The sequence below is a fragment of the Streptomyces sp. NPDC058086 genome (assembly GCF_042885015.1).
Classification (GTDB): Bacteria; Actinomycetota; Actinomycetes; order Streptomycetales; family Streptomycetaceae; genus Streptomyces.
The window spans coordinates 1-55,763 of sequence record NZ_JBHVST010000064.1; the positions used below are offsets into that span (position 1 = coordinate 1).

47 protein-coding genes and 12 pseudogenes (1 of these 59 running past the window's edge) are annotated in these 55,763 nt (G+C 69.9%); 33 read left to right on the forward strand and 26 right to left on the reverse strand.

Going from position 1 to position 55,763, the window contains the following annotated elements; translation table 11 throughout:
• Positions 1-106: 106 nt before the first annotated feature.
• Positions 107-1,957, forward strand: a pseudogene (locus ACFVWD_RS36770) (sulfatase-like hydrolase/transferase); the annotation flags it as partial.
• A 77-nt stretch (positions 1,958-2,034) separates the two neighbouring features.
• On the opposite strand, the gene ACFVWD_RS36775 reads toward ACFVWD_RS36770, so the two are convergent.
• A complete protein-coding gene (locus ACFVWD_RS36775; protein ID WP_389602389.1) occupies positions 2,035-2,352 on the reverse strand; it encodes a hypothetical protein in 318 nt (105 codons plus the stop codon).
• A gap of 199 nt (positions 2,353-2,551) precedes the next feature.
• Here ACFVWD_RS36775 and ACFVWD_RS36780 point away from each other — a divergent pair, with 199 nt between their 5' ends.
• Positions 2,552-2,755 (forward strand): hypothetical protein, encoded by a 204-nt coding sequence (locus ACFVWD_RS36780; RefSeq protein WP_389602444.1) that lies wholly within the window; start codon positions 2,552-2,554, stop codon positions 2,753-2,755.
• 154 nt (positions 2,756-2,909) lie between these two features.
• Here the strand turns inward: ACFVWD_RS36780 and ACFVWD_RS36785 are convergent.
• Positions 2,910-3,470, reverse strand: a pseudogene (locus ACFVWD_RS36785) (gluconate kinase); the annotation flags it as partial.
• Between the two features lie 175 nt (positions 3,471-3,645).
• On the opposite strand from ACFVWD_RS36785, the pseudogene ACFVWD_RS36790 reads away from it, so the two are divergent.
• Positions 3,646-3,915, forward strand: a pseudogene (locus ACFVWD_RS36790) (transposase); the annotation flags it as partial.
• Here ACFVWD_RS36790 and ACFVWD_RS36795 read toward each other — a convergent pair.
• Positions 3,895-4,884: a transposase gene (locus ACFVWD_RS36795; RefSeq protein ID WP_389602390.1), complete on the reverse strand. Its 990-nt coding sequence runs from the start codon at positions 4,882-4,884 to the stop codon at positions 3,895-3,897. The pseudogene ACFVWD_RS36790 and the gene ACFVWD_RS36795 overlap by 21 nt on opposite strands.
• Before the next feature lie 95 nt (positions 4,885-4,979).
• Between ACFVWD_RS36795 and ACFVWD_RS36800 the strand changes: the two genes are divergently transcribed.
• The 6 genes and pseudogenes from ACFVWD_RS36800 (at position 4,980) to ACFVWD_RS36825 (ending at position 10,525) form a co-directional block, all read left to right on the forward strand.
• The gene (locus ACFVWD_RS36800; protein ID WP_389602391.1) at positions 4,980-5,588 is read left to right on the forward strand and encodes a YdeI family protein; all 609 of its coding nucleotides are present in this window, start codon (positions 4,980-4,982) and stop codon (positions 5,586-5,588) included.
• A 245-nt stretch (positions 5,589-5,833) separates the two neighbouring features.
• Positions 5,834-6,163, forward strand: a pseudogene (locus ACFVWD_RS36805) (helix-turn-helix domain-containing protein); the annotation flags it as partial.
• 480 nt (positions 6,164-6,643) lie between these two features.
• Positions 6,644-7,876: an IS110 family transposase gene (locus ACFVWD_RS36810; RefSeq protein WP_389602435.1), complete on the forward strand. Its 1,233-nt coding sequence runs from the start codon at positions 6,644-6,646 to the stop codon at positions 7,874-7,876.
• 31 nt (positions 7,877-7,907) lie between these two features.
• Positions 7,908-8,141 (forward strand): annotated as a pseudogene (locus tag ACFVWD_RS36815) (winged helix-turn-helix domain-containing protein); the annotation flags it as partial.
• Entirely contained in the window at positions 8,057-8,623 is a 567-nt protein-coding gene (locus ACFVWD_RS36820) for a transposase (RefSeq protein WP_389602436.1), read from the forward strand. The pseudogene ACFVWD_RS36815 and the gene ACFVWD_RS36820, both read left to right, overlap by 85 nt.
• 147 nt (positions 8,624-8,770) lie before the next feature.
• Complete coding sequence (locus ACFVWD_RS36825; protein ID WP_389602392.1) at positions 8,771-10,525, forward strand: GAF domain-containing protein; 1,755 nt, start codon at positions 8,771-8,773, stop codon at positions 10,523-10,525.
• Positions 10,526-10,854: 329 nt separating this feature from the next.
• On the opposite strand, the gene narI (ACFVWD_RS36830) is transcribed toward ACFVWD_RS36825, so the two are convergent.
• From narI (ACFVWD_RS36830) to ACFVWD_RS36855, 6 genes are all read right to left on the reverse strand, one after another.
• Positions 10,855-11,625, reverse strand: a complete 771-nt coding sequence (gene narI / locus ACFVWD_RS36830) for a respiratory nitrate reductase subunit gamma (RefSeq protein ID WP_389602393.1) — start codon at positions 11,623-11,625, stop codon at positions 10,855-10,857.
• Complete coding sequence (gene narJ, locus ACFVWD_RS36835) at positions 11,622-12,284, reverse strand: nitrate reductase molybdenum cofactor assembly chaperone (protein ID WP_389602394.1); 663 nt, start codon at positions 12,282-12,284, stop codon at positions 11,622-11,624. Before narJ (ACFVWD_RS36835) ends, narI (ACFVWD_RS36830) begins: the two co-directional genes overlap by 4 nt.
• Positions 12,281-14,005, reverse strand: a complete 1,725-nt coding sequence (gene narH / locus ACFVWD_RS36840; RefSeq protein WP_389602395.1) for a nitrate reductase subunit beta — start codon at positions 14,003-14,005, stop codon at positions 12,281-12,283. The genes narJ (ACFVWD_RS36835) and narH (ACFVWD_RS36840) overlap by 4 nt, the downstream gene beginning before the upstream one ends.
• Positions 14,005-17,694 carry a nitrate reductase subunit alpha gene (locus ACFVWD_RS36845; RefSeq protein WP_389602437.1) on the reverse strand — a complete coding sequence of 1,230 codons (3,690 nt, stop codon included), beginning with the start codon at positions 17,692-17,694 and terminating at the stop codon, positions 14,005-14,007. The genes narH (ACFVWD_RS36840) and ACFVWD_RS36845 overlap by 1 nt, the downstream gene beginning before the upstream one ends.
• A gap of 304 nt (positions 17,695-17,998) precedes the next feature.
• Entirely contained in the window at positions 17,999-18,475 is a 477-nt protein-coding gene (locus ACFVWD_RS36850) for a hemerythrin domain-containing protein (RefSeq protein WP_389602396.1), read from the reverse strand.
• A gap of 47 nt (positions 18,476-18,522) precedes the next feature.
• Positions 18,523-19,734, reverse strand: coding sequence for an MFS transporter (locus ACFVWD_RS36855; protein ID WP_389602438.1), 1,212 nt, complete (start codon positions 19,732-19,734; stop codon positions 18,523-18,525).
• Positions 19,735-20,121: 387 nt separating this feature from the next.
• Between ACFVWD_RS36855 and ACFVWD_RS36860 the strand changes: the two genes are divergently transcribed.
• A complete protein-coding gene (locus ACFVWD_RS36860; RefSeq protein ID WP_389602397.1) occupies positions 20,122-20,544 on the forward strand; it encodes a pyridoxamine 5'-phosphate oxidase family protein in 423 nt (140 codons plus the stop codon).
• 68 nt (positions 20,545-20,612) lie between these two features.
• On the opposite strand, the gene ACFVWD_RS36865 is transcribed toward ACFVWD_RS36860, so the two are convergent.
• The 4 genes from ACFVWD_RS36865 to tnpA form a co-directional block, all read right to left on the reverse strand.
• Positions 20,613-21,644 (reverse strand): Acg family FMN-binding oxidoreductase, encoded by a 1,032-nt coding sequence (locus ACFVWD_RS36865; protein ID WP_389602398.1) that lies wholly within the window; start codon positions 21,642-21,644, stop codon positions 20,613-20,615.
• Between the two features lie 516 nt (positions 21,645-22,160).
• On the reverse strand, positions 22,161-22,607 hold the full coding sequence (locus ACFVWD_RS36870) for a hypothetical protein (protein ID WP_389602399.1): 447 nt from the start codon (positions 22,605-22,607) through the stop codon (positions 22,161-22,163).
• The gene (locus ACFVWD_RS36875) at positions 22,607-23,089 is read right to left on the reverse strand and encodes a hypothetical protein (RefSeq protein ID WP_389602400.1); all 483 of its coding nucleotides are present in this window, start codon (positions 23,087-23,089) and stop codon (positions 22,607-22,609) included. The genes ACFVWD_RS36870 and ACFVWD_RS36875 overlap by 1 nt, the downstream gene beginning before the upstream one ends.
• Before the next feature lie 105 nt (positions 23,090-23,194).
• Positions 23,195-23,593, reverse strand: a complete 399-nt coding sequence (gene tnpA / locus ACFVWD_RS36880; protein WP_389602439.1) for an IS200/IS605 family transposase — start codon at positions 23,591-23,593, stop codon at positions 23,195-23,197.
• Between the two features lie 90 nt (positions 23,594-23,683).
• On the opposite strand from tnpA, the gene ACFVWD_RS36885 reads away from it, so the two are divergent.
• The gene (locus ACFVWD_RS36885) at positions 23,684-24,898 is read left to right on the forward strand and encodes an RNA-guided endonuclease InsQ/TnpB family protein (protein ID WP_389602440.1); all 1,215 of its coding nucleotides are present in this window, start codon (positions 23,684-23,686) and stop codon (positions 24,896-24,898) included.
• Positions 24,899-24,951: 53 nt separating this feature from the next.
• On the opposite strand, the pseudogene ACFVWD_RS36890 reads toward ACFVWD_RS36885, so the two are convergent.
• The 4 genes and pseudogenes from ACFVWD_RS36890 to ACFVWD_RS36905 form a co-directional block, all read right to left on the reverse strand.
• Positions 24,952-27,105 (reverse strand): annotated as a pseudogene (locus ACFVWD_RS36890) (cupredoxin domain-containing protein); the annotation flags it as partial.
• A complete protein-coding gene (locus ACFVWD_RS36895) occupies positions 27,029-28,303 on the reverse strand; it encodes a TIGR04053 family radical SAM/SPASM domain-containing protein (RefSeq protein WP_389602401.1) in 1,275 nt (424 codons plus the stop codon). The gene ACFVWD_RS36895 and the pseudogene ACFVWD_RS36890, both read right to left, overlap by 77 nt.
• Before the next feature lie 339 nt (positions 28,304-28,642).
• Positions 28,643-29,146 (reverse strand): hypothetical protein, encoded by a 504-nt coding sequence (locus tag ACFVWD_RS36900; RefSeq protein WP_389602402.1) that lies wholly within the window; start codon positions 29,144-29,146, stop codon positions 28,643-28,645.
• A 103-nt stretch (positions 29,147-29,249) separates the two neighbouring features.
• Positions 29,250-30,080, reverse strand: coding sequence for a DUF2249 domain-containing protein (locus tag ACFVWD_RS36905; protein ID WP_389602403.1), 831 nt, complete (start codon positions 30,078-30,080; stop codon positions 29,250-29,252).
• Positions 30,081-30,480: 400 nt separating this feature from the next.
• Here ACFVWD_RS36905 and ACFVWD_RS36910 point away from each other — a divergent pair, with 400 nt between their 5' ends.
• The 5 genes from ACFVWD_RS36910 to ACFVWD_RS36930 are packed head-to-tail and all read left to right on the forward strand — an operon-like array spanning position 30,481 to position 37,924.
• Complete coding sequence (locus ACFVWD_RS36910; protein WP_389602404.1) at positions 30,481-34,179, forward strand: nitrate reductase subunit alpha; 3,699 nt, start codon at positions 30,481-30,483, stop codon at positions 34,177-34,179.
• Between the two features lies 1 nt (position 34,180).
• Entirely contained in the window at positions 34,181-35,725 is a 1,545-nt protein-coding gene (gene narH, locus ACFVWD_RS36915) for a nitrate reductase subunit beta (RefSeq protein ID WP_389602405.1), read from the forward strand.
• Positions 35,722-36,513: a nitrate reductase molybdenum cofactor assembly chaperone gene (narJ, locus tag ACFVWD_RS36920; RefSeq protein WP_389602406.1), complete on the forward strand. Its 792-nt coding sequence runs from the start codon at positions 35,722-35,724 to the stop codon at positions 36,511-36,513. The genes narH (ACFVWD_RS36915) and narJ (ACFVWD_RS36920) overlap by 4 nt, the downstream gene beginning before the upstream one ends.
• The gene (narI, locus tag ACFVWD_RS36925) at positions 36,510-37,292 is read left to right on the forward strand and encodes a respiratory nitrate reductase subunit gamma (protein ID WP_389602407.1); all 783 of its coding nucleotides are present in this window, start codon (positions 36,510-36,512) and stop codon (positions 37,290-37,292) included. The genes narJ (ACFVWD_RS36920) and narI (ACFVWD_RS36925) overlap by 4 nt, the downstream gene beginning before the upstream one ends.
• Complete coding sequence (locus tag ACFVWD_RS36930) at positions 37,289-37,924, forward strand: vitamin K epoxide reductase family protein (protein WP_389602408.1); 636 nt, start codon at positions 37,289-37,291, stop codon at positions 37,922-37,924. Before narI (ACFVWD_RS36925) ends, ACFVWD_RS36930 begins: the two co-directional genes overlap by 4 nt.
• A 12-nt stretch (positions 37,925-37,936) precedes the next feature.
• Here ACFVWD_RS36930 and ACFVWD_RS36935 read toward each other — a convergent pair.
• A pseudogene (locus tag ACFVWD_RS36935) lies at positions 37,937-38,284 on the reverse strand (transposase); the annotation flags it as partial.
• Between the two features lie 359 nt (positions 38,285-38,643).
• Between ACFVWD_RS36935 and ACFVWD_RS36940 the strand changes: the two are divergent.
• Both ACFVWD_RS36940 and ACFVWD_RS36945 read left to right on the forward strand, forming a co-directional pair.
• A complete protein-coding gene (locus tag ACFVWD_RS36940) occupies positions 38,644-39,489 on the forward strand; it encodes a class I SAM-dependent methyltransferase (protein WP_389602409.1) in 846 nt (281 codons plus the stop codon).
• 14 nt (positions 39,490-39,503) lie between these two features.
• A complete protein-coding gene (locus tag ACFVWD_RS36945; RefSeq protein WP_389602410.1) occupies positions 39,504-39,854 on the forward strand; it encodes a cupin domain-containing protein in 351 nt (116 codons plus the stop codon).
• Here ACFVWD_RS36945 and ACFVWD_RS36950 read toward each other — a convergent pair.
• Positions 39,790-40,356, reverse strand: a complete 567-nt coding sequence (locus tag ACFVWD_RS36950; RefSeq protein ID WP_389602411.1) for a hypothetical protein — start codon at positions 40,354-40,356, stop codon at positions 39,790-39,792. The two genes, ACFVWD_RS36945 and ACFVWD_RS36950, sit on opposite strands and share 65 nt — an antisense overlap.
• Positions 40,357-40,482: 126 nt before the next feature.
• Positions 40,483-41,472: an Acg family FMN-binding oxidoreductase gene (locus tag ACFVWD_RS36955; RefSeq protein WP_389602412.1), complete on the reverse strand. Its 990-nt coding sequence runs from the start codon at positions 41,470-41,472 to the stop codon at positions 40,483-40,485.
• Between the two features lie 487 nt (positions 41,473-41,959).
• On the opposite strand from ACFVWD_RS36955, the gene ACFVWD_RS36960 reads away from it, so the two are divergent.
• Together ACFVWD_RS36960 and ACFVWD_RS36965 are read left to right on the forward strand one after the other, a co-directional pair.
• A complete protein-coding gene (locus ACFVWD_RS36960) occupies positions 41,960-42,886 on the forward strand; it encodes a hypothetical protein (protein WP_389602413.1) in 927 nt (308 codons plus the stop codon).
• A gap of 79 nt (positions 42,887-42,965) precedes the next feature.
• Complete coding sequence (locus ACFVWD_RS36965) at positions 42,966-43,490, forward strand: hypothetical protein (protein ID WP_389602414.1); 525 nt, start codon at positions 42,966-42,968, stop codon at positions 43,488-43,490.
• Between the two features lie 211 nt (positions 43,491-43,701).
• Here ACFVWD_RS36965 and ACFVWD_RS36970 read toward each other — a convergent pair whose 3' ends face one another.
• The 3 genes and pseudogenes from ACFVWD_RS36970 to ACFVWD_RS36980 all read right to left on the reverse strand — a co-directional run bounded on the left by ACFVWD_RS36970 (position 43,702) and on the right by ACFVWD_RS36980 (position 46,362).
• Positions 43,702-44,232, reverse strand: coding sequence for a DUF1003 domain-containing protein (locus ACFVWD_RS36970; protein ID WP_389602415.1), 531 nt, complete (start codon positions 44,230-44,232; stop codon positions 43,702-43,704).
• Positions 44,233-44,502: 270 nt separating this feature from the next.
• A pseudogene (gene gap / locus ACFVWD_RS36975) lies at positions 44,503-45,530 on the reverse strand (type I glyceraldehyde-3-phosphate dehydrogenase).
• Between the two features lie 139 nt (positions 45,531-45,669).
• Complete coding sequence (locus ACFVWD_RS36980; protein ID WP_389602416.1) at positions 45,670-46,362, reverse strand: response regulator; 693 nt, start codon at positions 46,360-46,362, stop codon at positions 45,670-45,672.
• Positions 46,363-46,840: 478 nt separating this feature from the next.
• Between ACFVWD_RS36980 and ACFVWD_RS36985 the strand changes: the two are divergent.
• The 10 genes and pseudogenes from ACFVWD_RS36985 to ACFVWD_RS37030 all read left to right on the forward strand — a co-directional run.
• Positions 46,841-47,140, forward strand: a pseudogene (locus tag ACFVWD_RS36985) (alcohol dehydrogenase catalytic domain-containing protein); the annotation flags it as partial.
• Between the two features lie 28 nt (positions 47,141-47,168).
• A complete protein-coding gene (locus tag ACFVWD_RS36990; RefSeq protein WP_389602445.1) occupies positions 47,169-47,354 on the forward strand; it encodes a hypothetical protein in 186 nt (61 codons plus the stop codon).
• A gap of 192 nt (positions 47,355-47,546) precedes the next feature.
• Positions 47,547-47,903, forward strand: a complete 357-nt coding sequence (locus ACFVWD_RS36995; RefSeq protein ID WP_329374479.1) for a zinc ribbon domain-containing protein YjdM — start codon at positions 47,547-47,549, stop codon at positions 47,901-47,903.
• Positions 47,904-48,062: 159 nt separating this feature from the next.
• Positions 48,063-48,404 (forward strand): ArsR/SmtB family transcription factor, encoded by a 342-nt coding sequence (locus ACFVWD_RS37000; RefSeq protein ID WP_389602417.1) that lies wholly within the window; start codon positions 48,063-48,065, stop codon positions 48,402-48,404.
• Positions 48,401-50,134, forward strand: a complete 1,734-nt coding sequence (locus ACFVWD_RS37005) for a SulP family inorganic anion transporter (RefSeq protein WP_389602418.1) — start codon at positions 48,401-48,403, stop codon at positions 50,132-50,134. Before ACFVWD_RS37000 ends, ACFVWD_RS37005 begins: the two co-directional genes overlap by 4 nt.
• Positions 50,131-50,448 carry a pyridoxamine 5'-phosphate oxidase family protein gene (locus ACFVWD_RS37010; protein WP_389602419.1) on the forward strand — a complete coding sequence of 106 codons (318 nt, stop codon included), beginning with the start codon at positions 50,131-50,133 and terminating at the stop codon, positions 50,446-50,448. The genes ACFVWD_RS37005 and ACFVWD_RS37010 overlap by 4 nt, the downstream gene beginning before the upstream one ends.
• A complete protein-coding gene (locus ACFVWD_RS37015) occupies positions 50,448-50,873 on the forward strand; it encodes an ATP-binding protein (protein ID WP_389602420.1) in 426 nt (141 codons plus the stop codon). Before ACFVWD_RS37010 ends, ACFVWD_RS37015 begins: the two co-directional genes overlap by 1 nt.
• Before the next feature lie 49 nt (positions 50,874-50,922).
• The gene (locus tag ACFVWD_RS37020) at positions 50,923-51,336 is read left to right on the forward strand and encodes an anti-sigma factor antagonist (protein ID WP_389602421.1); all 414 of its coding nucleotides are present in this window, start codon (positions 50,923-50,925) and stop codon (positions 51,334-51,336) included.
• A gap of 385 nt (positions 51,337-51,721) precedes the next feature.
• Positions 51,722-52,531, forward strand: a pseudogene (locus ACFVWD_RS37025) (IS982 family transposase).
• Between the two features lie 162 nt (positions 52,532-52,693).
• Positions 52,694-53,101 (forward strand): GNAT family N-acetyltransferase, encoded by a 408-nt coding sequence (locus tag ACFVWD_RS37030; protein WP_389602441.1) that lies wholly within the window; start codon positions 52,694-52,696, stop codon positions 53,099-53,101.
• Between the two features lie 21 nt (positions 53,102-53,122).
• Here the strand turns inward: ACFVWD_RS37030 and ACFVWD_RS37035 are convergent.
• Positions 53,123-53,344, reverse strand: a pseudogene (locus tag ACFVWD_RS37035) (IS630 family transposase); the annotation flags it as partial.
• A 211-nt stretch (positions 53,345-53,555) separates the two neighbouring features.
• On the opposite strand from ACFVWD_RS37035, the gene ACFVWD_RS37040 reads away from it, so the two are divergent.
• The 3 genes from ACFVWD_RS37040 (at position 53,556) to ACFVWD_RS37050 (ending at position 55,069) form a co-directional block, all read left to right on the forward strand.
• On the forward strand, positions 53,556-53,906 hold the full coding sequence (locus ACFVWD_RS37040; protein WP_389602422.1) for an ArsR/SmtB family transcription factor: 351 nt from the start codon (positions 53,556-53,558) through the stop codon (positions 53,904-53,906).
• Between the two features lie 317 nt (positions 53,907-54,223).
• A complete protein-coding gene (locus ACFVWD_RS37045) occupies positions 54,224-54,517 on the forward strand; it encodes a hypothetical protein (RefSeq protein ID WP_389602423.1) in 294 nt (97 codons plus the stop codon).
• A 285-nt stretch (positions 54,518-54,802) separates the two neighbouring features.
• Complete coding sequence (locus tag ACFVWD_RS37050; RefSeq protein ID WP_389602446.1) at positions 54,803-55,069, forward strand: hypothetical protein; 267 nt, start codon at positions 54,803-54,805, stop codon at positions 55,067-55,069.
• Positions 55,070-55,092: 23 nt separating this feature from the next.
• Here the strand turns inward: ACFVWD_RS37050 and ACFVWD_RS37055 are convergent.
• Together ACFVWD_RS37055 and ACFVWD_RS37060 are read right to left on the reverse strand one after the other, a co-directional pair.
• Positions 55,093-55,392: pseudogene (locus tag ACFVWD_RS37055) on the reverse strand (pyridoxamine 5'-phosphate oxidase family protein); the annotation flags it as partial.
• Positions 55,389-55,763 carry the 3' portion of a DUF834 domain-containing protein gene (locus tag ACFVWD_RS37060; protein WP_389602442.1) on the reverse strand. 126 nt of this gene lie beyond the right edge of the window, so the window shows 375 of its 501 coding nt (coding positions 127-501); its start codon lies off the right edge, out of view; the stop codon is at positions 55,389-55,391. The gene ACFVWD_RS37060 and the pseudogene ACFVWD_RS37055, both read right to left, overlap by 4 nt.

The window sequence follows — 55,763 nt, forward strand, 5'->3', positions numbered from 1 at the left end:
GGCCGGACGAACTCCCACTCGGCGTCCGACAGTTCATGGCGACGTATCACCCCACCATGATCCACCACTCAAGATCATTTGAAGACACGACCTAGGGCGCGGCTTCGAGCGGTTCTACGGCTTCCTGGGTGGCGACACCAGCCAGTGGTATCCGGAGCTCGTCTACGACAACCACCAGATCGAGCCGCCGGCCACACCGGAGCAGGGCTACCACCTGACTCCCGACCTGGTGGACAAGGCGATGGCGTTCATCGCCGACGCCAAGCAGGTCGCCCCGGACAAGCCGTTCTTCATGAACTTCTGCACCGGCGCCACTCACGCCCCGCACCACGTGCCCAAGGAGTGGGCGGACCGCTACCGGGGCCGGTTCGACGAGGGCTGGGACGCCTACCGCGAGTCCGCCTTCGCCCGGCAGAAGGAGCTCGGCGTCGCACCCGCGGACGCCCGGCTCTCCTGCCACGACCCCGACGTTCCAGAGTGGGACTCGCTCAGCCCGGACGCACGGCGCCTGGCGGCACGGATGATGGAGGTCTACGCGGGATTCCTCAGCCACACCGATCACCACATCGGGCGACTGCTCTCCTTCCTGAAAGAAGTCGGCGAGTTCGACAACACCCTGATCATGGTGGTCTCCGACAACGGCGCCAGCCCGGAAGGCGGCGTCACTGGCACGGCCAACGAAGCGCAGTTCTTCAACAACGCCCCCGAACCGCTGGAAGACAGCCTGCGCTCCATCGACGAACTCGGCGGCCCCACCACCTTCAACCACTACCCGTGGGGCTGGACCTGGGCCGGCAACACCCCCTTCCGGCGATGGAAGCGGGAGACCTACCGCGGCGGCGCCAGCGACCCCTTCCTGGTCCACTGGCCCACCGGCATCAGAGCACGCGGGGAGATCCGCACCCAGTACGCGCACCTGGTCGACATGGTCCCCACGGTCCTCGACGCCTTGGGTATCGAGCCACCGTCCACCATCCGGGGCGTGACCCAGTCGCCGCTGCACGGCGTGAGCTTCGCCCACACCTTCGACGACGCCGACGCGCCGAGCGACCACCACACCCAGTACTTCGAGATGATCGGCCACCGTGCCATCGACCACGACGGCTGGCGAGCGGTCTGCCCCTGGCCCGGCCCCTCGTTCACCGAGGCCGGCCGCCCCTTCGGCACCCCGATCACCGTGCAGGACCTCACCAACCTGGACGCCCATCACTGGGAGCTCTACCACGTGGACGAGGACTTCGCCGAGACCCGCAACCTGTCCGCCGAGCAGCGCGACAAGCTGGTGGAGATGGTCGCCCTGTGGTACATCGAGGCCGGCAAGTACAACGTGCTGCCCATCGACGGCAGCGCCGTGCAGCGGATGATGACCCAGCGCCCCCAGATCACCGAGGCACGCACCAGCTACATCTTCCGCCCCGGCACCCAGAGCCTGCCCGCCGCAGTCACCCCGCGCGTGCTCAACCGCCCGCACAGTGTCACCGTCGACGTCAACCTCCCGGCCGGCGCCGAAGGCGTCCTGATCTGCCAGGGCACCGACGCCGGCGGCTGGACGCTGTTCATCAATAGCGGCCGACTGCAGTACACCCACAACTACGTCCGCCGCGCCCTGTACCGTCTAAGCAGCCCGGACCCCGTGCCTGAAGGCCACCATGAGCTGCGGTTCGAGTTCGAGCCCACGGGCAAGCCAGACATCCAGCACGGCAAGGGCACCCCGGGCAAGGCCCAGCTCTACATCGACCGTCAGCTCGCCGCCGAGACGGACCTCCCCCTCACCACTCCGGTCATGTTCAACCCCGGCAGCCTGACCTGCGGCAGCAACCCGGGCTCTGCCGTGGACCCGGACTACACCTCACCGTTCCCGTTCACCGGCACCCTGCACAGCGTGACCGTCGACCTCTCCGGAGAGTTGATCACTGACATGAACAGCGAAATGCGCATGCACATGGCCCGGCAGTAGGGCCGAGCTGCGACCGCTCAGCCAGCGTCGTCCAGGAGCAGGCCCAGCTGAATGTCGAGCCACGCCTGGTCCTGCCACTATCTCTCGGCGGCGCTGACCAGCTGCCGACTCAGAGCCTGGACCGTGAGGGACCGCCACAAGCGGCCCTCAAGGAGAGCCAGCAGCACGGCAACACGCTCGTCCACGTCAGGAAGGGGCCGATGAATATCGACGCGGTCCATGGCCGCCAGCGCGCGGCGGCACAGTGCCTCGGAGCAGAGCGACTTCCATGCATAAGGCGCCAAGGCCTCACGCACCGCGGTGACACGGACGTCGTCGGCGGCAACCAGCCACACCATCCCGCCCATCCCTTTCGCCGAAGAAAACCAGGCAAACCATTCGTCAATGGCGCCCATGGTAGGCACCCGGCCCGCCCAATTCACCGGGCAGTGACCCACCTCACGAAGAGCGCCGTTCGCGCCTGAGACGAGTGAGCGCGGTCGGCAGTACGCCACTCCATTGATCAAACCCCTGAGGGAGACATGAACCACCCCATCCCCTCACCTGCCATGCGCCTCCGAGGCGTGGGCTGCGGCAGAAGCCGCCTACCAGCGTGTGGCCGCCATAACCGACCCGCCGCCGGGCCTGATCGAGGAACTGCACCACCGGGCGCAGGACCTCGCCCACGCCGCCGGATGCCACACCCCGTCGTCCTGCACCATCTGCCTTGACTCACCGACCACCCTGCCCCCACGCCTGCGTCACAGCTGGTACGGAGCGAGCCGCGGCGCCCGCTGGAGTATCCAGCGCTGCCACTGACCGGCATCGGCTCGAGCGGCAGGCGTCCGCACTGCTCAGCGGCCCTTTCTACGTGAACAATGCGCAACCGGCCCGCACATGAGCTCCACCAAGCCCGCAACGGCACGATGCACAACGAGGCGACGAGTTTCAATACGCTGAACTTGACAGAGAAAATGCCGGCCAGCTCCGTGTGGATGCGGTCGCTGCTGAGCAGGGTGCCCCCCAGCCGGTCGGCCATCGCTCCGGGGAGAGTGGACTTCCCACTGCTCGGCAGCCCGCCGACGAGGGTGAGGCAGACGGCGGATGTGCGCAGGTGGCGCAGCGCCGTCGAGGCCAGCCGCCGTGACGCCGCCTCCGCGTCAGACGCGTCCTGGCGGGCCTGGATCACGGAGACCTTGGCGCGGACGAACGCGCGGTAGGCGACGCAGTGGTGCCACAAGGACGGGTCGTCGACGGCGGCTCCCTCTCGTAGGAGGTGGGAGAGGCGGCGATTCTCCGGCATGCGGCGCATCACCACGAGTGGTTCAGGCGTCTTCGTGTCAGGGCTTTGGAACTCGCCCAGGCCCAGGTAGACGTCGGGGGTGAACCGGCGGTTGAGGGCGGCTTCGCGCTCGCACGCGGCTCGGCTGGCTGCCACCGTGGTGTAGTCCAGGAACTCCAGAACTACTGGTTGCTTCAGCTTGTAAGCGCGGTCGCCGACGAAGAGCAAGACCGCGGTGTGGGTCTCGCGCACTTTCGCGCGCGGCGGTGGACCGCCGTCGCGCCGGTCGCCAGACTGGCACGCGGACGCGGCGCCCAGAGGCGCCGACCGCGCCGGTGTCCTGTGAAGGCCGGGCTCAGTCATGAGGAACGCCGGCGACGGGGCAGCGTCCGTGATGAATGGCGGCCTGCGCGACGGGACCCAGGTGGACGCCAGGCTGAGGAAGTTCATCGACTCCCACGACTGGATCACCTGCCACTTCCTGCCGGCCTACGCACCCGACCTGAACCCCGTCGAGGGCATCTGGTCACTGCTGCGACGCAGCAGCCAGGCCAACACTGCCTTCACCGACCCTGACCACCTGATGCACACCCTTCGACAGGGCCTCCGCCAGATCCAATACCGCAGCAACCTCATCGACGGGTGCCTTGCCGGAACCAGCCTCACCTTGACGACATCACGGCAACAGCGTCAGTAGTAGCGTCTGCCCGATCTTCCCCTCGCTCAGGAGCGTGTTCCACATGGTGGCGAACTGGTCGTCGGTGAGGTCCTCGCGGTTGCGCAGCAGCCGTCGTCTGGCCTTCCACTCCGGGTCGCTCGCCCGTCCGCGCCGGCTGCGGGTCTCGGCGGTGGTGCGGCGCCTGACCATGGACAGCATTTTGTTGGCGAGCTGGACCACGTGGAAGTGGTCGACCACGACGGTGGCGTGCGCCAGGCCGATGCGGATCGCGGCGCGGTAGGTGGCCGATATGTCAATGGCGACATAGCCGATGCCCTTTCTCCAGTCCAGGTCGGTGGTGGCGAGCCAGGCCAGGACATCGGCGACGGTGCAGCCCTCAACTTGTCCGAGCAGCCCGCCGTGGCCGAGGGCGTCGACGAAGCCGGTGTGCCACCGGTCCCGGGTCAGGCGCCACTTGCCGGTCTCCGCATCCTGTTCCCAGCTCGGCCGTCCGCGGCGGGTCTCGTCGATGCCCAGGACTGTGACCTGCGGCAGCGGTGCCTCGGTGACGTCGCGGGCCTGCGTGCGGAAGGCTTCCATCACGGTCGGCCAGGACAGATGCAGATCCCGCGCGGCCTGGATGACCGTGGAGCCGGCATCCCGTATGCGGTGCCCGGCCGTATCCCGCAGCCGGGCGGTCAGCCGGGCACCGGCCGGGATCTGCAGGATCTGCTCGGTGAAGGACCGGCGAGGGCAGCCGGCCTCGCGGCACCACCAGCGGCGCTTGTGCCAGCGGAGCTCCAATCCGCCCTCGCCGTAAGGGAGATCGCGTGGCCGGGTCATCGCCGAGCCCTTCACCCGGGTGGCGAACACCCCGCAGGCCGGGCAGGCTCTGGCTGTCTCGTCGGCCGTGACCAGGTGAACTCGGCGCCTTCCGTAGGCCAGCCGCTCAACCCGCGCGACGGACACCCCGTCGAGGTCGAGCAGCAACGTCGTATCGTTGACCAAGCCCGTGGCTCCTGCATGATCGTTCTGCGTCGAGAACAGAGATGATCACGCAGGCCCACGGGCATCCCGCATCCGGGGCCACGCCCGAATGCCTCATGACAATCGGCCGGGTGTGGTTCGCTCCTGGGGTGACTCAGGACTTGGAGATCGTCGCATTCGAATCCGCCGAGGCATTCCAGGCATGGCTCGGCGAGAACCACGCCGCCTCGCCCGGCATCTGGCTCAAGCTTCGCAAGAAGGGCCCCGGAATCGCCGCGCTGGACTACACCCAGGCGCTCGACGCGGCACTCTGCTACGGCTGGATCGACGGCCAGAAGGCCAAGTTCGACGACCAGTGGTGGCTCCAGCGGTTCACCCCGCGCAAGCCGCGCAGCAAGTGGTCCAAGGCCAACCGGGACAAGGTGGCCGCCCTGATCGAGCAGGGCCGGATGCATCCGCCGGGACAGGCCGAGGTCGACCGCGCCAAGGCAGACGGCCGCTGGGAAGCGGCCTACGACGGCGCGAAGACCGCCACGGTGCCGGACGACCTCACGGCGGCTCTGACCGCCGACCCGGCCGCGGCGGAGTTCTTCGAGACACTGGACCGGCAGAACCGCTACGCGATCCTCTACCGGATCCAAGACGCCAAGAAGGCCGAGACCCGGGCGCGCCGGATCGAAAAGTACGTAGCGATGCTGACGAAGGGCGAGAAGCTGCACCCGTAGTCACGGAGAGGGACCGTGGCCATGTGCTGCCCTGGACTCCCGGCGCGCCTGCGGCCCCGGCAGCAGCCACCAACTGCCGTCGCTGAGCGTAACGAAACGTCAGAGGCCCTGAGCAGGCGCACCGCTCAAGATCGAAGACCCCCTTACTGACTTCGGCTCGTCAGGGTGATCTTTCGCGAAGTTCCTGGTGAGGGTGGGTTGTTGGCCGTATCCAGTGGTGTGTGAGGTATGCGGATGGGGGCGGGCTGACCGCTGCGGGGCGTCAGCGCCGGGAGACGGTACGGATTCAGGCGGCCGAGCTGTTCGAGCAGAGGATCAAGCCGCCGGAGGTCGCGCGGCGGCTGCGTGTGAGCCGGAAATCCGCCTATCAGTGGCACCAGGAGTGGCGCGATGGCGGTGTGCAGGCCCTGTCGTCCCGTGGCCCGAGCGGATCACGGTGCCGCCTGTCTCCACGCTGCCTGGAGAAACTCGCGGCGCATCTCGAGCAGGGACCGGCCGCGCACGGCTGGGTGGAGGACCAGGTGTGGACCGCAGCGCGGGTGGCCACGCTGATCGGCAGGAAGTTCCATGTCTCCTAATCCGTGGGTAAGGACGGTCCGCCAGATCGGGAACACGGACGAGCCGTTCGAGAATGCCGGGACCGTGGGTTGGCTCCATCCAGGCTGCCGAACCCTCTCCGTGTATCGGTGGGCGGTCTTGGCTCTGACGGTGGTGGCGGCCGCATGGGCGGCGGACGGACGCCTACATGTCTCCGGGCCTCGACGCCTAGCTGTAGACCGTGCGACGTCTGGTGCCCTTGCGACCACCACCGTCAACACCATCAGCTAGATCACTCGTTGGTGTTGGTGGTGCGAGTCCATCGCGCGGTGACCTCTTGGTACGCCCGAGCCGATCTTCGAGCTCCCGCACAGACCGAGGCCCGTGGGGTGCGCTGGTGCCACGAACAGCTGCTGAGGTGGCGGACCGGCCCCGAGGGCCGAGTCCTGGGATTAGGTCGCTGCGTGGTTCCGCACGAGGTCGTGACCAGAACAAACGCATAGGTAGTACCGGGAGGGATCTTGATCTACTGCGGCATCGACTGGGCAGAGAAAACACACGACCTGGCGCTGGTCGACCACACCGGAACGCTGGTCGCCAAACGACACATCACCGACGACGCGGCCGGCTACAAGATCCTGCTGGACCTGCTCGCCGAGCACGGCGACACTGAGGACAACCCCATCCCGGTCGCGATCGAGACCTCCCGCGGCCTGCTGGTCGCCATTCTGCGCACCGGCCGGCGGAACGTCTACGCGATCAACCCGATGGCCGCCGCCCGCTACCGCGACCGCCACTCCGTCTCGCGCAAGAAGTCCGACCCCGGCGATGCCCTCGTGCTGGCGAACATCCTGCGCACGGACATGCATGCCCACCGGCCTTTGCCCGACGACACCGACCTCGCCCGTGCCATCGCCGTCCTGGCCCGGGCACAGCAGGACGCCACCTGGAACCGTCAGACCATCGCCAACCAGCTCCGCTCGCTGCTGCGCGAGTACTACCCCGCCGCCCTGGCCGCGGTCGAGCCATGGAAGAACGGCCTGTGCCGCCCCGAGGCCCTCGCCCTGCTCAAAGCCGCCCCAACCCCAACCCGCGCGGCCCGCCTGACCCGCACACAACTCCAAGCCGCCCTCAAGCGCGCCGGACGCCAGCGCGGCATCGAAGCGGACGCCGACCGGTTGCATGAGGTCTTCCGCGCCGAGTGGGCCCACCAGCCTCCGCTCGTGGAGGACGCCCTCGGCGAGCAGATGCTGGCCCTGCTGATCCAGCTGAAGGCCGCCTGCACCGCCGCCGACCAGCTCGCGAAGGCGGTGGAAGAGGTGTTTCCTCAGCACCCGGACGCTGACATCTACCTGTCCTTCCCCGGCCTCGGCATCCAGCTCGGCGCCCGGGTGCTCGCCGAGGTCGGGGACGACCGCACCCGCTTCACCGACGCCCGCGGCCTGAAGGCATACGCCGGCTCCTCGCCCATCACCCGCGCCTCGGGCAAAAAGACGTCCATCACCCGCCGCTGGGTTAAGAACGACCGGCTCAACGCGGCTGGCTACCTATGGGCCTTCTCCGCTCCCAACGCCTCACCCGGCGCCAAAGCCCACTACCGCCACCGCCGCAACGACTGCGGCGATTGGCACGCCAGCGCTCAGCGCCACCTGTTCAACCGCATGATCGGCCAGCTCTACTACTGCCTCCAGCACACCGAACTGTTCGACGAATACACCGCCTTCCCGGTCGAACTAGCCGAAGCCGCTTGACGCGCTAAATACCTGAGGTGTCTACAGCGTCTCCGGGGCCACCAGGTTGATGCACCGGCTCGGCTTCAGCCCGCAGGTGCCCGTGCGGCGGGTGGCCGAACGTGACGAGGAGGCAGTGAAGGTGTGGAAGGAGGCGACCTGGGCCGAGGTAAAAGAGCCAGGGCGGCCTGCGGAGGCTACATCTGCTTCGAGGACGAGGCAGGCTTCACCCGACGGCCGCCCAAAGGACGCACGTGGGGCCGACGCGGCCACACGCCGGTCGTGACGGTCAGCGGGCGGCGCTCGGGACGCCTGTCAGTCGCCGGACTGATCGCCATGCGGCCCGGCTCCCGCACCCGACTCTGCCACCGCCTGCGCACCCACCCCGCCGGCAAGGGCAAGCGACGCAGCCTGGGTGAACGCGACTTCATCGCCCTGATCGACGGCGCCCACCAGCTGGTCAAGGCCCCGATCGTGCTGGTGTGGGACCGGCTGCACACCCACGTCTCCCGCAGGATGCGGCAGTTGATCACCGAGCGCGAGTGGCTGACGGTGTTCCTGCTGCCTGCCTACTCGCCGGACCTGAACCCTGTCGAGGGCGTGTGGGCCCACGTCAAACGCAGCCTGGCCAACCTCGCCGTCGTCGCACTCGACCGACTCGAAGTCCTCGTTCGCAACCGCCTCAAGCGCCTTCAGTACCGGCCCGACACCCTCAACGGATTCATAGCCGGAACCGGCCTGGACCTCGACGCGCCAACATCACCCTAACCAGCCGAAGTCAGTAAGGCCTCACCCAGGCAAGCAGACGTCCACGATCACGCCACGGGAGGCGCTGTCCGCTGTGGTCGGTAGCCGGGGCGGCATCGAACGCGGTCGACTCATCGGGCATGCTGAACAGTGGTTGGACGGTGCACGATGAGGGGAGCTTTGGTGAACGAGGGCGCTCAGGGCCCGGGCGACGCCGCGGTGCCAGTGGCTTCGCCGCAGCTGCGGCTGGATGACCTGCTGGAAGGTCTGCAACAGCAGGTCCAGCAGGTGCGGGCAGCTCGCGACCGGATGCGCACCCTGCTGGACGCGGTTCTGGCCGTCGGCTCGGACCTGGACCTTGAGGTGGTGCTGCGCCGTATCGTGGAGTCCGCGGTCGCCCTGGTCGACGCCCGGTACGGTGCGCTGGGCGTGCTGGGCGAGGAAGGCACGATCAAGCAGTTCATCACGGTCGGCGTCGACGAGGAGACCATCGCCGGGATCGGACACTACCCGCGCGGCGAAGGCATCCTCGGCCAGCTCATCCGCCACCCGGAACCGTTGCGCCTGGCCAACCTGGCAGATCACCCGGCGTCCGTGGGCTTCCCGGCCGGGCATCCGCCGATGACCAGTTTCCTCGGTGCTCCCGTCCGGGTGCGCGATGAGGTGTTCGGCAATCTGTACCTGACCGACAAGCAGGGCGGCGCGGAGTTCGACGCCGACGACGAGGCGGTGCTGCGCACCCTGGCCGCGGCGGCTGGCGTTGCGATTGACAACGCCCGGCTGTACGACGACGCCCGCCGCAAGCAGCTGTGGCTGGCAGCGAGCGACGAGCTCACTCGCAGCCTGCTGGCCGGCCGGGATCCGGCCGAGGTTCTGGCGTCGGTCGCCGCCACCGTGCGTGAGCTGGCCTGCGCGGACCTGGTCACGCTGGCGGTGCCGGTCGCTGAGAGCGGCGAGCTGGTCGTCGAGGTCGCCTCCGGCGCACGTGAGGAAGAGGTCCGTGGCCTGGTGCTGCCTGCCACGACGCTGGCGTCGAAGGTGTTCGCCACTGGGGAGACGGTCACCAGCGACGCGGTCAGCGCCGACCCGCGCGCCGAGGGCGGCAGTTCCTCCGTGGTCGACCTGGGGCCGGCGTTCTACGTGCCGCTCGGCACCCGCGACCACGTCCGCGGTGTCCTGCTGGTGGCGAATGTGCCCGGCGGGCGGGTGTTCCCGGACGCAGTCGTCGACATGGTCATCGGTTTTGGCAATCAGGCGGCGCTGACCTTGGAGGTTGCCGAGCACCGCCAGGACGCCGAGCGCATGCTGGTCCTCAGCGACCGCGACCGGATTGCCCGCGACCTGCACGATCTGGTCATTCAGCGACTGTTCGCCGGCGCCTTGACGCTGCAGTCCACGCTCGGCCGCGTCGCCGACCGGCCCCGTGTGGGCGAGCGGATCCAGCGGGTCGTGGACGACCTCGACGACACGATCAAGGTCATCCGCTCCACCATCTACGGCCTGCGGGAGAGCGAGCGCAGCCGCGACGGCGGCCTGCGGGCGAAACTGGTGACGGCCACCGATCGGGCCGCCGAAGCCCTCGGTTTCACCCCCGCGCTGCGCATGACCGGCTTGCTGGACACGGACGTGCCCGCCGAGTACGCCGAGCACCTCCTGGCCGTGCTGGGCGAGGCATTGTCCAACGCGACCCGGCATGCTCATGCCACCTCCGTCGACGTCAGTGTCGACGTGAGCGATCAAACTCTCCGGCTGCGGGTGACGGACAACGGCCGCGGCATCGATCCCGCCACTACCCGACGCAGCGGTCTGGCCAACCTCCGGCAGAGGGCCGAGGACCTGGGAGGAGACTTCAACGCGTCCTCGAACCAGCCCAGCGGCACGATCCTGGCCTGGGCTGTGCCCCTGCCCTCGACCAGCGGGTGACTGCCAGACCTGGGCGGAGCGCTGTCACGGCAGCGGCGACTTGGTGAGCGAGGCGGCTCCGGACCTGTCAGTGCCATGACGTCCGGAGCCGCCACCGGCCAGTTCGACCGGGATGAGGCAGCCCGCCTGGATCCAGGGAGAGCGCGATGGGGTCGCCGACACAAGTGCACGCGTGTCACAAGGCTCAACGCTCGAGGCAGGCGCGGGACACGCCCCGCGTCGGCATCGAGAAGCTGTTCCTCTCGCGGACGCGGGAGGAACAGTGGGAGAGCTGACGACTCAGGCCCACCGGCCGCGTCGAGCAGCCCTTGCGGCAGCGGCCAAGCCACTCATGACCCCGTACGTTCCCAGCCACGGCGCGGTGCGCGGGCGCCGAGCCGGACATCACGGCTGCGATAGACGATGTAGGGGCGGGTCAGATAGCCCACCGGTGCGGTGAGCATGTGCACGAGCCGAGTGAACGGCCAGAACGCGAACAGCAGCAGGGCGCTGATCGCGTGCAGCTGGAAGAGCACCGGGGCGTCGGCCATCAGATCGGGCTCCGGCTGAAGGTAGAAGATGGAGCGGAACCAGGGGGAGATGGTCTCGCGGTAGTCGTATCCGCCACCGACCACGTTGGCGGCCACGGTGGCCGACAGGCCGAGCACGATGGTCAGGGCCAGAGAGACGTACATGGCCTTGTCGTTGCGGGTGGTCGCCGAGAACACGGGTCCGACGGTGCGCCGCCGGTAGATCAGGATGGCCAGGCCGCCCACGGTGGCCACCCCCGCGATCGTGCCGAGCACTACCGCTCCGATGTGGTAGGTGTGCTCGCTGATGCCAGCCGTTTCGGTCCAGCTCTTGGGGATGACCAGGCCGCCGATGTGGCCCAGGAGCACCACGAGGATGCCGAAGTGGAACAGAGGGCTGCCGATGCGCAGCAGCCTGCTCTCGTAGAGCTGGGAGGAGCGGGTGGTCCAGCCAAACTTGTCGTAGCGATAGCGCCACACGTGACCGAGGATGAACACCGCGAGGGCGACGTAGGGCAGGACGACCCACAGCAGGATGCCACCGGTGCGGGTCTCGGCCGCGAGGGTGACTGACTGCGCGGTCGCGGTCATCGAGGACCTCCCACGACGGGGTCGGGCAGGAACACGGGGAATGCGTACGGGTCAAGGCCGACCTGTTCCTCGGGCGGGCCCTGGGCAGCGAGACGCAGGACGGCTTCGCGGTCGTCGCCGACGAGGGCGGGCAGGGTGGCAGAGACGGAGTCCAAAACGTGTGCCCAGGGCGAGCCGTCGTCGTTCAGGGCCAGGCGCAGCAGTTCCAGGCCGGCGCGGTGTTCGGTGAGCAGGCGCGCTCCAGTGGCCGGGTCGGCGGCGGCGAATTCGAGGACGACGGCTAGGTGGTCGGGCAGTTCGTCGTCGCCCAGGCGCCATCCGGATGTGGCGTAGGTCTGCTTCAGCCGCAGCAGGCCGATGCCGCGCTTCCTGGTGTCACCGTGGGCGTAGTAGGTCAGGTAGAGGCAGCAGCGCTTGCGGTGGTCGAAGGTGGCCACGTAAACGGCCGCCAGGTCCGCGGGGGCGGTCTGCTCGGCGTGCGCGGTGAAGCGGAGCAGAGGGCGGGCGACCAGTTCCGGCAGAGTGGCAACTACCCGGCCGGCCAGGGCCAGGCGCTGCTCGAACTGCTCGTCGGGGTAGGCGAGCAGCAGCGACTGGGCCTGCCAGGCGTGGGAGTGCCAGGGCTCGGTGCGGGCGGTGCGCGTGATCTTCCTCTTCATGGCTTCGGTTCGACCTCCCCGTCGCTGTCCGCGCCAGCACCGCTGCCGGATGGTTTGTCCGGGAACAGGCCCGGCGGGGAGCTTTTGCCGTCCCAGTTGAGGAGGTTGACCCGGGTGGCCTTGTCGGTGGGGGTGGTCGGGGCGTCGGAGGTCTGCCGGTCACGCAGGGCGTGGAAGTTCTCCACGGCGATGGGTGCGGCGCCTCCGGAGGTCTCGCCGAAGGGGCCGGAGCCGCCCATGCCGGGACCGCCCTCGTAGTCCAGGCTGCACTCGGTGGCGAGTTCTTCGAGCTTGTGGGCCTGTTCGGCGTGGGCCGGGGGAATGACGTACCGCTCGTCGTATTTCGCCAGGGCCAGCAGCCGGTACATGTCGTAGATCTGCTCGCCGCTCATGCCGACCGCCTTGGGGATGGCGTCGTTGGGTTCGCGTCCGAGGTTGATGTCGCGCATGTAGGAGCGCATGGCGGCGAGGCGGCGCAGGACCGCGTCCACAGGCTGTGGATCGCCGGCGGTGAAGAGTTGGGCGAGGTAGTCGACGGGGATGCGCAGGGTGTCGACGGCGGCGAAGAGGTTGTGGTGGTTCTCGGCGTCCTGGCCGGTGTCGCGGACGGAGTCGACCACCGGGGACAGCGGCGGGATATACCAGACCATGGGCAGGGTGCGGTACTCCGGGTGCAGCGGCAGAGCCACCTTGTAGGTGCTGATCAGAGCGTGGATCGGGGAGTGCTGGGCCGCCTCGATCCAGTCGCGCGGAATGCCCGCATTCTCGGCCGCGGAGACCACGTCCGGGTCGTTGGGGTCGAGGAAGACGTGCCGCTGGGCTTCGTACAGGCCCTTCTCATCCGGGGTGGAGGCGGCTTCCAGTACGCGGTCGGCGTCGTACAGGACCAGGCCGATGTAACGCAGCCGGCCCACGCAGGTCTCGGAGCAGACGGTGGGCAGGCCGACCTCGACGCGGGGGAAGCAGAAGGTGCACTTCTCAGCCTTGCCGGTGCGATGGTTGAAGTACACCTTCTTGTACGGGCATCCCGTCACGCACATCCGCCAGCCCCGGCAGCGGTCCTGGTCGACCAGGACGATGCCGTCCTCCTCCCGCTTGTAGATGGCGCCGGAGGGGCAGGAGGCCGCGCAGGACGGGTTGAGGCAGTGCTCGCAGATTCGTGGCAGGTAGAACATGAAGGTCTGCTCGAACTCGAACTTGATCTTCTCGGAGACCTCGTTCAGCAGCACGTCCTTCTCGCTGGTCGCCGCCGATCCGCCGAGGTCGTCGTCCCAGTTCGCTGACCAGGCAATCTTCATGTCCTTGCCCGTGATGAGGGACTTGGGGCGGGCGACCGGGGTGTGCTCCTGCAGCGGGGCGTTGGTGAGCGTCTCGTAGTCGTACGTCCAGGGCTCGTAGTAGTCGTCGAGGGATGGCAGCACGGGGTTGGAGAAGATCTGGATCAGTTTCTTGAAACGGCCGCCCGCCTTCAGCGCCAGCCTGCCCCGTTTGTTGAGTTCCCAGCCGCCCTTCCAGGTGTCCTGGTCCTCGTAGCGGCGGGGGTAACCCTGGCCGGGGCGGGTCTCGACGTTGTTGAACCACACGTACTCGACGCCGGTGCGGTTGGTCCACGCCTGTTTGCAGGTGACCGAGCAGGTGTGGCAACCGATGCACTTGTCGAGGTTCATCACCATCGCCATCTGGGCCATGCAGCGTCCGATGGTGGCTTTGCCACGGGGCATCAGTACGTCACCTGCTGGTTCGTGCGGCGGCGGATGACGGTGACCTCGTCGCGCTGGTTGCCGGTCGGGCCGAGGTAGTTGAAGGCGTAGGAGAGCTGGGCGTAGCCGCCGATGAGATGGCTGGGTTTGATCAGCAGGCGGGTCAGCGAGTTGTGGATGCCGCCACGCCGGCCCGTGGTCTCGGTGCGCGGCACGTCGATCAGACGGTCCTGGGCGTGGTGCATGTAGACCGTGCCCTCGGGCATGCGGTGCGAGACGACCGCGCGGGCGGCGACCACGCCGTTGCGGTTGACCGCCTCGACCCAGTCGTTGTCTTTCACCCCGGCCTTGGCCGCGTCCTGGGTGCTCATCCAGATCGTCGGGCCGCCCCGGGACAGCGAGAGCATGAACAGGTTGTCCTGGTACTCGGAGTGGATGGACCACTTGTTGTGCGGGGTCAGGTAGCGCACGGTCACGCCGAGCTCGCCCGTCTCGCCGATGCGGGGCTCATCGAAGAGCGCATGCATGTTCAACGGAGGTCGATAGACGGGCAGTTGCTCGCCGAGGGCGGTCATCCAGTCGTGGTCGAGGTAGAAGTGCTGGCGGCCGGTGAGCGTGTGCCAGGGCTTGAGGCGTTCGACGTTGACGGTGAACGGGGAGTAGCGGCGCCCTCCGGTCTCCGACCCGGACCACTCCGGTGAGGTGATGACCGGCACCGGGGCGGCCTGGGTGTCGGCGAAGGTGATCTGCTTGCCCTCGTGCTCGGCGGCCAGGTCCGCGAGCTGCGTGCCGGTGCGGGCTTCGAGAGTGTGGAAGCCCTGCGTGGCCAGGTGACCGTTGGTGGTGCCGGACAGGGCGAGGATCGCCTCACAGGCGTGCGTGTCGCGGGCGATCGACGGCCGGCCATCAGCCGCGCCGCCACGCACGGCACCGTTCTTGTGCCGCAGGTACTCCAGCTCGCGATCGACCTTGAAGGTGACGCCCTTGGTGGTCGCGCCCAGGGTGTCGAGCAGTGGGCCGAGGGCCCCCATCCTGTCGGCGACGGCCGCGTAGTCGCGCTCCACCGTCACCAGCTTCGGCATCGTGCGGCCGGGGACCGGCTCGCACTCCCCTGCCTTCCAGTCGAGCACCCGGCCGTGCGGGTTGGCCATCTCGTCCGGAGTGTCGTGCTGCAGCGCGGCGGCGACCACGTCCTTGCGGACGCCCAGATGATCGGCGGCCTGGCGGCTGAACTCCTTGGCGAGCGTATGGAAGGCGTCCCAGTCGGTGCGGGTCTGCCACGGCGGGGCGATGGCGGGGTTGAAGGCGTGCACGAACGGGTGCATGTCCGTGCTGGACAGGTCGTGCTTCTCGTACCAGGTGGCGGCGGGCAGGACGACGTCGGAGAAGACGGTCGTGCTGGTCATGCGGAAGTCCAGGGTCAGCAGCAGGTCGAGCTTGCCCTCGGGCGCGTCTTCCCGCCACACCACCTCTCTCGGGCGGGCGTCCGGCGGCGCCTCGGTGGCACGCACGGAGGAGTCGGTTCCCAGCAGGTGCTTGAGAAAGTATTCGTTGCCCTTCGCCGACGATCCCAGCAGGTTGGCCCGCCACACGGTCAGCACGCGGGGGAAGTTCTCGGGGGCGTCCGGGTCCTCGCCGGCGAACCGCAGTCGCCCCGCCTTCAGCTCGTCCACGATGTGCTCGGCGACCGGGCGGCCCGCGGTGTCGGCCTCGTCGGCCAGGTCGAGGGGGTTGCGGTCGAAGGTCGGGTACGACGGCATCCAGCCCATCCGCGCCGACTGCGCGATGACATCCGCCGTGGTCTTCCCGGCGAACGGGCCGCCCGTGCCCGGACCGGCCGCTGCGAGGGTGTCGGCGGAGAACGGGTCGTAGCGGAACTGGTCGGCGTGCAGGTACCAGTAGGCAGTCTGGATCATCTGCCGGGCCGGCCGGTTCCAGTCCGCGGCGGTCGCGATCACCGAGTAGCCGGTGAGCGGACGGACCTTCTCCTGACCGACGTAGTGGGCCCAACCGCCGCCGTTGACGCCCTGGCAGCCGGTCAGCGTGGTCAGGGTCAGAAACGCCCGGTAGATGGTGTCGGAGTGGAACCAGTGGTTGGTCCCCGCCCCCATGATGATCATCGAACGGCCGCCCGAGTCCTCGGCGTTGGTGGCGAACTCCCGCGCGATCCGCGCCGCCTTCGTTGCATCCACGCCGGTGATCGCCGCCTGCCAGGCCGGCGTGTACGGCTCGGAGGCATCGTCATACGAAGACGGCCACAGGCCCGGCAGGCCATCGCGAGCCACCCCGTACTGGGCCAGCAGCAGGTCGTACACCGTAGTCACGAGGTGCCCGGCGACCCGTTGAACTGGTACGCCGCGCCGCAGTCGCGCCGCGCTGCCGTCGGGGGCGTCGAAGCGCGGCAGTTCGACCGCGACCGGGGCCTCGTCGCCGCCTTCGGTGGACAGCAGAGGCTGGGTGTCGCCCAGGTCAAGGTTCCACTTTCCGGCGCCGGACTCGCCGTATCGGTCGCCGAGCGTGCCGTTCGGCACCACCGGCTGCCGTGTGTTCGCGTCCAGCAGCACGGTCCGGAACTCGGCGTGCTCGGCTTCGGCGTGTTCGCCTCCGAGATCCGCGGCGGTGAGGAATTTACCCGGTGTGAAGGTGCCCGGATCGTCCTCGCTCTCTTCCAGGGCGACCAGGAAGGGCAGGTCGGTGTAGCGCTTGACGTAGTCGGTGAAATGCGGCGTGGCACGGTCGACAAAGAATTCCTTGAGGATCACGTGCCCCATCGCCATGGCGAGGGCCCCGTCGGTGCCGGGCTGGGCCGCGAGCCATTCGTCGGCGAACTTCACGTTGTCCGCGTAGTCCGGGGAGACGGCGACGACCTTCTGGCCGCGGTAACGGGCCTCTGCCATCCAGTGCGCGTCGGGCGTGCGGGTCACCGGCAGATTGGAGCCCCACATGATCAGATAGCCGGCGTCCCACCAGTCTCCGGACTCCGGTACGTCGGTCTGGTCGCCGAAGACTTGGGGGGAGGCGACCGGCAGGTCGGCGTACCAGTCGTAGAAGGAGAGCATCGCTCCGCCGAGCAGGGAGTAGAAGCGGGCGCCGGCGGCGTGGGAGACCATCGACATCGCCGGGATCGGCGAGAACCCGGCCAGCCGGTCCGGTCCGTACTCCTTGATCGTGTGCACGTGGGCGGCGGCGACCATCTCCACCGCCTCGTCCCAGCTCGCGCGCACCAGGCCGCCCTTGCCGCGCGCCCGCTTGTAGCGGCGGGCACGCTCTGGGTCGGAGACGATGTCCGCCCAAGCGGCCACCGGGTCGCCGAGGCGGGCCTTGGCCTCGCGGTACAACTGAAGCAGCACGCCGCGCACGTACGGGTAGCGCACCCGGGTGGGCGAGTAGGTGTACCAGGAGAAGGCGGCCCCGCGCGGGCAGCCGCGCGGCTCGTATTCGGGGCGGTCCGGGCCGACCGAGGGGTAGTCGGTCTGCTGCGCCTCCCAGGTGATGATGCCGTCCTTGACGTACACCTTCCACGAGCACGAGCCGGTGCAGTTCACTCCGTGCGTGGAGCGCACCACCTTGTCGTGCGACCAGCGGTCCCGGTAGAACTCGTCCGCCTGCCGCCCGCCGGCCTTGTGCAGGGTGCGCAGGTCCTTCGAGACCTCCGCCCGCGTGAAGAAGCGGCGGCTGCCCACCAGCGCGTCCGCCAGCCCACCGTCCATGCCCGCCTGCGCCCGCTCCGGGCCGGTCTCCGTGCTCACCGTGCCACTCCGCCCCGGGCGCCACGGGCCCGTTCGAATCGTGATCGGTTTTCAGCCGCACACGACTCTACGACCGCCGTCCCCCGAAGGTCACCAGCCACACCACGGACAACACGTGGCTTGGCAAAGGTCGTCTGTGTGCAGGGGCGGTTATCCGGGGGCGTCGCCAGGCCATACCTGCGCCTGCAGATCCCGCACCCCGCGGAATGAACGGGGGTGCGGGATCTGCGTGGTGTGCTCCCGAGGAGGCGGGAACACGAACCGGTCAGGCGACCGGCCGGGGCAGAGCGCCGCCTGCCTTCGCGCGCACCCTCTCGACCGCTTCCCACTCCTCGGTGCTGAGGTTGGCGAGCGCGGCCGGAAAGACCCCGTCCTGCTCCTTGAGGATGTGATCGCGCAGCAGGGCCATCGCCTCGATCAGTCTGTCCGGCCAGGTCGGGTCCGAGGGCGTTGCGCCGTCGGCGGCCTCGGCCAGCACCGCCTCGATGCGGCGGTGCTCGGCCTCCAGGGCGGCGATCTGCTCGGGGAAGTCCGCCGCCATGGCGGGGAACAGGCCGTGCTCCTCGACGTGCGTGTGCGGGTCGAGCACGGTGGTGATCTCTCGGGCGATCTGAGCCATCCGGTCCACGTCACCGTCCTGGCGGGCGGGGCGGAGGTGGCTGATCAGGCGGGCGACCTCGTCGTGCTCCCGGGTCAGCTCGTCGATCGACGCCAGCGACTGGCAGCCGCAGTACTCGCACACGGGTCTTCTCCCTGTCCTTCGTTCCTGTCGGTCTGGGCCGCTCGCCCTTACACGGTGGTGTCGGCGGTACGGTGCTCGCGCCGACGGCCACCGCGCGGCTTCCTCTCGCCGCCTTCGGATGCGGCGCGGACGCCGGTGAGGGTGAAGGCCAGCGCCGCGGCGGCCACGATCGCGAGCAGGGCGAGACCGGCCGCGTACGTTCCGTACTCGCCGTACAGCGATCCCATCACCAGGGGTGGCAGGAAGCCGCCCAGTCCGCCTGCGGCGCCGACCATGCCGGTGACCGAGCCGACCTGGTCGGCCGGGGTGCGCAGGGCCACCAGGGCGAAGGTCGCCCCGCTGCCGGCGCCGAGTGCGGCGGCCATGGCCAGGAAGGCGATGGTGCCCACCAGCGCCAGGGCCGGGGTGAACGCCTGCACGACGGCACCGGCGACGACCACGGTCAGCGCGCCGGCCAGCACCCGGACCGGGCCGATCCGGTCGGACAGCCAGCCACCGATCGGACGCATAGCCACCGCGAGGAGGACGAACCCGGCCATGCGGTTCGCGGCGTCGGCCTGGGTGAGGCCGTAGCCAGTCTTGAGGTAGGTCGGCAGGTAGACGGAGAAGGCGACGTAGCCGCCGAAGGCCACCGCATACAGCGCGGATGCCTGCCAGGTGATGCCCAGCCGGGCAGTGGCGGCCAGTCGGCGGGCCAGGGGCTCGGTCGGCACGGTGCGGCCGGGCGCGTCGCGCAGCAGCAGCGCGGCGGCCACGGCGTATACGGCGAGGACCGCGGCGGTGATCAGGAAGGGGGTCGACATGCTGTTCGCGTCGATCAGCCTCACGGTGGTCAGGGCGCTGATGGCGGTGCCGCCCATGCCGGCGCCGAAGACACCAATGGCAAGTCCGCGCCGCTCGGGCGGGAACCAGGCGTTGACGAGGGGCACGCCGACGGCAAAGGCGGTGCCGCCGATGCCGAGGAAGAACCCGCCGACCAGGAGCGCGGCGAGGGAGGAGTGCCCGGCCAGGCCGAGGTAGAGCACCGGCACGATGGTGACCGCGGACACGATCGGGAACATGATCCGGCCGCCGAACCGGTCGGTCAGCGCGCCCACCGGGATGCGGCCCAGGGAGCCGACCACGACCGGCACCGCCACCAGCAGCGACTGCTGAAACGATGTCAGGTCGAGGCTGTCCTTGAACCGGGGGCCGAGCGGGCTGAGCAGCGCCCACGCCCAGAAGTTCACGGCGAAACCGACAGTGGCCAGGGCCAGCATCAGCCACGCCTGGCCGGACACCGACGTACCTGACGGTGAGCTGCCGCTCTTCGACTTCAACGGCTGGACCATGTTGTCCGTCCCTTTCCTCTGCATGGTGGTACTGCGCCACCCGGATCGCACGGCACCGCGGGCCTCTTGCCTGCGGAACTGCATCCCGTCACCACTGTCCGTGTCAGGACTCACCAGAGGCATGGGCCATCAGTCCCTACCGGCGGACAGACGGTCCCGGGGTGCAGACCCGGCCGTCCCCCCACACTCCCCCGTGTGCTGCCTTGCCGGCACTTGCTCCCGCGAAACGACGGCTGCGATCGGCCGTCCTGCACAGCGAGGGGGTAGGGCCGGTCGGCCCTACCCCCTCGCTGCTCGCGCAGGGACGATGAACCGATGTTCAAGAAAGACGCCTTTCGCGCACTCGACCGGCCGGAGAGCCTGCGCCTGCTCGCCAAGGCACCGGTCGGCCGTGTGGTCTACACCAGGCAGGCGCTGCCCGCTGTCCTCCCCATCAACTTCTCGCTGGACACCGACGCCTCCGTGCTACTGCGCACCTCACCGGACTCGGACCTCGTACGCGCCATCGACGGCGTCGTGGTCGCTTTCGAGGCGGACGAGTTCGACGCGGCAACCCGGTCCGGCTGGAGTGTGGTCGTCACCGGCCAGGCCACAGTGGTGACCGACCCTGCCGAGCACGAGCGGCTGTCGCAGGCCGGCCCCACGTCCTGGATGCCGCTGCGGGAGGTCGTGTTCGTGCGGATCGAATCCGAGATGGTCACCGGCCGGGAGCTCAACGGAGCGCGCGGCAATCCGTGAGGCGCGGCAGAGCGGACCACCGGGCTAGGAGCCGGCCGCTCGGGCAGGGGGAGAGCGACGGCGCGGAGTCAGTCCGTCGGCCCTGTGCCCGTGTGGAAGGCTCTCGGTTCCGGCCCCGTGACGGAACCGGCTGCGGGGTTCGCGCAGGCGCGCGGCGTGCGGCCGCCGTCCGGGCCGTACCCGAAGCGGATCAGCAGCTGCGGGCAGCACAGGCGCCTTGAGCCGGCCATCGCCGTCCGCAAGTCCGGCCATTCCATGGCCTGGTGAAGCATCGAGGTCCGCACCCCGTGCACGGTCGCCGTGAGCAGCGCGCGCTGCAGCGCCTGCCCCGCCCGCAGCCAGTCCTCCCGCCGGTCGTAGGGCGTCCACAGCAGGGCCACCTGGGCATGGCGTTCGAAGCGCAGGGCGGGCAGCCGCGGTGCGGGCAGCGGGCCGGTGAAATCCCGCACCGGTATCCGCCCGGAGGCGTCCTGCGGGCCCAGTGCGGTGATCGGAATGCCGTAGGAGGTGTCCGCTCCTGGGGCTGTGATCCAGGAGCGCGTCTCGGCCATGCGGCCCGGGTGGTCGGCGTTGCGGGCCTCGGCCGCCTGGGTCAGGCGCAGCAGGCGCCGGGTCCCCGGGATGTCGGGGACCTCCAGGTGCGCGCCCTCGGCACGCGCGGAGCTGATCATCTCGGTCACGATCGTTTCCGGCACCGGGCGGCCGGTGAAGGGCATCCTGCTCGTGTGACGGCGCTCGACGGCCTCGTACAGATCTCGCAAGGGCGAGTGCCAGTCGGCCGTGGCGGGTCCGGTCAGTTGTACGGTGGCCAGCAGAGCGGGATCGTCCGCGGCGGGCAGTAGCCGTACGCCGGCATCCCAGCCGAGGTAGGCTGCGGCCACCCGGAGATTGAAGATGGCCGCGCCCGCCGACAGATGCTGGGCGCGATGCTGGGGATCGGCCAACGGCAGCTGCCGCCCTCGCTCGGCGCGGACCTCGATCGACCGGCTGTCCGGGTCCAGACCGAACCGCCAGGGCTGTGTGTTGTGCATCGACGGCGCTGCCACCGCCGCGGACAGCAGGGCATGAATGGCTGTGGCGTCGACTTCCCGGGTCACCATGGTGGCTCCTCTGCAAAGCTCTTCCCCGTTCCGTCAATGCTGCGCTGCCGTCCCACTGGGGAGGAGGGTTGATCGGCCCCCTCCTGTGGGCCATCTGGCCTCGTTCGGCGGGGATCGACGACACGGAAGTGGCCGCGACGGACACAACGGTGCGCATCATCCAGGGGTGGCCTCCTTTCCTTTCCTTACTGTCTTGGGTGGTCGACCGCAGCAATGACCGAGCCGTCGCCGCCCGGCTTCGGACACCCAGCCACTCCACGGAGAAGGCCCCCGCGGGCGACGGTCCTCGATCTGTGCGGGCCACGGTCGCCCGCCGGGCCGGTGGGGGTGATGGCCGCTGGGCACCTGATAGGACCGGGCGCCGGCGCAGAAGAAGGGTGGGCCGTGTGTCCGCCCGTAGCGGGCGGACAGGCGACCGAGAGCCGTCACGGCCGCTGGCAGGAGCGACTCCACGGTGGCTGCGTCCGGCAGGACTTGGGTGCGCATGATGCCTCCTCATTTCTTCGTGGCCGCGGGTCATGTGGCGGGCAAGGCGGTGGCCAGGAGGACGATGCCGAGGGAGCCGACGAGGGAGAGGACCGCCAGGGCTCGGGCCAGGTCGGCGCGGCCTTTGGCGTGGGCGAAGCCGTGGCCGGCCGCGGCGAGCATCACCAGGGCGAACAGGGCGAGTTTGGTTGCCAGGGTGCGGCCGTAACCGGGTTCGGCGAGTGAGGCCCAGGTGACGCCCTTGTGCCCGGCCATGGCCCAGCCGGTGGCCAGCTGCACCGGCAGGAAGACCGTGCCGGTGAGCATCCCGAATCGGCGGCCCGCCGCGGCGGTGAAGCGGTCCTTGGTCTCCGGGGCGAGCAGATGGCGGGCCAGTGGCAGGATCACCAGGGACAAGGCCAGTTGGCCGCCGACCCACAGGGCGGCGCCGGTCACGTGTGCGAACCGCACGAGGGACCACACACCGACGGTGTCCATCAGTCGCTCACCTCCACCATGCCGTGTGCACCGGCTTCGGCGTGGCGCATGTCGTAGTCAACGAACGCGTAATGGCCGGCCTCGGGGAACGTCGTCTCGACGAATCCGCCCTGCGCCGTGGCCAGGTCCAGCACCTGCGAGCTGCCCGCCTGACTCGGCTTGAGCAGGTAGGCGCCCTCCTTGTACACGGTGTCGAAGAGGGTGCCGACGATGTGGAAGGCGATGCCGTCGCTGGGGCCTGCGGCGACCACCCAGAAGCGGGCCCGCTCGCCGGCCTTCACCTGCAGGGGACGCTTGGCGTACTGGTTGGCGATGCCGTTGAACACCCAGGCGTCCGGGGTGTTCTGGCGCATCTTGGTCACTTGGGCGGTGCTGCCGGGAGTGCCGAGGTAGAGCTCGGAGGAGACCAGCACGTACTCGTGGTCCACCTTCTTCAGGCCGGGCGAGTCGATGATGACGGCGCCGTACATGCCGTTGCCCATCCTCTGAGTCTTCGCAGGGAATCCCGGTCTTCAGGCCGGGCGGGAATGCGATCCTCGGCCCGGAGGCGCGAAGCGCCGGAGTTCTCTGCGCCTTTGTGGTGACGGTCAGGCTGGGCGCTTCTGGTTGTCGATGTAGTCCTTGACGATGCTCAGTGGTGCGCCGCCGCAGGACCCCGCGAAGTAGGACGGGGACCAGAACACAGGCCCGGTCCCGATCCGGCTGATCCGGCCGGTGTACTCCGCGCGCAGGTAGCGGGAGCTGACCCCTTTGAGGCTGTTGACGAGTTTGGACAGGGCGACCTTCGGCGGGTAGTGCACGAGAAGGTGGACGTGATCGCCTTCGCCGTTGAACTCCCACAGCTCTGCGCCGAAACTCCCGCACACGTCCCGCATGATCGCCTCGCAGCGCGTCAGCATCTCGCTATTGAAGACTTCACGCCGGTACTTCGTGACGAACACCAAGTGGGCGTGAAGGTTGTGGATGACGTGGTTTCCCCGACGGATATCGGGATCCGGTTCCCAGCGTGATGACTACGCCAAATATGCAAATGTAATAGGATTGGGTGAACTCGACCGGAGGGGGCGGGCGTTGAGGTGATCCGTGCGTACAAGTTCCTCATGCGGCCCACCGTCCGTCAGGCTCAGGCACTGTCCGAGATGCTGCGGGATCACTGCTCCCTCTACAACGGGGCCCTGCAGGAACGCCGCGACGCCTACCGGCATGTCTCGAAGACGAGCGTCAGGTACGGGATGCAGTCCGCGCAGCTCAAGGACATCCGGGCATTCGACCCGGAGCGTCAGGGCCGCTGGTCGTTCAGTTCGCAGCAGACGACGCTGCGCCGTCTCGACAAGGCGTTCGCCGCGTTCTTCCGCCGGGTCAAGTCCGGCGACAGTCCGGGCTATCCGCGTTTCCGTGGGGTGACCTGGTTCGACACGGTGGAGTTCCCCAAGGACGGGGACGGCTGCCGATGGGACTCCACCCCGCACGACCCCGTCACCCGCGTCCGCTTCCAGGGCGTCGGCCACGTCAGGGTCAACCAGCACCGCGCCGTGGCCGACCGGGTCAAGACCGTGTCGGTCAAGCGCGAGGGCCGTAAGTGGTTCGTCGTGCTGAGTGCCGAGCAGGACCAGCCCGAACCGCTGCCCGCGACCGGCAGCGTGGTCGGGATCGACCTGGGCATCGCGAACTTCCTCGCCGACTCGAACGGCGAGTTCGTGCCCAGCCCGCGCCACGGCCGCCGGGCCGCCGCGAAGCTCCAGGCGGCGCAGCAGGCACTGTCCCGGTTCCCGCGCCGCAAGGCGAAGGACCGCACCGCCAGCCACCAGCGCGCGGTGGAGAAGGTCGCCCGGCTCCACGGCAAGGTGCGTCGCCAGCGGCTCGACCACGCACACAAGACCGCGCTCGGCCTGGTCCGCGCACACGACTTCATCGCGCACGAAGACCTCAGGATCCGCAACATGAGCAAGGCCCCCGCACCGAAGCCCGACCCCGGCCGGCCGGGCACCTTCCTGCCCAACGGGGCCGCCGCGAAGGCCGGGCTCAACACGTCGATCAACGATGCCGGATGGGGGGTGTTCCTGACGATCCTGCACGCCAAGGCTGAAAGCGCCGGACGGGACGTGATCGCCGTGGACCCCCGCAACACCTCCCGCACCTGCCCCGCATGCGGGCACACCGCGAAGGAGAACCGGCCCACACAGGAGAAATTCCACTGCGTCGCCTGCGGCCACCACGCGCACGCCGACACAGTGGGAGCCACCAACGTTCTACGGGCCGGGCTGGTCCGTCGCAACGCCAACCCGGCATAGCGAGAAGCCCCCGGGGGAGGAGTCACGTGCTGGAGCATCGGTGCGGTGCTGCAGTGGTACAGCCAGGCTCCGGCCTTCTCGGCGCGGAAGCGGTAGACCAGGCGTTTGCCTGGCTGGATGGTGTGCATGGGCTCGTCGGGGGCGAGGGAGCCGGCGTGGAAGTCGATGCCGTGGCCCATGGCCGGATCGTCGTTGACGAGGGTGACCTCGAAGACGTCGCCGACCTTGCCATGGAGGGTGGGGCCGGGTGCGGTGCCGCCGAAGGTCCACATCTGCTGCTTCACGCCCGGGGCCACTTCGACCGTGGTGTGGGCGACGTGCAGTTCGACCTTGTGGACCGTGCCGCCGGGCGCGGGGGCAAGGTCGGCGGTGCGCGGGCGCCAGCTGGAGGAGAAGTCGGCGGAGAGGTCCAGGCCGCCGCTGCCGGCGGCGGCCGACGTGTGTCCCTCGTGTCCGGTGTTGTCCGTTGCCGTGTCGTGCTTCACGACGATGTCCATGGTCATGCCGGCCGCCCGGTGGCCCGGCAGGGTGCACCACGCCTCGCGGTTCCCGGTGACCTGTCCGAGGTCGAGTACGTGGGTGTGGCCCTTGGCGAGCATCGGGGTGGTGGGGCCGTCCGCCACCTTGAGGTCGTGGCGCTGGGCGTCGGTGTTGGTGACCTTCAGCCGCAGGTCGGTGCCCGCGGCGACCTCGATCCGGGCCGGGCGGATGCGCATGTCGGCCAGGGTGACGGCGACCGTGGTGGTGCCGGCGCCTGCCGTCCCGGCGATGGCAGGGCCGTCGGTGTTCCCGCCAGTGTTCGCCACGAACACGGCCAGCACGATCAGTTCGGCCCCTGCGGCGGTGCCCCACAGGACGGGGCGCCGTGCCACACCGGCTTTGTCCGCGTCACGGAGGAGTCCCCGTCCGCTGCGGAGCAGCACGCGCACTGCCAGGGCAAGGAACGTGGCCCCGGCCGCCCCGGCAAGCAGCACACCCGCCGTGCCGACGGGGTCGGGCAGCGGAAGCCCGAGCAGGGCCACGCCAAGGTTGAGGACGGCGAGCCGAGGCATCCAGTACCGCTCCAGCACCGCCCGAAGTGCGGCCCGTTCCTTGGGACCGCTGGCGAGGACGATGGGCAGCAGGTAAGTGAGGGCCCCGATGAGGACCTGCGCGACGAGCCCGACGAGCAGTACCGGGACCAGGGACCCGATGTCGTCCTGTACCTCCGCGAGCGGCCGGACGGCCAGGACCACCAGGTCCGCCACCACGCCGACGCACAGCCATGCCGCAGCGGCGGCCAGCATCCATGCGGCGGCGGCCGAGATCGCGGGTCGTCGGCGCACCGTACGGGCGAACAACTGCACCGCGACGGCGACACCGACCGCGTAGCCGGCGATACCGAGTACGGCGGCGGGGCGCCACTCGGCCGCCAGGCCGGCGACGGCGGCCAGCAGGCCGCCCCCGGTCAGCGCCAGCACCCGGCGCGCCAGCCGGGTGGTGCGCTCGGCCATGCGCACGCCCAGCACGGTGGGCCACAGCATGAACAGCGTGCCCAGCACCGGCAGTCCGATCCAGCCGAGGAGCGTGACGTGCACGTGGGCCAGCTTCAGCCCGCTGTAGTGCTGCGGGCCGGCCTTGTCGGTGGCCAGCAGCCAGCCCAGCACCGCGCCGATGATCAGCGCCGCCGCGGCGGCCTGGTAATAGTCGGCGATCGGCGCGAGCCGGCCGCCCAGCGCCCCCCGGCCCATGCGGACCAGCACCACCAGATGCGCGGTGATGGCGGTGACCAGCAGCATGCACCCGGTGCCGGTCAGGTCCGGAAGGTCGGCCCACACGCCACTGAGGACGCCCACGACCCCGATGTTGACGCCGGCCAGCCGGGCGTTGCTCCACCGCCGTTCGGGCAGCGGGGCGTGGAGCATGGCGACGGCGAAATGCTCGCTCCACACCACGATCGCGGTGGTGGCCGCGCCGAGCAGGAACAGGTGGATGGCCAGCCAGCGGGCCACCGGCGGGGTTTGCTGGGCGCTCGCCGCGAGTAGCGCGAGCGCCACCCATGCCGCGACCAGGGCGTGGGCGATCAGGTGTCGGCTGCGCAGGCCGGATGCCTTGAGCCTGCTGGGCGGGCGGCCACCGCCCACGGCTGGGTCATCGTTCTTGCTGTACACGGTGCTCCTTGCCGCCGGGGGCGGCGGTCGGACCGGGACGAAGAGGCGGTGCCGCATGCGCGCCGCCAGGCAGCAGTGCCGCCAGCTCCCGCTGGTGCGGGAAGGAGCCGGGCACGTAGCCGCACCACGGCTCCTCGGCGTACGGGTCGCCTGTGACGCCGTAAGCGCGAGAGCACGAGCCGCCGCAGACGCGGCGGAACTCGCACGCCCCGCAGCGACCGCCGAGCATGTCGGCGGCCCGCAGGCCGGTGAACAGCGGTGAGGTTCGGTAGATCGACGTCAGCGGCGTCTTGCGCACGCTTCCTGCGCTCAACGGCAGGAAGCCACTGGGGTGCACGGTGCCAGTGTGCGAGACGAAGACGAAGCCGCGGCCCGCGTTGACATCCAGCGGCGGTCGCCGTACCCGGCGCGTGGCGGCATCCAGGCCCAGGTCGGCGGCCCTGTCGGTCAACACCTGGTAGAGCTGCCCGAGTCCGAGTACCGCCGCGTGGTCGTCGCCGCGGCCGGCGAGGACTTGGCGTTGCAGGGCGACGCGGCGGAAGTGGTGGGCCTCGGTGGTCTTGGCGGGCACGGTCAGGCCCACGTCGTAAACGAAGTTGAGGACGTCCTCCACCTCGCCGGGGGTCAGCGCGCCGAGGGTGCGGCCGCGGCCTGTGGGCACCAGGAAGAAGGCGCTCCACAGCATCGCGCCGTGCTCGGCGACGAGGCGGACGATGTCGGGGAGGTCGTGCAGGTTGTGCCGGGCAACCGTCGTGTTGATCTGCACCTTCATGCCGAGGGCGCGGGCGGTGTCCCAGGCGTCCAGGGTCCAGCGGAACACCCCGGGCACGCCGCGGAAGTCGTCGTGCAGTGCGGCGGTGGAACCGTCCAGGCTGAGCGAGAGCCCGGACGCGCCCGCAGCGTGAACGGCCCGCAGCCGCTCCTCGGTGAGCGTCGACGTGCCGGAGGGGGACACGGCCACCCGGACCCCGCTCTCCCTGCCGTAGGCGATGAGTTCGGTCAGGTCGGGGCGCTGGAACGGGTCGCCGCCGGTGATCACGAACAGCGGGGCGGGCTGCCCGAAGGCGGCCACCTGGTCCAGCAGGTCCTTGGCGGCTACGGTGTCCAGCTCTCGCGGATCGCGGTCGGGCACGGCTTCGGCGCGGCAGTGGCGGCAGGCCAGCGGGCAGGCCCGGGTGGACTCCCAGATGACGATGAACGGCCGGTCGGCCGCGTTGTGCCGCTGGCGGCGAATGGCATGGGCGGCTGCGCTCATCGTGCGGTCCTTCCCAGCGCTCTGGGGCTGTGTCCGGCCGCCCTGGAGTCAGGGCAGACGAGGCGGGCGGCTGGACGGTGACCGGGCCGGACGGGGCGTGGCACCCACCGCGAGCGACAGCGGTGGAATCGGCCTTGAGGGCGGTCGACGTGGTCGTGCACGGGATACCTCCGGATCGGTCGCCGTCAGCATCCACCGGCGGCGGTGGTCGGCGCGGCGGCCGATGGTCTTCGCAAACAGGGCCGATGGTCCCTCAGAACGGGAAAGCTGGGCTGTCGGGAAGCCGACGACCTGCCTGAAGGCGCCTGCGAGCGCCCCTGTCCCCCAAGCAGGGCGTGATCAGGACTGGTTCGGGGATCGGGGTGCCAGGGCGTCCGCGGTGACTACCAGCGCGGCTCCCAGGCCGGTCAGTGCGGCGCCCAGACCCGTGACCAGGGTCGTGAGGTGCCATGCCTGGTAGGCGGACATCAGCGAAGCGCGCAGGGACTGGCCCATGAACGCGGTCTGGCGCAGCTTGGCGAGCGTCTCGTCGTCGCCTCCGGCGGCGTGCAGCTCCGCCGTGATCTCGGCGTAGGTGCGACCACCGGTGGCATGGGCGAGGTTGCGCTTAATGAACTGAGCGTAGGCGTGGGCCTCGGGGCCGGTTTCCACCCCGCGGCCGACGTAGGCGGCAAGCTCGGCAGGCAGCCCGCGGTCGGGGAAGGTGATCTTCTGGGCGGCCAGCTCGGCTCGGATTTCCTTCCTGCCGCTGCGTCCGCGTAGCAGCATCACCGGCCCGGCGGCTGCCAGGGCTATACCGACCGTCCCGAGTAGGGTGCCGGCCCGACGGCGGGATCCGTCCATGACGTGTCTTCCTTCTTTCCTCGTGTGCTGCGGGTACGGCGGTGCGTGCGCGCCGGATGGAACAACATCCGTGCGCCGTTTGGAGGTGGGAGTGGCCTTCAAATCAGCGGTGGCTGAGCCTCAGCCGCCAGGCTTCGGGGCCGCGTTCCAGGTACTCCACCGCGAACATGCCGGGGCTGCGTTGTTCGATCTGCGCGAGCAGCGGCAGTGGGTCGTGGTGGGCGATCAGCAGCATCGCGGTGCCCGCCGGCACGGCGTCGAGGGCGCCGAAGACCGTGGCGTGGCGCAGGGCGTGCGGCACCTCCCTCACGTCCAGTTCGGGTTCGGCCGCCTCCTCCGTGCCACCGCAGCCGCACACCCCGCCGCAGCCGCCCGTTTCCTCGATCTGCTCTTGCATGTCCTGTCCCTCCTTGATGTTCTGATCTCGTTGGGCGTCCGCGGCGGGCACGTCACTCGCGAGCCGGTGGTGCATGTCCGCGAGCAGCTCCGCCAGGGAGACTTCGGGCGTCATGGCAAGCAGTGGCAGCACGAGGCCGTTCTCTTTGGCCACGTGTTCTTCGAAGATCACCTGCAGGGCCCGCGCGTCGGCCGCCGCCCCGGGCAGGCTGGGTGCGGCGCGCAGGGCGTCGACGAGCGTGGTGAGGCAGCGGTGTTCGCCGATCAGGCTCTCGATGAGCAGGCGGGCCTCGGGCATGCCGTGAGCTGCGGGGTAGAGCGCGGCTTCCTCGGCTGCGGCGTGCGGCAGCAGCGAGTGGTCGCAGAAGGTGACGAGACCGGCGTGGATCTTCTCAGCGGCGCTCGGGTCGCGGTCCACGGCAGTGAGCAGCATCTTCACGCGTCCGGCCAGTTCCCCGGCCAGTCGGGCGTGGTGCGCCTCCGCGCCTTCGAGGGCCGTGGCGTCCTTAGGGTCCGAGGCGAGGGTGAGCACGCTCATGGTCGTGTCTCCAGCAGGTCGGGCCGGCGCGGCCGGCCGATGCGGGTGGGGATGGCATTCCGGGTGCCGACTCTCGGGGCGGATGCCGCGTCCGGCCGCAGTGAGCGGCCGGACGCTCGACCGAACCGGGCGCCACGCGCCGTACACGCTGTGCCTGCGGCGGCCGGGGACGGGGGAGTGGCCGCCCGGCAGGCACGGAATGCGGTCGTGCAGATGGGCATCTGCGGTTCGATCAGTGCCCAGCATGCATGCCAGGCGCCGCCGACTCCCCCGCCGACCGGACCCCAGCACGGGGACCATTGGTCCCTATTACGACCAGCCAGACAGGGCCGGAAGGCCATCCGGCAGGGACCGCCAGCCCCAGGTGCACCATGGCCTGCGGCTTCTAGCGTTCCCAGCCATGGAGAACGATCAGAACGCACGGCGCCAGGCGTCGCACGCCGGGGAAGGCTGGCCGCTGGCAGCCCGCAGACTGCTGACGCGCCGTGAGGTGTCGGCCGACGGACGCGCCGTGTTCGGCGAGGCCGACGGCAAGTGGGAGGGCTTCTACCGGGACCGGTGGGCCCACGACAAGGTGGTGCGCTCCACACACGGCGTGAACTGTACGGGTTCCTGCTCCTGGATGGTGTACGTCAAGGACGGCATCATCACTTGGGAGCACCAGGCCACCGACTACCCGTCCATCGGCACCGACTGCCCGGAGTACGAGCCCCGCGGTTGCCCGCGGGGCGCCTCCTTCTCCTGGTACACCTACTCCCCCAGCCGGGTCCGCTACCCGTACGTGCGCGGCGCGCTGCTGAAGCTGTGGCGCGAGGCACGCAAGCGCCTCGGAGACCCGGTGGCCGCCTGGGCCGAGATCACCTCCGACCCGGCGAAGGCCCGTGCCTACAAGAAAGCCCGGGGCAAGGGCGGCCTGGTGCGTGCCGACTGGGACGAGGTCAGCGAGCTGATCGCCGCCGCCCACGTGCACACCGTCAAGGCGTACGGCCCCGACCGCGTCGCCGGCTTCTCCCCCATCCCCGCGATGTCGATGGCGTCATTCGCGGCCGGGGCGCGGTTCATGTCGCTGATCGGCGGCACCCTGCTGTCGTTCTACGACTGGTACGCCGACCTGCCGATCGCCTCCCCGCAGGTCTTCGGCGACCAGACCGACGTACCGGAAGCCGCGGACTGGTGGAACGCCGGCTACCTGATCATGTGGGGCTCCAACATCCCCGTCACCCGCACGCCCGACGCGCACTTCCTCACCGAGACCCGCTACAACGGCACCAAGGTCGTCGCGGTCAGCCCCGACTACGCGGACAACGTCAAGCACGCCGACGAGTGGCTCGCCCCGCACCCCGGCACGGACGGGGCGCTGGCGATGGCCATGGGGCATGTGATCCTGCGCGAGTTCCTCGTCGACCGCGAGGTGCCGTACTTCCAGGACTACCTGCGCAAGTTCACCGACGCCCCGTTCCTGGTGACCCTGCGCGAGCACGAGCGCGGTCTCGTCCCGGACGGCTTCCTGACCGCCGCCGACCTCGGACACGGCACCGAACACGCCGAGTCCAAGACCGTTCTCCTCGATGCGGCCACCGGCGAACCCGTCGTGCCGAACGGCTCGCTCGGCTTCCGCTGGGCGAAGGAGGAGCAGGGGCGCTGGAATCTCGAACTCGGCGACGTCGTGCCCGAGTTGAGCCTGCTGGAGCGGGCCGAGGACACGGCCGAGGTCGCGCTGCCCCGCTTCGACGAGGGCGCCACGGAGGGCGGCTCGGTCCTGGTGCGCGGTGTGCCGGTGCGCCGGATCGGCGGCCGCCTCGTCACCACGGTCTTCGACCTGATGCTCGCGCAGTACGGGGTGCGGCGCGACGGTCTTCCGGGCAGCTGGCCGTCGTCGTACGAGGACGCGTCGGAGCCGTACACCCCGGCCTGGCAGGAGACGATCACCTCCGTGCCGGCGGAGCAGGCGGCCCGTATCGCCCGGGAGTTCGCCCGCAACGCGGAGCGCACCAACGGCCGGTCCATGATCGCTCTGGGTGCCGGCACCAACCACTGGTTCCACTCCGACACGATCTACCGGGCCTTCCTGGCGCTGATCACGATGACCGGCTGCCAGGGCGTCAACGGCGGCGGCTGGGCCCACTACGTCGGCCAGGAGAAAGTCCGCCCGGTCACCGGGCAGCAGCACCTGTCGTTCGCTTTCGACTGGCAGCGGCCCACCCGGCACATGGCGGGCACCTCCTACTGGTACCTGAACTCCGACCAGTGGCGCTACGAGGCGTTCGGGCCGGACGAGCTGGCTTCCCCGCTCGGCGAGGGACGGTTCCAGGGCAAGGGGTTCGCCGACTGCCTGGCGCAGGCCGTTCGGCTGGGCTGGACACCAGGCCACCCCGGCTTCAACCGCAACCCCCTCGACCTGACGGAGGAAGCAGCCGCCGCGGGCCGGCCGGTCGCCGAGCACATCGTCGACGAGCTGAAGTCGGGGCGGCTGCGGTTCGCCGCCGAGGACCCCGACGACCCCGCCAACTTCCCGCGCGTGCTCACCGTCTGGCGGGCCAACCTGCTCGGCTCCTCCGGCAAGGGCAACGAGTACTTCCTGCGCCACCTGCTGGGCACGGATGCGGCCGTCCGCTCCCAGGAGACCCCGCCCGAGGCACGACCCAAGGAGGTGGTGTGGCGGGAGGAGGCCCCCGAGGGCAAGCTCGATCTGCTGGTCACCATGGACTTCCGGATGACCTCCACCAGCCTGCTCTCCGACGTCGTCCTGCCGGCTGCCACCTGGTACGAGAAGGACGACCTGTCCAGCACGGACATGCACCCCTTCGTGCACGCCTTCACCCCGGCCATCGCCCCGCCCTGGCAGGCCCGCACCGACTACGACACCTTCCTGACCATCGCCGACAAGTTCAGCGAGCTGGCCGCCGAGCACCTTGGCACCCGTACCGACGTCCTCGCGGTGCCGCTGCTGCACGACACCCCCGACGAACTCGCCCAGCCCGGCGGGGTCGTGCGGGACTGGAAGACCGGCGAGTGCGAGCCGATCCCAGGCAGGACCATGCCGAAGCTGGTCGTCATCGAGCGGGACTACGCCGCGACCGCGCAGAAGATGCGTGCCGTCGGCCCGCTGCTGGACACCCTGGGCACCACCACCAAGGGCGTCACCGTCCACCCGAACCAGGAGCTGGACGAGCTGCGTCACCGCTGCGGGACTGTCCGGGACGGGATCGCCGCCGGGCGGCCCTCGCTGGCCACCGCCTCCGACATGTGCGAGGCGATCCTCGCCCTGTCCGGTACCACCAACGGGCGCCTGGCCACCGAGGGCTTCCGGGAACTGGAGCGGCAGACCGGCAGCGAGGGCCTGGTGGAACTCGCCGCCGAGCGGGAGGCCGAGCGGATCACCTTCGCCGACACCCGCACCCAGCCTCGGGCAGTGATGACCTCCTACGAGTGGTCGGGCTCGGAGACCGGCGGGCGCCGCTACTCCCCGTTCGTCATCAACACCGAGCACAAGAAGCCCTGGCACACCCTCACCGGCCGCCAGCACTTCTTCGTCCAGCACGACTGGATGGCCGAACTCGGCGAGCAACTGCCGGTGTACCGGCCCCCGTTGAACACGCCTCGGCACTACGGTGACGAGCGCCTGCACGAGAACGACCGCGCCGAGGTCACGGTCCGCTACCTGACCCCGCACTCGAAGTGGTCCATCCACTCGAACTACCAGGACAACGCCTACATGCTGGCGCTGTCCCGCGGCGGCCCGGTGATCTGGATGTCCACCGCCGACGCCGAGAAGATCGGTGTGAAGGACAACGAGTGGATCGAGGCGTACAACCGCAACGGCGTCGTCGCCGCCCGCGCCGTGGTCACGCACCGGATGCCCGAGGGCACGGTGTACATGTACCACGCCCAGGACCGCAACGTGAACGTGCCGAAGACCGAGGTCAGCGGCAAGCGTGGCGGCATCCACAACTCGCTCACGCGCCTGCTGCTCAAACCGACGCATCTCGCGGGTGGCTACGCCCAGTTCACCTACGCCTTCAACTACTACGGCCCGACCGGCAATCAGCGCGACGAGGTCACCGTCATCCGCCGCCGCAGCCAGCAAGTGGAGTACTGACATGCGCGTCATGGCACAGATCGCGATGGTGATGAACCTCGACAAGTGCATCGGCTGCCACACCTGCTCGGTCACCTGCAAGCAGACATGGACCAACCGCACCGGCGTCGAGTACGCCTGGTTCAACAACGTCGAGTCCAAGCCCGGCGTCGGCTACCCGCGCCGCTACGAGGACCAGGAGCATTGGAAGGGCGGCTGGATGCTCGACAAGCGCGGCCGACTCGTGCTGCGCTCCGGCGGCCGGATCAAGCGGCTCCTGTCGCTGTTCTCCAATCCCGACCTGCCGTCCATCGAGGACTACTACGAGCCGGTCACCTACGACTACGACAACCTCGTCAGCGCCCCGGCCGGACAGGACATCCCCGTCGCCCGCCCCCGCTCCGTCCTCACCGGCAAGCCCACCGCCATCACCTGGGGCGCCAACTGGGAGGACGGCCTCGGCGGCGCCCCCGAGCACGCCGACGGCGACCCCAACCTCACCGGGGAATGGGCGGAGAAGGTGAAGTTCGAGTTCGAGCAGACCTTCCTCTTCCACCTCCCCCGGCTCTGCGAGCACTGCCTCAACCCGGCCTGTGTGTCGGCCTGTCCGTCGGGCGCGATGTACAAGCGGGTCGAGGACGGCATCGTCCTGGTCGACCAGGACCGCTGCCGCGGCTGGCGGATGTGCGTCACGGCATGCCCGTACAAGAAGGTGTACGTCAACCACGCCACCGGCAAGGCCGAGAAGTGCACTTTCTGCTTCCCGCGCATCGAGGCCGGGCAGCCCACCGTCTGCTCCGAGACCTGCGTGGGCCGGCTGCGCTACCTCGGACTGCTGCTGTACGACGCCGACCGTGTCGGCGAGGCCGCGGCCACACCGGACGAGAAGGACCTGCTGGACGCCCAGCGCGGCGTGTTCCTCGACCCGCGCGACCCCGAAGTCATCGCGGCCGCACGGCAGGCCGGCATCCCCCAGGACTGGCTGGACGCCGCCCGCCGCTCCCCCGTCTATGACCTGGTCATGCGCTACAAGGTGGCGCTGCCGCTGCACCCGGAGTACCGCACGATGCCGATGGTCTGGTACGTGCCGCCGCTCTCCCCCGTCCTCGACGCCGTCGACGCCGCGGGCGGCAATCAGGACGACCCCGACCACGTCTTCGCCGCCGTCACCCGGCTGCGCATTCCGCTGGAATACCTGGCGGAGTTGTTCACCGCCGGGGACACCGATGTCGTCGCCGGGGTGCTGATGAAGCTCACCGCGCTGCGCTCGTACATGCGCGAGCGCACCCTCGGAGAGGCCGGCGACGAGGCCGTGCTGAAGGCCGTGGGCCTCACGACACGCGAGGCGGAGGACCTGCACCGGCTGCTCGCCGTCGCCAAGTACGCCGACCGGTACGTCGTCCCGGCCGCGCACAAGGAGGACGCCGCCGCGCTGACCGCGACGGAGAACCGCTGCCCGGTTGAATCGTCCGGCGACCCGGCGGATGCCGGGGGCCGACGGGTGATGCTCGGCATCCCCACCCTGCGCCGCCGTGCGCCCGAAACTCCCGCCGGAGGCTGTCCGTGAGCCCGCTGCCCGCAACGATTCCCGCCCTCGTCCGCACCCGCGTCCGGGCAGCCGTACGCCGCCCGTCCCCGATCACTCCCGAGGAGGCTGAGGCACGTACCCTGCTGCTGCGGCTGTGCTCGCTCCTGCTGCAGTACCCGGACGCCGAACTCACCACCGCCCGGCCGGTGCTGACCGCCGCCGTCGCGGCCATGCCGCCCTCGCCCGCCGCCGAGCACCTGGCCGCCTTCACCCCCTGGATCGCCGACCAGGAGCCCGAGGCACTGGAGCGGCACTATGTCGAGATGTTCGACCTGCGCCGCAAGAGCAGCCTGTACCTCACCTACTACCTGCACGGGGACACCCGCCGCCGGGGCATGGCCCTGCTCACCCTGAACCAGCGGTACCGGGCAGCGGGCTGGGACACCGACGGGGGTGAACTGCCCGACCACCTGCCGGTCGTCCTGGAGTTCGCCGCTCTGGCGGGCCCCGGTGGCGGCGAGGCACCGCTGCGCCAGCACCGCCGCGGTCTGGAGCTGATCCACCGGGCGCTGACCGACGCCGACTCCCCGTACCGGCATGTCCTGGCCGCGCTGCTCACCCTGCTGCCGCCGCCCACCGAGGCGGACCGCGCGGCGGTGGCTCAGCTCGTCGCCGAGGGCCCGCCGAACGAGGAGGTCGGTCTCGACCCCTACGGGACCTACGGGGACGGGGAGTTCGCGCCTCCGGGCACCTTCGTGCCGCCCGTGCCCGCGCCTCCGACCCGTGTGCCGCCCGCCCCGACCAGCCGTACGGAAGGCCCCCGATGAACGCCCCGCTCTTCCTCTCGGCCGCCGCGTCCGCGAGCGGCGCCGACCTCCTCCTGTGGGTCGCCATCCCCTACATCTGCCTCGCCGTGTTCGTGGTCGGGCACATCTGGCGCTACCGCCAAGACCAGTTCGGCTGGACTTCCCGCACCAGCCAGCTGCTGGAGCACCGCTGGCTGCGCTGGGGCAGCCCGCTGTTCCATCTCGGCGCCTTCATGGTGATCGCTGGGCACGTCGTGGGACTCGCCATTCCCGACTCCTGGACCGAGGCCGCCGGTATCAGCGAGCACGCCTACCACACCACGGCCGTCTGGGCCGGTTCGGTCGCGGGCGTCGCCATGGTCACCGGGCTGGGGATGCTGTGCGCCCGCCGACTGCTGACCCGCCAAATCCGCCTCGGCACCGACCGCAGCGACAAGCTCCTCTTCCCGCTGCTGTCCGCCACAGTCCTGCTCGGGATCACGGCCACGGCCGCCCACAACGTGTTCGGTCCCGGCTACGACTACCGTGCCACCGTCTCCGTCTGGTTCCGCGGCCTGTTCATCCTCCAGCCGCAGCCGGAGGCCATCGCCGGCGCACCGCTGCTGTTCCAGCTGCACGCCCTGACCGCCTGCCTGCTCTTCGCGGCCTGGCCGTTCACCCGGCTGGTGCACGTTTGGAGCGCCCCGGTCGGATACCTTGCCCGGCCCTATCTGGTCTACCGCAGGCGGGCCACACCGGCAGCGGCCCCCACGGCCGCGGGCCGCCCCCGGTCGGCATCCGGCTCCCGCCGAGCCGCATGAGTCACGGACCCGCGCTCGCGCCGGACGCCACAACCGGCCGACGCCCGCACCCCGTCGGCGCAAGCCGCCGAACCGGATGGGTGATGCTCCTGGCCGGAGCCGTGGGCTGGCTGGCCTCCTTCCAGCTCACGGTGGACGACTGGCGGCTGCTCCGCGACCCCGCATACCAACCGCCGTGCAATATCAGCCCCATCGTGAGCTGCGGCAGCGTCATGTCCAGCCCGCAGGGCGGCCTGCTCGGCTTCCCCAACATGCTGCTCGGACTGGGTGCGTTCGCCGCCGTGACCGCCCTGGGTCTCGCCGTCCTCACGGGCGCCCGCCTGCACCGGCGACTGTGGCTCGCGCTGGACGCCGGGGCGCTCGCGGGAGTGGCGTTCGTTCACTGGCTGATCGGGCAGTCGCTCTACGAGCTCAACAGGATCTGCCCCTACTGCGCCGTCGTCTGGGTCGTCACCATCGCTCTGTTCTGGCACCTGACCCTGCACTGCCTGGAACGGGGAATCGTCCCCGCGCCCCGGGGTGTGCTGGAGGTCGCGCGGGACACCCACTGGATGCTCCTCGGAGCCTGGTACGGGGTGATCATGCTGCTCGTCCTCACCCGTTTCTGGCCGTACTGGAGCAGTCTGCTGTAGCCGATCACCGCACTCGACCACGTAGCGGAAGATGCCCAGGCCGCTGCCGTGTTCCTGCCATCGTTCGGCGATGACCGGGCGGATGCCGCGGGCCCGGAGCAGGCGGCGGTACTTGTCGTGGTCGTAGCCACGGTCTGCGAGGAGCGCGTCGGGTCGGTGTCTGGGCCGGCCGACGGCGCCCGCCGCGGCCGGAACCTTGTCCAGCAGGGGCAGCAACTGCGTGACGTCGTTGCGGTTTCCGCCGGTCAGGGACACCGCGAGCAGGATGCCCTGGCCGTCGGTGAGGATGTGGTGCTTGCTGCCCGGTCGTGCGCGCTCGACCGGGCTGGGGCCGCTTTGGGGCCGCGCCGAGCGGCCCGGACGATGGCCGCTGCCAAGGGCTACCCGGTCACTTTCACCATGCCGGAGAGCATGAGCACCGAACGGCGTGCCCTGCTACGCGCCTACGGCGCGGAGCTGATCCTCACCGCGGGTCTCGCCATAGCCTTCCTCCGCCAGCGCCGGTGCGGCATGTGCGACGACCGGCGATCTCGTCATCCCGTGGCGAGTTTCTCCCCACCACGACCGGCGGGAGAAATGGTTTACGGCTCCTTAAAGCCGCCTGCCGTGACGGGCCCACTGGGCCCTTCAATCAGGACGTTCGGCCCCCGCGCCCCACCACCACTCCAAGTTAGGTTCGCCTAAGGAATATCGGTGCAGGCAGAAAGCGAGGCACCAGCATGGCATCGACGAACCATTCGGCCCTGCGGAAGAACATCCCCATTCCCGGCGACGGACTGGACGCCGCCCGTATGCCCGGCCACTGGCTGCTGGCCCGCCTGGGCAAGCGGGTGCTGCGCCCCGGCGGTGTCGAACTGACCCGGTGGATGCTGGACGCCCTGGGCGTGGATCCGGAGGACCGGGTGGTGGAGCTGGCCGCCGGCCTCGGGGCCACCGCCCGGCTGACCCTCGCCCGCCACCCCGCCGCCTACACCGCCGTCGACCGCGACGCCACCGCCGTGGCCGCGCTCAGCGCCCTTGCCACCCCCGGCCCGACCCAGGTGCGCGCCGTACGGTCGGACGCCGCGGACACCGGTTTGCCGGACGGCGACGCCACCGTCGTGTACGGCGAGGCGATGCTGACGATGCAGCCCCGCCCCGGCAAGCGGCGCATCGTACGGGAAGCACGCCGCCTGCTCGACGACTCCACCGGCCGGTACGCCATTCATGAACTGTGCCTGCTGCCCGACGACCTCGACCCGGCCCTCGCCGACCGGATCACCGCGGACCTGCAAGACGCCATCCACGTCGGAGCCCGCCCCCTGACGCCCACCGACTGGAGTGGGCTCCTCGCCGACGAGGGCTTCACCGTCACCGCCCGCAAGACAGCGCCGATGGCGCTGCTCGAACCACGCCGGCTCGTCGGCGACGAAGGGCTGGTCCCAGTCCTGCGCATCGCCGGACGGGTGCTGCGCGACCCGGCCGCACTGCGCCGTGTGATGCACATGCGCCGCGTCTTCCAACGCCACCGCGCCCATCTGGGCGCGATCAGTCTGCTTGCCGTCCCCACCCGGCCCCAGCCCTGAGGAGGTACCCCCAGATGACCGCCACCGTGATCACCGACCTGGCCGCCGAACTGACCGTGCCCGAGGACGGCACCCTCAGCCGCGTCCTGTACCGCGACGACCGCCTGCGCGTGGTCGGATTCGCCTTCGCCGCCGGCCAGGAGCTGACCGAGCACACCTCCGCTCTGCCCGTGGTCATCCAGGTCGTCCAGGGCCGCTTGGACCTCGTCCTGGGCGAGGAGAAGACCGAGGCAACACCCGGGACTTGGATCCACCTGCCCGCACGGCTGCCGCACACCGTGCGCGCCACCGAGCCCACCGTCATGCTGCTGACCATGCTGCCCGCCTCGGAGCCGTCCGGATCGAGGGTGCCTTCCGCAGGATGACCGACGCCCGGTCGTACGTCCCGCCCTGATCAGCGCGCCAGCGCCGCCGCCACCATGGGCGGCAGCACGTCGCACAAGTCGGTGACCTGGACATGGCCGGCGTGGCGCTCGGTGAACTGCGCATGAAGCGGCCGGGCTCGGGTCCGACGACGAACAACTCGGCGCGACGGCCCGTGCGGTCAGCGGCAAGCATGACCAGGTCCTTGAACGTCTGCCGCTTGCGCATGGCGTCCGCGCCGCGCCACCGCGCAAGTTTGAACTCCGCCACACGCCGGTCCGTCTCCAGGTCGAACGGCCGGTGCGGGTCGTTGCCGGCGGCCAGCGAAGGACGTACGGCGATCTCCTCGCCGTCCTCCAGGAGATGCGGCAACGCCAGCACGATCCCGGCCGCGTGGATGAGGTCGTTCAGCCGGCCCTGTGAGACGACGACCGTGTACGGGGAACGGCCCGTAGTCCCGCCGACCGGCGTACGCGCCGCGGCACGCGCGCGTGGTTCACGCATGAACGCACGCGCGCGTGGTTGTATCCCCGCCACACCGCCAATGATCACGGATCGTCGGTTCCGTCAGGACTGCATCCGCACTCCGGAGCGTCTCGCTCCCGCCCGGCAAACCGCCACGGCGCCTGATCATGCGATCTCCAGGACATCCCATACGGGGCGGCGGGGCGTGGCCGGGCCTCGCGGACCGTAGCCCAGCCGCAGCACCATTTGCACCTGGCCGGTGCCCAGTCCCGGGTCGCGGGCAAGCAGGCGCAGCTCTCGGTCCTCCAGGGCGTGGGAGGTCAGAGAGGTGGCCAGGTCGGCCAGGGTGGCCTCCAGCAGGACTCGTTCGAGTGCCTGCCCGGCCCGCAGCCAGTCGGCGGGGCCGTCGCTGAAGGTGCTGAGCAGGGCCAAGTGCGGGGTGTGCTCAAAGGTGGTGGTGCCGCGGTCGGCTACCGGCCGGCGCCCGGTGAAGTCCCGTACGGGAGCCTTGCCGTCGCGTTTGCGCGGCCCGAAGGCGTATTCGGGGACGCCGTCGACGGCGGTGTCCGCCTCGGGACCGAGCCGGGTCCAGCGCACCAGGTCCTCATTGGCCTCTGTGCCCATGATGTCGCGGCTTTCGGCGTCACGGACGAGGTCGAGTACGGTCTCGGCATGCCACAGGCCGGGGAAGAGCAGCTCGGCCCCTTCCCGCGTGGCAGCATCCTGCAAGGTGGCCCGCACGTCTTCGGGTACGTCCTTCTCGGCGAAGGGGTAGCGGCTGGTGTGCCGCTCCCGGATCACCGGGTGCAGCCGGGCCAGGTCGTCGTCCCGGAAGCGCCCCGTGGGGTCGGCCAGGTGCACGGCGGCGAGCAGCAGCCCATCCTGCGGTTCGGGCAGCAGTCGTGTCTCGGGGACGAGGTCTGCGTGCGCGGCGGCGACACGCAGGTTGAACAGCGCGGCTCCGCAGCCGATGTGCAACGCCCGGTTGTCGGGATCCGAGTGGGGCATGGCCCGCTCCAGGTCGGCATACAGCAACGCGAGACGCTCGCCGCTCAGGAAGCGGAAGCGCCACGGCTGCGCGTTGTGCATGGACGGGGCCGCCGTGGCCTCGGCCACCAGCTTCGCCACCGTCTTCTCATCGAGTCGCGATGCCATGGCATCCTCCTCACCTGCTCCCGATGCGACAGGGTCCCAGCCGTCGGGTACCCAGTCGAGCGGATTGCCGTACGTGTCGGCGCCGCGACAAGCCGCTTACACCTCCGCTCGCCGGGCGGCCCGGGATTCCGCCGCACGTCGCGGTTGCGCCCTACCTCCAGACACCACGACAGAACGCGCCCCGCAAGGACCCCATCGTCCCCCGTCAGGGGCCGGTCGGCCCTCTTGCACGCGGTCCTTCGGAGTGATCATCGAGTCAGGCGCGGGCGTCGGGATCGGCATCCGCGAGGGGCCCCCATCCCCACCGGAACGGCGCCCGCGCCAGACCTCGGCCCCGGTTCGAAGTTCCGTGGCCGTGCGTGATCCCCCTTCCATCCCGAAACTCCGGGGACGGACGTGCGGTGGGGGTGACCCTCTTGCGGGGACCTTCGGCTCCTGCTCCACGGCCTGTCGCCTTCCTACTGTGGGTGTGAGAAAGGGGTGTGTGATGGCCGAACTGCCCGTCCTGGACAGCACCTCCGAGGCGCCGCCCCGTGCGGCCGGAGCGCTGACTCGTGGCCGACTGCTCGCCGGTGGTCTGCTTGCCCTGGCAGCCTTGCTCATGGTCAACACGCTGCTCGGTCCCGTCGGGTCCGCCGTGATCGATTACCCGATCCCTGACGACGGGGCGCTCATGAGTCAACTCCTGGCGCTGGACGTCTTCGCCATCGCGGTCGTTGCTCCCCTCACCGTGTGCGCCGCCGTCCTCGTGCTGCGCCGGCACCCACTGGGCGGCATGCTGGCCCTCGCACCAGCCGTATACGCGGCGTACATGGCTCCGCAGTACGTCCTGGGACCGCAGTACCTGCGCTACGACGGCAACAGCGCGGCGTTCTTCCCGCTGCACCTCGCCCTGTTCGTACTCGGCTGGACGACGGCCGTGCTCGCCTGGCAGTCGATGGACCCGGCGGCCTGGGTGCCGCCCGGCAGCCGACGGGAGCGGATCGTCGGCGGCATGCTGATCCCACTCCTCACTGTCGCGACTTTCGCGCGCTATATACCAGCTCTCCTCGACACTGCCGGATCGCACCCCTCGGCCGCGGACTACCAAGAGGGCCCCGGCTACTTCTGGACAATCGCGCTGCTCGACCTCGGCGTGGGCTTGCCCGCCGCCATCGCCGCAGCAGTTGGTGTGCGTCGCGGAGCCGCGTGGGCCCGGAAGACAGCTCTGGCGTTGTCGGGATGGCTGGCGCTGGTCGGCCCGGCCGTCGGAGCCATGGCGGTCACTGCCTGTCTGCGGCACCTCCCCGACGCCTCCGTCGGGCAGGCTGCGGCGATGTCGGTGCTCGGCCTGCTCTTCACGGCATTGGCGCTCAACCTGTTCGCCACGCTACGACCGCCCCTTCCACGGCCGGTGAACGTGACAGCACCATGATCCGAAACACGAACGCCCTGCTCCCGGACGCAGTGACAGCTGCCGCCTGGTCCGTCACCGTGCGCCCGAGGCTGCTGCGATGGGTGCCACCGACGAGGTACTGCGCATGACCTACCCGGGCGCCGAGATCGTCCCCGATGGAAAGCACGGCGCAACGATGGCGGTGACCATCGACGCACCCGTGGCCCAGGTCTGGCCCTGGCTGGTGCAGATGGGCCGCGACCGCGTCGGCTGGTACAGCTGGGACCGCCTCGACAACGCTGGACGCCCCAGCGCCGACCGCATCCACCCGGAGTGCCAGGGCATCGCGCTCGGCATTCACCTCGCCTCGACGCCGAGCGGCAGTACCTGCTTCGAGGTCGCGGCCCTGGAGCCGCAGCGCTTCCTGGGGCTGAGGGCCTCGCTGGACCTGCGGGGGCGTTCCTTCGCCCCCGCTACGGACAGGCCCCGGTACTACAGCGAGTCGCTGTGGGGATTCCTGCTCAGCGAGCCCGCACCCGACCGTACCCGCCTCGTCGTCAGCGGATACGCAGCGGCACGCCCGGCAGTTCCGCCGCCTGAAGCAGCGGGCGAGGACGAACGCGCCGCCGTGGCACGGCGCTGAGAGAGCAGTGCCGTATGCCCCGTCAGCCGACGCCGTGCGCGCGGCGGTAGCGGTCGACTCCCGCACCACCTCCGAAACCCATTCCGCGGCTGTGCACCGCCTGACGGACGTCGACGCGGTGGCAGGAGACTGTGGGCGGGGAACGCCAGCCGTGTCCGCCCCGCCGAATAGTCACGCCGGATCGTCTGTCCACGCCGCTGGGGCGAGGGGATCAGAGGTCTTGCGGGTCAACTGGTGCCCCGTGCCGTGTACCGTCGATGCCCGCTCTGCTCTGCACGATGATCTCCTGGACGTGCCGCTCGATCTGCTGCGGGTCCAGGCCCAGCGCCTTTCCTATGTGGACCGACCACACCTCGGAGCGCAGGTTGGTCTCGAAGTCCAGATCTGCCCGTACGTTCTCTCGTGCCGCCTGACGGTTCTGGCTGACCATGACGAACGTGGACAGGAAGATGGCCTCCAGGCTGACGATCATGGTGAGCAGCCCGAAGGGATACGGATCGAAGATCCCCGCCTTCCCGAGCAGGCCCTCGTTCAGCGCGATCCATATCGCGAACCAGACGGCGTGAAGATAGACGAACCCCATCGTCCCCGCGAACGAGGTGATCGCATCGGCGACCCGGTCCTGCGAGCTACGCATCCGGGCGAACTGGACCCGCTCGTGGGGAAGGCGGACGATGGGTTGCCCGGGGGGCTGCCCGTCCGGGTGCGAGGGGCCGCTGTGGTTGTCGAATTCCGACTTCATTCCGTCCATCCTGCTCGACCGGCGCCGGCCGCCTGCGGCCAGGTCGTGCTCTGGCACAGGGAAGGCGATCTCCGGGGCGGCCGGCGCGGGGGTGGATCCCGGGGTTGTCTTTGTTTGTCGGTTGCCGGAACCCCGCTTATGCCGTGCAGGACGTCCGAACACGCCGCTGGGCGTCCGAGTGTGACGACGCGGCGGTAAGGCCGCCGATCCGGATACCGGACTCGGTCGGCGGCCGCCCCGCCGCGTCTCGGTCTTCTTCTGTCAGATCTGTCAGATCCGAGGGAGGCGTGCGGCGACGTACTCGGTGAGGTCGAGCAGTCGGTTGGTGTAGCCCCACTCGTTGTCGTACCAGCCGAAGACCTTGACCAGTTCGCCGTGCGCCTGGGTCAGCGGGGCGTCCAGGACACACGAGGCAGGGTCACCGACAACGTCGCGGGAGACGATCGGGGCGTCGGACACTCGCAGGACGCCCTTCAGCGGACCGTCCGCGGCCTCCCGGAACGCCGCGTTGACCTCGTCGGCGGTCACGGGCCGCTCCAGGATCACGCTCAGGTCGGTCAGCGAGCCGTCCTCGACGGGGACCCGGACGGCGGTACCGTCCAGCGTGCCGGCCAGCTCCGGCAGGACCGGGCCGACGGCCCGCGCGGCGCCGGTGGACATGGGGATGATGTTCACGGCGGCGCTGCGGCCGCGGCGCAAGTCTTTGTGCGGGCCGTCGAGGACGACTTGGTCATTGGTGTAGCCGTGGATGGTGGTCATCAGGCCCTTGACGAGGCCGAAGTGCTCGTCAAGCACCTTCACCATGGGCGCCACGCAGTTCGTGGTGCACGAGGCGTTGGAGACCACGTGATCGCTCTCCGGGTGTACGTGCCTTCGTTGACACCCATCACGACGGTGGCGTCCACGCCCTGGCCCGGCACCGACAGCAGCACCTTGCGGGCACTGGCCTTCAGGTGCAGGCCGGCCTGCTCACGGGTGCGGAAGCGGCCGGTCGACTCGGTCACGACGTCCACGCCGAGATCGCCCCAGGGCAGGGCGGCCGGGTCCCGCCCGGCGGTCACGACGATGCGGCGGCCGTCGACCGTGAGGGAGGTGTCGTCGTGCTCGACGGTGCGGTGCAGTCGGCCATACGTCGAGTCATACTCCAGCAGATGCGCCAGGGCCGCCGGGGAAGTGATGTCGTTGACCGCTACAACCTAGACCGGCGTTCCGGCTGCCGTCTCCGCACGCTGCAGCACGCACCGCAGGTAGTTGCGCCCGATGCGGCCGAAGCCGTTGATGCCCACACGCACGTTCATGTCCGTCATCCTCCCGATGCGTGCCACCCGTGTCCGGGATGCGCTGCCAGCCTGGTGGCCGGGGCGGGTATCCAGCTTGGGCCGCAAGGGGGTCAGGTGAGGGACGTTCGGCCCAGCGGGCTTCGTGTGTGGGGCAGGCTCAGTGCCCTTCCTGCTTGAGCCGGCCCTGAGCCTGCGTGGCGATGACCGCGGCCTGGATGCGCCGCTCCACACCGAGCTTGGCCAGCAGCCGGGATATGTGGTTCTTCACCGTCTTCTCCGCGAGGAAGAGGCGCTGGCCGATCTGGCGGTTGGTCAGGCCCTCGCCGATCAGGGCCAGAATCTCCCGCTCTCGGTCCGTCAGGCCCGGCAAGGCGTCTGGCACCGGCTCCGGCTCTTGGCCCTGGCGCAGGCGGGCCATCAGCTTGGCGGTGGCGCTGGGGTCGAGCAGGGACTGGCCGGCGGCAACCGTGCGCACGGCCGACACCAGGTCCGAGCCCTGGATCTGCTTCAGCACATAGCCCGAGGCACCGGCCATGATCGAGTCGAGCAGCGCCTCCTCGTCGTCGAACGAGGTCAGCATCAGACACGCCAGCTCCGGCAGGTGCGAACGCAGCTCCCGGCATACGGTCACGCCGTCGCCGTCGGGCAGGCGGACGTCGAGCACCGCCACCTGCGGACGTAGCGCGGGGACCCGCACGAGGGCCTGCTCCACGGTGCCCGCCTCGCCGACCACGGTGATGTCCGGCTCGTCGCTCAGCAGGTCGTGCACCCCGCGCCGTACCACCTCGTGGTCGTCCAGCAGGAAGACCCGGATCGGGTTGTCGGGTCCGGGTCGCTCGCCGTCCGCCATCGGATGCTCCTCGTTCTGCGCCGTCTGATGCCTGCACCGGAATGCGCCCACTGGGCGGACCGGTCCTTGCCTAGCGAAGATCTTGCGCGATCCAGGACCAAAGGGCCAGGGCCGGTTGGCCCTACTGCCGTGGCGGCGCTGTCCTTCCCACGGCGTACCCGGTCGGGTCGCGTACCCGGTGTCGACCGCTGTTGGACGAGGACCTGGTCGATGTCCTGAACGTGGCCGGTGAGAGCTTCAGGCCCCAGCGGACGGCGGCCTGGACAGCGCCGACCCGACGGTCGTATGCGCCTGGCGGCGGGTCGGCCCAGCGGGCCGGGACGCAGTCGGAAGCGGAGTGGGACCGCGACGAGGGGCAGGTTTCCGCGCGATTCAGGGCCGAGCGACGCCGCCCGCAAGGCCGTTCAGTACCTGCCGTCGGACCGGGGCTCGTTCAACGCTGGAAACGCATCGCATCGACAGTTCTGAGGAGCATCTGATGAAGGCAGCAGTCGTCCGGTCCTTCGGCCAGCCGCTGGTGATCGAGGAGCGGCCCGATCCGGAGCCCGGCGCCAGCCAGGTCCGCATCCGCCTCGAGGCGTCCGGACTGTGCCACACCGACATCCACGCCGCGCACGGCGACTGGCCGGTCAAGCCGACCCCGCCGTTCGTCCCCGGCCACGAGGGCGTCGGCATCGTCGAGGCTCTCGGGGAGGGGGTGGCCCACTTGGAGGTCGGGCAGCGGGTGGCTGTGCCCTGGCTGGGCTGGGCCTGCGGGCGGTGCGAGCACTGCCCGAGCCGCGCTTGGTCGCGTAGCGGGCGTCTCGGTGCTGCATGTCATCGCCGTCTGCCAGATCCGCGACGGCGGATGCGGACAGGAGTACTACCTGCGCAAGATTGCCGAGGGCAAGACACCAGCGGAGTCTCGCCGGGCCCTCAAACGCCGTCTGTCCAACGTGGTCTACCGGATCATGAAACGGGATCTGCGGGACCACCTCACTCAGGCCGCTTGACACACAGAGGCGCTATTAGGAAGGGGTGCCGTAGACGAGCGGCGAGCCAAATGACATCGGGGAAGGAGCTGGCGACCGGATGCGGGCCTATTCGGTGTGGAGCGCGTGGCCGTTCACGCCGTACTCACAGCGGCCACTCGTGGCCCTTCTCCTCCCGTCGGGACGGAGGCCGAGGCCGGATACGCTGGCGGGGTGATCGAGAATCTTCCTCCCTGTCCGAAGTGCTCGTGTGAGTACACCTACGAGATGAACGCCCTGGTGGTGTGCCCGGAGTGCGGCCATGAATGGGTGCCCGCGGAGGGTGGCACGGATTCCGGCGCCCCCGCGGAGCGGGTCGTCAAGGATGCCGTCGGCAATGTGCTGCAGGACGGCGACTCCGTGGTCGTGGTGAAGGCGCTCAAGGTCAAGGGCAGCCCTTCGGGGATCAAGGCCGGCACGAAGGTGCGCAGCATCCGACTGGTCGACGGAGTCGACGGACACGACATCGACTGCAAGATCGACGGTTTCGGGGCGATGCAGCTGAAGTCGAGCGTGGTCAAGAAGGGCTGACCAGCCCGCCCCAGCCGTCGGGGCGGCCCGGCAGCAGCCTGATGCTTAATTGCAAAATTTCGCAATTGGTTAGATGCTTTCATGACTATGCCTGCAGGTAGCCGCGGGCACATCCTTCACTTGCCCCGGGTGGGGCGCTGTCGGGGAGGTCGAGGAGTCGTGTCCGTTCCGCTGTACCAGGCCAAGGCCGAGTTCTTCCGGATGCTGGGGCATCCCGTACGGATACGGGTGCTGGAACTGCTGCAGGACGGGCCGATGCCGGTACGTGAGCTGCTCGCCGAGATCGAAGTGGAGCCCGCCAGCCTGTCGCAGCAGCTGGCGGTGTTGCGCCGCTCGGGCATCGTCACCTCCAGGCGCGAAGGCTCGACGGTGGTCTACGCACTGGCCAGCGGGGATGTCGCCGACCTGATGGGGACCGCGCGCCGGATCCTGACCGAGATGCTGGCAGGGAAGAACGAGCTGCTGGCAGAGCTGCGGGAAGCCCCGGTCGCCGCGCGATGAGACTCTCGTTCGGCCGGGTCGGGGCCCGGCTCACCGCGCTGCTGCCGGGCCGTACGGATCTGGCGGAGATACGCCGCGACCCGCGCCGCGACCTGCTGGCCGGCCTCACGGTGGCGATCGTCGCGCTGCCGCTCGCACTCGGATTCGGCGTCTCCTCCGGGCTGGGCGCGGAGGCGGGACTGGCGACCGCGGTCATCGCCGGCGCGATGGCCGCGGTCTTCGGCGGATCGAATCTGCAGGTGTCCGGGCCAACCGGTGCCATGACGGTCGTGCTGGTGCCGATCGTCGCCGAGCACGGACCGTCCGGGGTGCTCACCGTCGGGCTGCTGGCGGGCGTCATGCTCATCGCGCTCGCCCTGCTCCGGGCCGGGAAGTACATGCAATACGTGCCCGCGCCCGTCGTGGAGGGCTTCACGCTCGGCATCGCCTGCGTGATCGGACTGCAGCAGATCCCGAATGCCCTCGGGGTGCCCAAGCCGGAGGGCGACCGCGTCCTCGTGGTGACCTGGCGCGCCCTGGAGGCGTTCACGAAGAACCCGAACTGGACCGCCGTCGCCTTCGCCCTGGCAGTCGCCGCCGTCATGCTCGTCGGCGCCCGCTGGCGGCCCACGATCCCCTTCTCCATCCTCGCGGTGATCGCGGCCACCGCCGTCGCCCAGGTAGCTGGCCTGGGCGCGGCGAAGCCGATCGGTGACCTGCCGTCCGGCCTGCCCGCGCCTTCCCTGTCGTTCCTGGACCCTGGTGTGCTCGGCTCGCTGCTCGCTCCGGCGGTCGCGGTGGCGGCGCTGGCCGCTCTGGAGTCGCTGCTGTCGGCTTCGGTCGCCGATGGCATGACGGTCGGCCAGAAGCACGACCCGGACCGCGAGCTGTTCGGCCAAGGTCTGGCCAACATCGCCGCCCCGCTGTTCGGTGGCGTGCCCGCGACCGGTGCGATCGCCCGTACCGCGGTCAACGTCCGTACCGGGGCGGGGTCCCGGCTGGCGGCCCTCACCCACGCCGCGATCCTCGCGGCGATCGTCTTCGCTGCCGCACCCCTCGTCTCCAGGATCCCGCTCGCCGCGCTCGCGGGCGTGCTGCTAGCCACCGCGATCCGCATGGTCGAGGTCGGCTCGCTCAGGGCGATGGCGAAGGCCACCCGGTCCGACGCGCTGATACTGGTGCTGACCACTGTGGCCACGCTCGTGCTCGACCTCGTGTACGCCGTGATCCTCGGCCTGGTGGTCGCGGGCGCGCTCGCCCTGCGCGCGGTGGCCAAGCAGGCCCGCCTGGATCAGGTGCCTCTGGACCGTGGGGACCACAGCGCGGAGGAGCACGCGCTGCTCGCCGAGCACATCGTGGCGTACCGCATCGACGGGCCGCTGTTCTTCGCCGGCGCCCACCGCTTCCTGCTGGAACTAGCCGAGGTCGCCGACGTACGCGTCGTCATCCTGCGCATGTCCCGGGTCACCACCATCGACGCCACCGGCGCCCTCGTCCTCAAGGACGCGGTCGAGAAACTCCACCGGCGCGGTACCGCCGTCATGAGCTCCGGGATACGCCCCGGCCAACGCCAGGTCCTGGACTCGGTCGGCGCGCTGGAGCTGCTGCGCCTGGAGGGACGCGAGTACGCCACCACGCCCGAGGCGATCCAGGGCGCCCGCACCTACCTGGAGTGCGTCGGCGTCATGCGACCTCTCACCGGCCAGAGGACATGGCCCACCAGCGAGGAAACAGAGGAAACCGTCGGATGAGCACTCCCCCCGCAGCCCTGCGCATGGTCGAGGTCTCCGGTGCCAAGGTCGTGTGGCTGCTGGAGGGCAGTGCGCTGGGACGGCTGGTGTACACGCAGCGTGATCTGACCGTCATCCGGCCCGGCCGGCACACCTGGGAGTACGGCCGCCTGATGGTAGGTACGCCCGCCCCGGTCGACGTGATCACCGATCCTGACGAGGACGCCCACTACCAGCGCACCCTCACCGGCTGGACCCACGGCCTGCACGACACCCTGCTGCGCCTCAACCCCAAGACCGTGAGCGGATTCCGCCTCTCCCCCGCGGAGGCGTGATGAGCACCCCGCTCGAAGCCCTGCCCTACCGGCATGTGCTGACGCTGCCCGCGATGCCGTCCGCGGTCCGGACGGCCCGGGAGACCGCCGAGCAGGCCCTGGTCGAGTGGGGCGTAAGCCCTCGCCATCCCACCGTCGGCCCGGCCCTGCTGATCCTCAGCGAGCTGGTCACCAACAGCGTCCGCCACGCCGCGGAGCTCTCTCCGCAAATGACCGTCATCTACGCGGCGGGGCAGGACTGTCTGGCTTTCGCGGTCCATGACCGCCACCCCTACCAGCCGCCGCTGTACGGCGCGGTCACCGGCACCGGAACGGGTGGCCTGGCCACCGTCATGGAGCTCACCCTCGGCCTGGGCGGCACCGCGGTTGTCCGGAGCGACGCCGACGGCAAGGGCAAGAGCATCTGGATCACCCTCCCTCTCTGAGCCTCCTCCTCTAAACCGACAGGCCGACCGCGCAAGGAAGTTGACGACCATGACCCTCGAGTGGCGCTACACCGCCGAACAGGACCTCGGCATCCTGTCCGTCGCCGGATACCTGGGCCCGGGCGCTGTCCGTCGCTTCACCGGTGCCGTCGGCTGGGTGGTGGGACGCGGAACAGGTCCGGTCATCGTCGACCTGACCGAACTGCGCGGCTGGTCGGCCGAAGGGCAGCTGGCGATCACCCAGGCCGCGCGCCGTCTCACCGAAGCGGGCCGCAGCCTGGAACTGGCCGCGATCCCCGCCGACGGGTCCCTCGTCCCCGACGGGGATGGCCCGCCCATCCCCGTGCACGCCGACCTGGCCGGCGCGCTCGTGGCGCACAGCACACGGCACGGCGAGCCGCCGCAGAGTCGCCAAGAGTGGCGGCCGACGGGGTGGCCGACCGGAGACCAGCCGCGGGCCTGACCCTGCCGGGCTCAGCCGGGGGCGAAGGCGCCATCCCCGTCCCGGACGGGCACGATGGCTCAGATGTCCTCTTCCGTGGCGATGGCCACGTCCTGGACGTAGCCCCTCGTTACCGGCTCCCCGCCCGGGGACACCGGCGGCGACCGCGCGGGTGAGGTCGGCGGTGCCCTCGTAGGCCGCTCTCGCGGCGGCTGCCTCGGCGGACAGCGGTCCCGCGCCCTGGGCGTGCAGGTGGGAGATGAGGCCACCAGCGCCGAGCAGGTCCTCCAGCGCGCAGCGCAGGCTCCCGTCCGGCCATCGCTCGCCCGCAGCGATCAAGGCTATTAGATGATCAATTCCAAGGGGTGCCTACGGAGACGGGAACGAGGGTGTCCAAGATCGTTTTGTGACGAACAACCTGGCCACCCTCGCGACAGCTTTTTATGCGACGACCTGCTGAAGGAGCATCCGGACCTGGCGCCGTGGCGGCCGGCCATGGGGATCGCGCCGCAGCTCACCGACGCCGAACTGGCCACCCTCGCAATGATGCAGGCGATGCTCGGTTTCACCTCCGAGGCCAGGTTGCTCCGACATGCCCGGGCCCACCTGCGACATCTGTTCCCGTACCTGCCGCAGCAGCCCGACTACAACAAGCGGCTGCGCAAGGCCGCTCACCTGCTCCGCCGGGTCACCCGGGTCCTGACCACCAGCACCATGGATCGTGGACTCCACGCCCGTGGAATGCGGCCGCTCGCGGGAGACCGTCAAACGGTCCGACCTGGCAGGTTGGGCTCAGTACGGCTATTGCGCCAGCCACAACCGCTTCTTCTGGGGCCTACGGCTGCACCTGGTGTGCACCGCCTTCGCCGTGACCGGCGCCAAGGCCGGCGAGCGCGAGACCCTGCTGGACCTCCTCGCGGCCGAACCGCACCTTCGAACACGAACTTGCCCAGCAGGGCATCCAGTTGTTGCGGCCAACCCGCAAGGGCGAACGGCAGCGACCCGGCGGTCCCTGTTCAAGCCGTTGCGGCAGATCATCGAGTCCGTCCACGAGACCTTCAAGGGACAGCTCGACCTCGAACAGCACCCCGGGCGCACACCCCGCGGAGTCATCGCCCGCGTCATGCAGCGAATACTCGCGCTGACCGCAGTGATCTGGCACAACGATCACACCGGACAAGCCACGCTCCGCTCGCCCACCTCATATGATCACTGACCCCTTGGAATTGATCATCTAGTGATCTGACCGCATGGGTACGCCGGGAGGACAGCGCTCTCGAAATCCGGATGCGTCAAGATCACTCATCTGCAATAGTCGCGCGCCGTGAACAGTACTGAGCTTGTGTTTCGGCGTGCGGATGACTCTGATGCGGCCGACATTGCCGACGTGTGGCTGCGTTCCTTCACCGCTGCGCTGCCGACCGTGCGCCGCGCGCACGGCGACGACGAGGTGCGGAGCTGGTTTTCCTCCGTGGTCGTGCCGCAGTGCGAGACCTGGGTAGCCGTCGCCGAGGGCTCCGTGATCGGACTCCTGGTACTCGATGGAGAGGAACTCGAACAGCTCTACCTCGATCCGTCCTGGCGCGGCCGGGGTGTAGGCGGCCGGTTCATGGACTTGGCCAAGCAGCAGCGCCCCGATGGACTGGGACTGTGGACGTTCCAGGTCAACGGACCAGCCCAACGGTTCTACGAGCGGCACGGCTTCATCGCAGTCGAGCACACCGACGGACTGCGTAACGAGGAACATGAGCCGGACGTCCGCTACACCTGGCAGCCTCAAGAGTAGGACCCCCGCAGAGAAGATCGGTCACGCGGCCGTCGGCAGGGGGCGTCCGCCCCAGCGGATGCCCTTCTCGCTGCGGATGCGAGCGCGCTCGCGGCGTTCGGCGGCCAAGACGTCACGGTGGCGGACGTTGGCGTTGCGCCAGCGCAGGCAGGCGTGCAGGGCACGGGTTTGCACCGGGTGGTTCGAGTTGGCGATGGTGAACTGCCGCAGCGGCCCGAAGTGGGCCTCGATCGGGTTGGCCCAAAAGTCGGGGTGAAGAACAGCTCGACCCGGATCTTAGCAATTGTTAAGGTCATCACCGCCAATTTCGGGCGGCTCGGCTCTCGTGCGCGGATTCGGCTGGGCCGCTGCCGCACGCGAGGATGGGCCACATGTGTTTGACGAGTGGGTCGATGCGATGCGCCGAGGACGGTCCGGTGCGGCCGTGCTGCTGTACCAGGGAGGCGACGACACGATGAGTACGCCCCTGTACCAACTGAAGGCCGAGTTCTTCAAGACGCTCGGCCACCCGGCGCGCATCCGGGTCCTGGAGCTGCTGAGCGAGCGCGAGCACGCGGTCGCGGAGATGCTGCCCATGGTGGGGATCGAGTCGGCCCACCTGTCGCAGCAGCTCGCGGTGCTGCGCCAGGCGAACCTGGTGGTGACCCGCAAGGAGGGCTCGACCGTGTACTACTCGCTGACGAGCCCGCATATCGCCGAGCTGCTCAGGGTCGCCCGCACCATCCTGTCCGGCGTGCTCGCCGGGCAGGCCGAATTGCTCGCCGATCTGCAGGCCACCCAGACCCAGGCGAAACCGCCGTCGTAACAACGGCGCACAATCGGAGGCTGCCTCCCGGGAGTCGACAGCGCTCTGTGGCGCGGGAGGCTGCCGCTTTACCCCCGAGTGACGTAACTCCGGTCGCAGGTGGCCTGTCAGGCACCTGCGGACAAGTCCTCACCGCGCCAGGGAGGCTTCATGGGCCTGCTGCGCAAGATCCGGTACACCGGGCGGGTGGCAGAGCCCGCTCCGCCGCGCCCGGAGGGCGGCCTGCCGCAGGCGCGGGAGTTCGGCGGCTCGTTGCAGGTGAGGACGCCCGTTCCTGCAACGGCTGCGAGATCGAGATCGCGGCGGCCTTCAACCCGGTGTACGACGCGGAACGGTACGGCGCCCGGCTGGTGGCCTCACCCCGGCATGCGGACGTGGCGCTGGTGACCGGGCCGGTGACGCAGAACATGGCCGAGCCGCTGCGCCGCACGGTCGCCGCGATGCCCGAGCCGCGACTGGTGATGGCGGTCGGCGACTGCGCGATCAACTGCGGGGAGTTCGCGGGCGGCTACGGCGTCGAGGCCGCCGTCTCCGCGTCGTGCCGGTGGATCTTCAAGTGCCCGGGTGTCCGGCGGAGCCTGGCGAGATCGTCGCGGCGCTGCGGAGAGTGACCGGACGGCGGGCCTGATTCCGGCCGCCCTAGTGACGCCCATCGCGGTGGGCGTGGTGGGTGCGCCGACCGGGCTGGTCCTGCCGCACCGGGTGCGCGGCGTAGTGGTGGGTGTGCTGACGGCGGATGTGGGGGTGGCCGGTGGTACGGCGGGTGTGGCCGCACTGGGCGGAAGCCGCTGGCCGGCCGAGATCCCCGGGCTGCTCGCGCTGGCCGGGACACATCTGGCGGTGGACGCGCTGTCCGGACTGTTCATGGCGGTGGCCGGGGCCGTAATGGCGGCGGTGTGGCGGTCTACAGCGTCGGCTACGTGGCCGGCCACGGCGCGCACGGCCTCGGCTCGCGGGGCGCGCAGACAGTGCTCCCGCTGTTCGCGCTGACCCTGCTGCTGGTGCCCGCGGCGGCCTCGGTCTCGACGTTCCTGCTCCTGTGGGAGCTGATGGCGCTCACCTCGCTGCTCCTCGTCCTGGCCGAGCACCGCGCCCGGCCCGCCGTACGGGAGGCCGCGGTCAAGTGCGCGGTGATGACCCAGGGCGTGAGCACCGTCAGGTAGCGGGCGAGGTCAGTGGGGTCCGATACGGGGCTGGCAGGGCTCGTGACGACCACACTCCAACCGGTCCGGGTGCGCGGGTCGAAGGCGTCGGCCTCGTAGGCCACCACCTCCGACAGCGCAGCACGGCCCAGCAACGCGGCCCCGCTGTGCGTATGGATGACGACGTCGCCGTTCGCCTCCACGAGATGGTTGACCGGGCGGATCGCGGGCAGCGCCTGGTGAGAGAACACCACCTGTCCCAGCGGCGCCTCCGCCAGTAACTTCATCGCCTCGTCCCGGCCCAGCCCGACCATGCGAACCCGCGGCGCCGTACCAGCCGTCATGACGACTCCTTCCCGAGCCCCGGCACACGCTCGGCACCGTCCGGCCACAACACCTCGACGCCGATGCCGTGGCTGCGCGCGTAGGCCACCAAATGAGCGGTGGCGTCATGGCCATTGGGCGCGGTGCCGTCCCAGATCGCCACCACCCGGGCACACTCACGCAACAGCCGTTCGTCCGCGCGGATGCAGGCATCCCGGTCCGCCGGGTCGTATTCCAGCAGCCGCACCTGCTGCGACAGCAGCAGCAACTCCCCGGCCGCCAGCCAATCCCGCTCCCGCAGCAGCGCGGGCACCCGGTTCAGTGTGGGCACCACGGCCACCAGCGCCAGCCCAGCCTTCTTCGCGGCCCGCCCGAACGCCACCGGCAGCCC

Bases quoted from the DNA above. Each gene is read 5' to 3' on its own strand.
- ACFVWD_RS36775 (WP_389602389.1), bottom strand. From the start codon at position 2,352: ATGGGCGCCATTGACGAATGGTTTGCCTGGTTTTCTTCGGCGAAAGGG.
- ACFVWD_RS36800 (WP_389602391.1), top strand. From the start codon at position 4,980: ATGACAATCGGCCGGGTGTGGTTCGCTCCTGGGGTGACTCAGGACTTG.
- ACFVWD_RS36825 (WP_389602392.1), top strand. From the start codon at position 8,771: ATGAGGGGAGCTTTGGTGAACGAGGGCGCTCAGGGCCCGGGCGACGCC.
- narI (WP_389602393.1), bottom strand. From the start codon at position 11,625: ATGACCGCGACCGCGCAGTCAGTCACCCTCGCGGCCGAGACCCGCACC.
- narJ (WP_389602394.1), bottom strand. From the start codon at position 12,284: ATGAAGAGGAAGATCACGCGCACCGCCCGCACCGAGCCCTGGCACTCC.
- narH (WP_389602395.1), bottom strand. From the start codon at position 14,005: ATGCCCCGTGGCAAAGCCACCATCGGACGCTGCATGGCCCAGATGGCG.
- ACFVWD_RS36845 (WP_389602437.1), bottom strand. From the start codon at position 17,694: ATGGACGGTGGGCTGGCGGACGCGCTGGTGGGCAGCCGCCGCTTCTTC.
- ACFVWD_RS36855 (WP_389602438.1), bottom strand. From the start codon at position 19,734: ATGCTGGCCCTGGCCACTGTCGGTTTCGCCGTGAACTTCTGGGCGTGG.
- ACFVWD_RS36860 (WP_389602397.1), top strand. From the start codon at position 20,122: ATGTTCAAGAAAGACGCCTTTCGCGCACTCGACCGGCCGGAGAGCCTG.
- ACFVWD_RS36865 (WP_389602398.1), bottom strand. From the start codon at position 21,644: ATGGTGACCCGGGAAGTCGACGCCACAGCCATTCATGCCCTGCTGTCC.
- ACFVWD_RS36870 (WP_389602399.1), bottom strand. From the start codon at position 22,607: ATGGACACCGTCGGTGTGTGGTCCCTCGTGCGGTTCGCACACGTGACC.
- ACFVWD_RS36875 (WP_389602400.1), bottom strand. From the start codon at position 23,089: ATGGGCAACGGCATGTACGGCGCCGTCATCATCGACTCGCCCGGCCTG.
- ACFVWD_RS36895 (WP_389602401.1), bottom strand. From the start codon at position 28,303: ATGAGCGCAGCCGCCCATGCCATTCGCCGCCAGCGGCACAACGCGGCC.
- ACFVWD_RS36900 (WP_389602402.1), bottom strand. From the start codon at position 29,146: ATGGACGGATCCCGCCGTCGGGCCGGCACCCTACTCGGGACGGTCGGT.
- ACFVWD_RS36905 (WP_389602403.1), bottom strand. From the start codon at position 30,080: ATGAGCGTGCTCACCCTCGCCTCGGACCCTAAGGACGCCACGGCCCTC.
- ACFVWD_RS36910 (WP_389602404.1), top strand. From the start codon at position 30,481: ATGGAGAACGATCAGAACGCACGGCGCCAGGCGTCGCACGCCGGGGAA.
- narH (WP_389602405.1), top strand. From the start codon at position 34,181: ATGCGCGTCATGGCACAGATCGCGATGGTGATGAACCTCGACAAGTGC.
- narI (WP_389602407.1), top strand. From the start codon at position 36,510: ATGAACGCCCCGCTCTTCCTCTCGGCCGCCGCGTCCGCGAGCGGCGCC.
- ACFVWD_RS36930 (WP_389602408.1), top strand. From the start codon at position 37,289: ATGAGTCACGGACCCGCGCTCGCGCCGGACGCCACAACCGGCCGACGC.
- ACFVWD_RS36940 (WP_389602409.1), top strand. From the start codon at position 38,644: ATGGCATCGACGAACCATTCGGCCCTGCGGAAGAACATCCCCATTCCC.
- ACFVWD_RS36945 (WP_389602410.1), top strand. From the start codon at position 39,504: ATGACCGCCACCGTGATCACCGACCTGGCCGCCGAACTGACCGTGCCC.
- ACFVWD_RS36950 (WP_389602411.1), bottom strand. From the start codon at position 40,356: ATGCGTGAACCACGCGCGCGTGCCGCGGCGCGTACGCCGGTCGGCGGG.
- ACFVWD_RS36955 (WP_389602412.1), bottom strand. From the start codon at position 41,472: ATGGCATCGCGACTCGATGAGAAGACGGTGGCGAAGCTGGTGGCCGAG.
- ACFVWD_RS36960 (WP_389602413.1), top strand. From the start codon at position 41,960: ATGGCCGAACTGCCCGTCCTGGACAGCACCTCCGAGGCGCCGCCCCGT.
- ACFVWD_RS36965 (WP_389602414.1), top strand. From the start codon at position 42,966: ATGGGTGCCACCGACGAGGTACTGCGCATGACCTACCCGGGCGCCGAG.
- ACFVWD_RS36970 (WP_389602415.1), bottom strand. From the start codon at position 44,232: ATGAAGTCGGAATTCGACAACCACAGCGGCCCCTCGCACCCGGACGGG.
- ACFVWD_RS36980 (WP_389602416.1), bottom strand. From the start codon at position 46,362: ATGGCGGACGGCGAGCGACCCGGACCCGACAACCCGATCCGGGTCTTC.
- ACFVWD_RS37005 (WP_389602418.1), top strand. From the start codon at position 48,401: ATGAGACTCTCGTTCGGCCGGGTCGGGGCCCGGCTCACCGCGCTGCTG.
- ACFVWD_RS37010 (WP_389602419.1), top strand. From the start codon at position 50,131: ATGAGCACTCCCCCCGCAGCCCTGCGCATGGTCGAGGTCTCCGGTGCC.
- ACFVWD_RS37015 (WP_389602420.1), top strand. From the start codon at position 50,448: ATGAGCACCCCGCTCGAAGCCCTGCCCTACCGGCATGTGCTGACGCTG.
- ACFVWD_RS37020 (WP_389602421.1), top strand. From the start codon at position 50,923: ATGACCCTCGAGTGGCGCTACACCGCCGAACAGGACCTCGGCATCCTG.
- ACFVWD_RS37040 (WP_389602422.1), top strand. From the start codon at position 53,556: ATGAGTACGCCCCTGTACCAACTGAAGGCCGAGTTCTTCAAGACGCTC.